This is a genomic window from Robertmurraya sp. DFI.2.37 (assembly GCF_029211245.1).
Taxonomy (GTDB): domain Bacteria; phylum Bacillota; class Bacilli; order Bacillales; family Cytobacillaceae; genus Robertmurraya; species Robertmurraya methanolica_A.
The window spans coordinates 1-57,671 of the sequence record NZ_JARGEJ010000014.1 but is presented as its reverse complement, the minus strand read 5'-3'; the positions used below and the strand labels follow the sequence as shown (position 1 = coordinate 57,671).

Annotated in this window: 57 protein-coding genes, 1 pseudogene and 2 riboswitches (1 of these 60 running past the window's edge); of the genes and pseudogenes, 19 read left to right on the top strand and 39 right to left on the bottom strand. The window is 37.3% G+C overall.

The annotated features are described in order from the left end of the window. Positions 1-193, top strand: the 3' end of a protein-coding gene (gene ald, locus PZE06_RS09975; protein WP_150915540.1) for an alanine dehydrogenase. It extends 938 nt beyond the left edge of the window; 193 of the gene's 1,131 nt are visible here — the last part of the coding sequence; its start codon lies beyond the left edge, outside the window; its stop codon occupies positions 191-193. Positions 194-493: 300 nt separating this feature from the next. Here ald and PZE06_RS09970 read toward each other — a convergent pair whose 3' ends face one another. Continuing rightward, on the bottom strand, positions 494-895 hold the full coding sequence (locus PZE06_RS09970; protein ID WP_150915539.1) for a VOC family protein: 402 nt from the start codon (positions 893-895) through the stop codon (positions 494-496). An 83-nt stretch (positions 896-978) separates the two neighbouring features. Further along, positions 979-1,086, top strand: a riboswitch (TPP riboswitch). A gap of 94 nt (positions 1,087-1,180) precedes the next feature. Continuing rightward, a riboswitch (TPP riboswitch) is annotated at positions 1,181-1,269 on the top strand. Positions 1,270-1,371: 102 nt separating this feature from the next. On the opposite strand from PZE06_RS09970, the gene tenA reads away from it, so the two are divergent. The 9 genes from tenA to PZE06_RS09925 all read left to right on the top strand — a co-directional run bounded on the left by tenA (position 1,372) and on the right by PZE06_RS09925 (position 8,800). After that, on the top strand, positions 1,372-2,061 hold the full coding sequence (gene tenA, locus PZE06_RS09965) for a thiaminase II (protein WP_225310668.1): 690 nt from the start codon (positions 1,372-1,374) through the stop codon (positions 2,059-2,061). Between the two features lie 14 nt (positions 2,062-2,075). Next, a complete protein-coding gene (locus tag PZE06_RS09960; RefSeq protein ID WP_150915538.1) occupies positions 2,076-2,798 on the top strand; it encodes an ABC transporter ATP-binding protein in 723 nt (240 codons plus the stop codon). Between the two features lies 1 nt (position 2,799). Then, on the top strand, positions 2,800-3,558 hold the full coding sequence (locus PZE06_RS09955; RefSeq protein WP_150915537.1) for an ABC transporter permease: 759 nt from the start codon (positions 2,800-2,802) through the stop codon (positions 3,556-3,558). Between the two features lie 19 nt (positions 3,559-3,577). Continuing rightward, the gene (locus PZE06_RS09950) at positions 3,578-4,567 is read left to right on the top strand and encodes an ABC transporter substrate-binding protein (protein ID WP_150915536.1); all 990 of its coding nucleotides are present in this window, start codon (positions 3,578-3,580) and stop codon (positions 4,565-4,567) included. A 15-nt stretch (positions 4,568-4,582) separates the two neighbouring features. Next, a complete protein-coding gene (thiW, locus tag PZE06_RS09945) occupies positions 4,583-5,104 on the top strand; it encodes an energy coupling factor transporter S component ThiW (protein WP_150915535.1) in 522 nt (173 codons plus the stop codon). Continuing rightward, positions 5,073-5,873 carry a bifunctional hydroxymethylpyrimidine kinase/phosphomethylpyrimidine kinase gene (gene thiD, locus PZE06_RS09940; RefSeq protein ID WP_150915534.1) on the top strand — a complete coding sequence of 267 codons (801 nt, stop codon included), beginning with the start codon at positions 5,073-5,075 and terminating at the stop codon, positions 5,871-5,873. The genes thiW and thiD overlap by 32 nt, the downstream gene beginning before the upstream one ends. A gap of 17 nt (positions 5,874-5,890) precedes the next feature. Continuing rightward, the gene (thiM, locus tag PZE06_RS09935; RefSeq protein WP_150915533.1) at positions 5,891-6,691 is read left to right on the top strand and encodes a hydroxyethylthiazole kinase; all 801 of its coding nucleotides are present in this window, start codon (positions 5,891-5,893) and stop codon (positions 6,689-6,691) included. After that, entirely contained in the window at positions 6,688-7,302 is a 615-nt protein-coding gene (gene thiE / locus PZE06_RS09930; RefSeq protein WP_150915532.1) for a thiamine phosphate synthase, read from the top strand. Before thiM ends, thiE begins: the two co-directional genes overlap by 4 nt. Before the next feature lie 130 nt (positions 7,303-7,432). Further along, entirely contained in the window at positions 7,433-8,800 is a 1,368-nt protein-coding gene (locus PZE06_RS09925) for an MATE family efflux transporter (protein ID WP_150915531.1), read from the top strand. A 195-nt stretch (positions 8,801-8,995) separates the two neighbouring features. On the opposite strand, the gene PZE06_RS09920 is transcribed toward PZE06_RS09925, so the two are convergent. The 8 genes from PZE06_RS09920 to PZE06_RS09885 form a co-directional block, all read right to left on the bottom strand. Next, entirely contained in the window at positions 8,996-10,057 is a 1,062-nt protein-coding gene (locus PZE06_RS09920; protein ID WP_150915530.1) for an ABC transporter permease, read from the bottom strand. Then, positions 10,038-10,799, bottom strand: coding sequence for an ATP-binding cassette domain-containing protein (locus PZE06_RS09915; RefSeq protein ID WP_225310667.1), 762 nt, complete (start codon positions 10,797-10,799; stop codon positions 10,038-10,040). The genes PZE06_RS09920 and PZE06_RS09915 overlap by 20 nt, the downstream gene beginning before the upstream one ends. Positions 10,800-10,850: 51 nt before the next feature. Next, positions 10,851-11,564 carry an ATP-binding cassette domain-containing protein gene (locus tag PZE06_RS09910; RefSeq protein WP_225310666.1) on the bottom strand — a complete coding sequence of 238 codons (714 nt, stop codon included), beginning with the start codon at positions 11,562-11,564 and terminating at the stop codon, positions 10,851-10,853. Between the two features lie 83 nt (positions 11,565-11,647). Beyond that, a complete protein-coding gene (locus tag PZE06_RS09905) occupies positions 11,648-12,631 on the bottom strand; it encodes an ABC transporter substrate-binding protein (RefSeq protein WP_150915529.1) in 984 nt (327 codons plus the stop codon). Between the two features lie 98 nt (positions 12,632-12,729). Continuing rightward, a complete protein-coding gene (locus PZE06_RS09900; RefSeq protein ID WP_150915528.1) occupies positions 12,730-13,734 on the bottom strand; it encodes a Gfo/Idh/MocA family protein in 1,005 nt (334 codons plus the stop codon). Next, positions 13,731-14,555: a sugar phosphate isomerase/epimerase family protein gene (locus tag PZE06_RS09895; protein ID WP_150915527.1), complete on the bottom strand. Its 825-nt coding sequence runs from the start codon at positions 14,553-14,555 to the stop codon at positions 13,731-13,733. Before PZE06_RS09895 ends, PZE06_RS09900 begins: the two co-directional genes overlap by 4 nt. A gap of 174 nt (positions 14,556-14,729) precedes the next feature. Beyond that, positions 14,730-15,734, bottom strand: coding sequence for a Gfo/Idh/MocA family protein (locus PZE06_RS09890; RefSeq protein WP_150915526.1), 1,005 nt, complete (start codon positions 15,732-15,734; stop codon positions 14,730-14,732). 14 nt (positions 15,735-15,748) lie between these two features. Next, on the bottom strand, positions 15,749-16,738 hold the full coding sequence (locus tag PZE06_RS09885) for a LacI family DNA-binding transcriptional regulator (protein WP_150915525.1): 990 nt from the start codon (positions 16,736-16,738) through the stop codon (positions 15,749-15,751). Between the two features lie 185 nt (positions 16,739-16,923). Between PZE06_RS09885 and PZE06_RS09880 the strand changes: the two genes are divergently transcribed. Next, a complete protein-coding gene (locus tag PZE06_RS09880; RefSeq protein WP_150915524.1) occupies positions 16,924-17,892 on the top strand; it encodes a sugar phosphate isomerase/epimerase family protein in 969 nt (322 codons plus the stop codon). Between the two features lie 170 nt (positions 17,893-18,062). Here PZE06_RS09880 and PZE06_RS09875 read toward each other — a convergent pair whose 3' ends face one another. The 10 genes and pseudogenes from PZE06_RS09875 to bla form a co-directional block, all read right to left on the bottom strand. Further along, a complete protein-coding gene (locus PZE06_RS09875; protein ID WP_150915523.1) occupies positions 18,063-18,338 on the bottom strand; it encodes a phospholipase in 276 nt (91 codons plus the stop codon). Positions 18,339-18,447: 109 nt separating this feature from the next. Continuing rightward, positions 18,448-19,152 carry a hypothetical protein gene (locus PZE06_RS09870; RefSeq protein ID WP_150915522.1) on the bottom strand — a complete coding sequence of 235 codons (705 nt, stop codon included), beginning with the start codon at positions 19,150-19,152 and terminating at the stop codon, positions 18,448-18,450. A 4-nt stretch (positions 19,153-19,156) separates the two neighbouring features. Further along, positions 19,157-20,143, bottom strand: a complete 987-nt coding sequence (locus PZE06_RS09865; RefSeq protein WP_150915521.1) for an ATP-binding cassette domain-containing protein — start codon at positions 20,141-20,143, stop codon at positions 19,157-19,159. A 52-nt stretch (positions 20,144-20,195) separates the two neighbouring features. Continuing rightward, positions 20,196-21,356 (bottom strand): DUF4317 domain-containing protein, encoded by a 1,161-nt coding sequence (locus tag PZE06_RS09860; RefSeq protein ID WP_150915520.1) that lies wholly within the window; start codon positions 21,354-21,356, stop codon positions 20,196-20,198. An 89-nt stretch (positions 21,357-21,445) separates the two neighbouring features. Further along, on the bottom strand, positions 21,446-21,760 hold the full coding sequence (locus PZE06_RS09855; protein WP_150915519.1) for a hypothetical protein: 315 nt from the start codon (positions 21,758-21,760) through the stop codon (positions 21,446-21,448). Between the two features lie 21 nt (positions 21,761-21,781). Further along, positions 21,782-24,123, bottom strand: a pseudogene (gene helD, locus PZE06_RS09850) (RNA polymerase recycling motor HelD). A 214-nt stretch (positions 24,124-24,337) separates the two neighbouring features. Beyond that, a complete protein-coding gene (locus PZE06_RS09845; RefSeq protein ID WP_150915518.1) occupies positions 24,338-25,150 on the bottom strand; it encodes a nucleotidyltransferase domain-containing protein in 813 nt (270 codons plus the stop codon). 86 nt (positions 25,151-25,236) lie between these two features. Then, on the bottom strand, positions 25,237-27,240 hold the full coding sequence (locus PZE06_RS09840; protein WP_150915517.1) for a penicillin-binding transpeptidase domain-containing protein: 2,004 nt from the start codon (positions 27,238-27,240) through the stop codon (positions 25,237-25,239). Positions 27,241-27,273: 33 nt separating this feature from the next. Beyond that, the gene (locus tag PZE06_RS09835) at positions 27,274-29,277 is read right to left on the bottom strand and encodes a peptidoglycan D,D-transpeptidase FtsI family protein (protein WP_225310665.1); all 2,004 of its coding nucleotides are present in this window, start codon (positions 29,275-29,277) and stop codon (positions 27,274-27,276) included. Between the two features lie 15 nt (positions 29,278-29,292). Beyond that, positions 29,293-30,183, bottom strand: a complete 891-nt coding sequence (bla, locus tag PZE06_RS09830) for a class A beta-lactamase (protein WP_483314059.1) — start codon at positions 30,181-30,183, stop codon at positions 29,293-29,295. A 169-nt stretch (positions 30,184-30,352) separates the two neighbouring features. Here bla and PZE06_RS09825 point away from each other — a divergent pair, with 169 nt between their 5' ends. The 5 genes from PZE06_RS09825 (at position 30,353) to PZE06_RS09805 (ending at position 36,911) form a co-directional block, all read left to right on the top strand. After that, entirely contained in the window at positions 30,353-32,119 is a 1,767-nt protein-coding gene (locus PZE06_RS09825; protein WP_150915515.1) for a BlaR1 family beta-lactam sensor/signal transducer, read from the top strand. 26 nt (positions 32,120-32,145) lie between these two features. Further along, positions 32,146-32,529: a penicillinase repressor BlaI gene (gene blaI, locus PZE06_RS09820; RefSeq protein ID WP_150915514.1), complete on the top strand. Its 384-nt coding sequence runs from the start codon at positions 32,146-32,148 to the stop codon at positions 32,527-32,529. A gap of 148 nt (positions 32,530-32,677) precedes the next feature. Beyond that, positions 32,678-33,826, top strand: coding sequence for an iron-containing alcohol dehydrogenase (locus PZE06_RS09815; protein WP_150915513.1), 1,149 nt, complete (start codon positions 32,678-32,680; stop codon positions 33,824-33,826). Positions 33,827-33,838: 12 nt separating this feature from the next. Then, positions 33,839-35,467, top strand: coding sequence for a sensor histidine kinase (locus PZE06_RS09810; RefSeq protein ID WP_191963210.1), 1,629 nt, complete (start codon positions 33,839-33,841; stop codon positions 35,465-35,467). A 4-nt stretch (positions 35,468-35,471) separates the two neighbouring features. Beyond that, positions 35,472-36,911, top strand: coding sequence for a sigma-54-dependent transcriptional regulator (locus PZE06_RS09805; protein WP_150915512.1), 1,440 nt, complete (start codon positions 35,472-35,474; stop codon positions 36,909-36,911). Positions 36,912-36,944: 33 nt separating this feature from the next. Here PZE06_RS09805 and adhP read toward each other — a convergent pair whose 3' ends face one another. After that, on the bottom strand, positions 36,945-37,958 hold the full coding sequence (adhP, locus tag PZE06_RS09800; protein ID WP_150915511.1) for an alcohol dehydrogenase AdhP: 1,014 nt from the start codon (positions 37,956-37,958) through the stop codon (positions 36,945-36,947). Positions 37,959-38,239: 281 nt separating this feature from the next. Between adhP and PZE06_RS09795 the strand changes: the two genes are divergently transcribed. Beyond that, a complete protein-coding gene (locus PZE06_RS09795; protein WP_150915510.1) occupies positions 38,240-38,761 on the top strand; it encodes an ECF transporter S component in 522 nt (173 codons plus the stop codon). 199 nt (positions 38,762-38,960) lie between these two features. On the opposite strand, the gene PZE06_RS09790 is transcribed toward PZE06_RS09795, so the two are convergent. The 16 genes from PZE06_RS09790 to PZE06_RS09715 all read right to left on the bottom strand — a co-directional run bounded on the left by PZE06_RS09790 (position 38,961) and on the right by PZE06_RS09715 (position 54,105). Then, positions 38,961-39,314 (bottom strand): hypothetical protein, encoded by a 354-nt coding sequence (locus tag PZE06_RS09790; RefSeq protein WP_150915509.1) that lies wholly within the window; start codon positions 39,312-39,314, stop codon positions 38,961-38,963. 324 nt (positions 39,315-39,638) lie between these two features. Continuing rightward, positions 39,639-40,724 carry a P1 family peptidase gene (locus PZE06_RS09785; protein ID WP_150915508.1) on the bottom strand — a complete coding sequence of 362 codons (1,086 nt, stop codon included), beginning with the start codon at positions 40,722-40,724 and terminating at the stop codon, positions 39,639-39,641. Between the two features lie 341 nt (positions 40,725-41,065). Then, a complete protein-coding gene (gene queE, locus PZE06_RS09780) occupies positions 41,066-41,791 on the bottom strand; it encodes a 7-carboxy-7-deazaguanine synthase QueE (protein WP_150915507.1) in 726 nt (241 codons plus the stop codon). Continuing rightward, a complete protein-coding gene (gene queD / locus PZE06_RS09775) occupies positions 41,784-42,263 on the bottom strand; it encodes a 6-carboxytetrahydropterin synthase QueD (RefSeq protein WP_150915584.1) in 480 nt (159 codons plus the stop codon). Before queD ends, queE begins: the two co-directional genes overlap by 8 nt. After that, positions 42,263-42,931 carry a 7-cyano-7-deazaguanine synthase QueC gene (queC, locus tag PZE06_RS09770; protein WP_150915506.1) on the bottom strand — a complete coding sequence of 223 codons (669 nt, stop codon included), beginning with the start codon at positions 42,929-42,931 and terminating at the stop codon, positions 42,263-42,265. Before queC ends, queD begins: the two co-directional genes overlap by 1 nt. 451 nt (positions 42,932-43,382) lie before the next feature. Beyond that, a complete protein-coding gene (locus PZE06_RS09765) occupies positions 43,383-43,607 on the bottom strand; it encodes a hypothetical protein (protein ID WP_095313402.1) in 225 nt (74 codons plus the stop codon). 244 nt (positions 43,608-43,851) lie between these two features. Next, on the bottom strand, positions 43,852-45,000 hold the full coding sequence (locus PZE06_RS09760; RefSeq protein WP_150915505.1) for a PstS family phosphate ABC transporter substrate-binding protein: 1,149 nt from the start codon (positions 44,998-45,000) through the stop codon (positions 43,852-43,854). Positions 45,001-45,644: 644 nt separating this feature from the next. After that, on the bottom strand, positions 45,645-47,324 hold the full coding sequence (locus PZE06_RS09755) for a hypothetical protein (protein ID WP_150915504.1): 1,680 nt from the start codon (positions 47,322-47,324) through the stop codon (positions 45,645-45,647). 243 nt (positions 47,325-47,567) lie between these two features. Then, positions 47,568-47,747, bottom strand: a complete 180-nt coding sequence (locus PZE06_RS09750) for a sulfurtransferase TusA family protein (RefSeq protein ID WP_225310670.1) — start codon at positions 47,745-47,747, stop codon at positions 47,568-47,570. 69 nt (positions 47,748-47,816) lie between these two features. Continuing rightward, complete coding sequence (yedE, locus tag PZE06_RS09745) at positions 47,817-49,043, bottom strand: selenium metabolism membrane protein YedE/FdhT (protein WP_150915503.1); 1,227 nt, start codon at positions 49,041-49,043, stop codon at positions 47,817-47,819. 35 nt (positions 49,044-49,078) lie between these two features. Beyond that, on the bottom strand, positions 49,079-49,417 hold the full coding sequence (locus PZE06_RS09740) for a DsrE family protein (protein ID WP_150915502.1): 339 nt from the start codon (positions 49,415-49,417) through the stop codon (positions 49,079-49,081). A gap of 316 nt (positions 49,418-49,733) precedes the next feature. After that, on the bottom strand, positions 49,734-50,201 hold the full coding sequence (locus PZE06_RS09735; protein WP_150915501.1) for a CD3072 family TudS-related putative desulfidase: 468 nt from the start codon (positions 50,199-50,201) through the stop codon (positions 49,734-49,736). Then, positions 50,191-50,769: a CD3073 family putative ECF transporter S component gene (locus tag PZE06_RS09730; protein WP_150915500.1), complete on the bottom strand. Its 579-nt coding sequence runs from the start codon at positions 50,767-50,769 to the stop codon at positions 50,191-50,193. Before PZE06_RS09730 ends, PZE06_RS09735 begins: the two co-directional genes overlap by 11 nt. 224 nt (positions 50,770-50,993) lie before the next feature. Further along, on the bottom strand, positions 50,994-51,629 hold the full coding sequence (locus PZE06_RS09725; RefSeq protein WP_150915499.1) for a pentapeptide repeat-containing protein: 636 nt from the start codon (positions 51,627-51,629) through the stop codon (positions 50,994-50,996). A gap of 351 nt (positions 51,630-51,980) precedes the next feature. Next, the gene (locus PZE06_RS09720; RefSeq protein ID WP_150915498.1) at positions 51,981-53,387 is read right to left on the bottom strand and encodes a DHA2 family efflux MFS transporter permease subunit; all 1,407 of its coding nucleotides are present in this window, start codon (positions 53,385-53,387) and stop codon (positions 51,981-51,983) included. 202 nt (positions 53,388-53,589) lie between these two features. Next, complete coding sequence (locus PZE06_RS09715; protein ID WP_150915497.1) at positions 53,590-54,105, bottom strand: DoxX family membrane protein; 516 nt, start codon at positions 54,103-54,105, stop codon at positions 53,590-53,592. A 245-nt stretch (positions 54,106-54,350) separates the two neighbouring features. Here PZE06_RS09715 and PZE06_RS09710 point away from each other — a divergent pair, with 245 nt between their 5' ends. Continuing rightward, the gene (locus PZE06_RS09710) at positions 54,351-54,791 is read left to right on the top strand and encodes a cell wall hydrolase (protein WP_150915496.1); all 441 of its coding nucleotides are present in this window, start codon (positions 54,351-54,353) and stop codon (positions 54,789-54,791) included. A gap of 86 nt (positions 54,792-54,877) precedes the next feature. Here the strand turns inward: PZE06_RS09710 and PZE06_RS09705 are convergent, their stop codons facing one another. The 3 genes from PZE06_RS09705 to PZE06_RS09695 all read right to left on the bottom strand — a co-directional run bounded on the left by PZE06_RS09705 (position 54,878) and on the right by PZE06_RS09695 (position 56,778). Then, positions 54,878-55,552 (bottom strand): DUF1129 family protein, encoded by a 675-nt coding sequence (locus PZE06_RS09705; RefSeq protein WP_150915495.1) that lies wholly within the window; start codon positions 55,550-55,552, stop codon positions 54,878-54,880. Next, positions 55,549-55,884, bottom strand: coding sequence for a PadR family transcriptional regulator (locus PZE06_RS09700; RefSeq protein ID WP_150915494.1), 336 nt, complete (start codon positions 55,882-55,884; stop codon positions 55,549-55,551). The genes PZE06_RS09705 and PZE06_RS09700 overlap by 4 nt, the downstream gene beginning before the upstream one ends. Positions 55,885-56,262: 378 nt before the next feature. Continuing rightward, a complete protein-coding gene (locus tag PZE06_RS09695; protein WP_150915493.1) occupies positions 56,263-56,778 on the bottom strand; it encodes a DoxX family protein in 516 nt (171 codons plus the stop codon). A 434-nt stretch (positions 56,779-57,212) separates the two neighbouring features. Here PZE06_RS09695 and PZE06_RS09690 point away from each other — a divergent pair, with 434 nt between their 5' ends. After that, entirely contained in the window at positions 57,213-57,350 is a 138-nt protein-coding gene (locus PZE06_RS09690) for a hypothetical protein (protein WP_191963208.1), read from the top strand. Positions 57,351-57,671 lie beyond the last annotated feature (321 nt).

Genomic DNA, 57,671 nt, shown 5'->3' with positions numbered 1-57,671 from the left:
GAATGTTACTGTCCCGTATGCTTTGCAAATTGCCAATAAAGGGATACACAAAGCAATTTCAGAAAATCATGCTTTAAAATGTGGCGTTAATGTTGCTGCTGGTGCCATTACTTATGAAGCAGTTGCAAAAGATCTCGGTTATGATTATGTAGACGCTGATCATGCTTTAAAAAAAATTCTTGAGACGATTTAATTATCAGAACAAAAGCACATGCGCTTTGTTCAGGTCCGTATAAATTGGACCATTCAGGTAAGAGAAATAGGAAACTTACGGGGCTAGCAACGTAGGTTGACTGATCGTACAGATGGAATGGGAAATTTAATAGGTCTAAGCACCGGAGCTAGATGTAGATTCACTCATTAAAAGAGTTATACACAACTACGATGTCGATCAATTTCAACAAGAACAATAGCGCCAAAGCCTTAAACAAGAGGATTTGGCGCCTTTTCGTTCATTCATTGCTTCTACCGTAAATAGCGATTTTAACTAAAGTTATGGCATCGTTGCAACTAATTCAACTTTAATTCTATCAGGATCCTCAAAATAAACGGCGTAATGATCTTCCCCACCAGCAAATGGATGTTGACCTGGATAAAGTATACTTACACCTCTTTCTCGTAATCGCTTTGTTAAATGGTCTACATGCTGACGAGAATCTGCGTGGAAAGCTAAATGGTTTAAACCAACTCGGCAGCGATGATATGGGGGCTCCAAAAACCTTTCCTCTGCTTGCACAAAAACGAGATATGTATCCCCTAACTTCCAACTTTCACCTTTGTCCCATTTTTGAAATGAACGATATCCTAATTCTTCAAGAAGCCAACTCCAAAATTCCTTTGATTTTGCTAGATTGGAAACATAAATTTCAAGATGATGCAGCAATCCTGTTGTCATTAATTTGTCCACTCCTCTTCGTTTATTTATGTGCACTACTTGAACAGGGTATGAAACCGTGTTAATATGATTATAAACTTTTATATGAACACTAGGGGAGTCTTTTTATGGACTGAGATTGAACAAGATGTTCTAAACCCTTTGAACCTGATCCGGTTAAAACTGGCGTAGGGAAGTGGTAATGTTGTTTCATTTAGAGATGCAACCTCCACTTTTGTGGAGGTTTTTTGTATATAAATATATGAATCTTTTTCTTAATAGAACAAAATTCAACTGAATAATTTCATTTTCTGCTAGGGGCGCCTTATGGCTGAGACGTACCCTTTGAACCTGATCTAGTTCGTACTAGCGTAGGGAAGTAGGTAATGGCGTATGATGCCCTCATGCCTTACCGCTTTCCGAAAAATTCGGAAAGTGGTTTTTTTATTTATATACAAGCATCCTCAAAAGCTTACTTATCAAAGGAGGAAAATAAGGTGGAGATAAGGAAATCAAGTAAATTCACGGGTCGACTTTTTAAAAACGTGCAACCAATATGGGAAAAGAGTCATCGTCATCCGTTTGTACAGCAATTAGGAGAAGGTACACTCCCTCGTGAAAAATTCGCACATTATATGAAACAGGACTATGTGTATTTAATCGACTATGCGAAGCTTTTTGCTGCTGCCGTAACTAAAGCACGTGATCTGGAAACGATGGAACATTTTTCCAAAATATTACATGAAACCCTTCATTTTGAGATGGAACTTCATCGTCAATACGCTGCTGAGTTTGGCATCTCTCGCAAAGAGTTGGAGGCTACCAAGCCAACGCCAATCAATCTCGCCTATACACGCTACATGCTAAATGTGGCACAAAACGGAACGTTGGCTGAAGTCGTTTCATGCTTACTACCTTGCGCTTGGGATTATTGGGAAATTGGGAAACTTTTGCGTAAACAATATGGAGAGCGAATTTCCTCAAATCCATATGCAAAATGGATTGATACATATGATTCTGAAACCTTTGGAGAAGGTGCGAAATCGTTGATTAAACTTATGGATGAACTAGCTGAAGGACTGCCGGAGCGTGAACTTGCGTTATTGGAGGAACATTTCCAAATTACATCCAAATACGAATACTTATTTTGGGATATGAACTATTATGAGCATGATTGGCCAATTTAAACGAGGATAAGACAATGACACTTATACTTAAAAATGTTACTTACACATTTCCAAAGAAAGAAATTCCAGTGATTGCAAAACTAAATTTAACCGTTCAACAAGGTGAATTTGTTTCGTTAATTGGAAAAAGTGGTACAGGAAAAAGTACCATTCTCAAGTTAATTACAGGATTGTTACAAGCTGATGAAGGCGAAATTTCCATCAATAAAAAGCCTGTCACTCTCGGTGATGTTGGTTTTATGCCGCAAAAGGATCTGCTCTTTCCGTGGAGAACGATTCTTGACAATATTATGATTGGTGCTGAAATTAAGAAAGAAATAAAGATATCAAAAGAAAATGCCCGCAGTTGGTTGAAAAAAGTAGGTTTATCAGATTATGAGCAAGCGTATCCTAATCAGCTTTCTGGTGGAATGAGACAGCGTGTAGCTTTCCTGCGTACGTTGCTAACGGAAAAAGAAGTGCTCCTACTTGATGAACCCTTCGGTGCATTGGATTCAATTACAAAAAAAGAAATGCAAGCTTGGCTTTTATCAATTTGGCAGGAGCTTGATAAAACGATTGTCTTTATTACACATGATCTAGAAGAAGCCTGTTATCTCTCAGATCGAATTATTTTATTGAAAGAAGACAGAAAGATCGAAGAAACGATTGTTCCTTTGCCGCGGCCGCGCTATCAAGAAATGCTTCATTCGCAAATTTTGGTTGAATTGCGAAAAGAACTGGAGAAGAAGATCTAATATGAAAAACTTCTTAAAACAATACAGCTTCTTTGTCGTCTTTGTCATTTTAATAATGGTTTTGGTTGAATATTTGGTGCGCAGTAAAATTGTCCCTGCCTTTATTATTCCTGCGCCTACGAGCGTTGCAAGCCATATTGTTGAACAGTGGAGACCACTTATATTGGAACATTTAAAGGCTACGATGGTCGAGTTCTCCATTGGTTTTATCATTGCAGTCACGGCAGGAGTTGCTCTTGCAGTGAGCATGTTTTTCTCGAAAACAATTGAAAAAATGCTCTACCCGGCAGTCGTGATTTCGCAGATGATACCGATCATCGCCCTCTCTCCCATATTTGTTTTATGGTTTGGTTACTCGATTTGGAGCAAAGTAGCGGTGACGGTATTAATGTCTTTCTTCCCTATTGTTGTTGCAACATACGATGGCTTAAAGTCGTGTGATAAAGACTATATTGAATTGTTACGATCAATGGGAGCAAACAAACGGCAAATTTTTTCGAAATTAAATATTCCAATGGCACTTCCCTCCTTTTTTTCTGGTTTGAAAATTGCGATTGTCTACTCTCTTGTTGGAGCAACCATTGGTGAGTGGCTTGGAGCAAGTGAAGGACTTGGCTACTATAGTCGAAGAATGTCAGGAGATTTAAATGCAAGTGGCGTATTTGCATCGATCGTCATTTTAACTGTTGTTGGGATTATTCTGTTTGCCATTGCATCATTACTAGAAAAAAGAACATTACGTTGGAAAAACAGATTATAAATTTTGGAGTTGAAATTAAATGAAAAAAAGTATGATGTTCAGTTTTATATTTATCTTAACGATTCTCATTGGCTGTTCAAACACTCAATCTACTAAAAATGAGCTAGAAGAAATTAGCATTATGCTCGACTGGTATCCAAACGCTGTTCATTCTGCAATCTATATGGCGGAAGAAAAAGGATATTTTGAAGATGAAGGCTTAAAGGTAAAGGTGGAAATGCCTGCTGATACAAATGACCCACTTAAGCTTGCAGCAACAGGTAAAGTTGATTTAGCCATTAGTTATCAAACCCAGTTATTAATGTCTAGAGCTGAAGATATTCCTGTTATTTCAATTGCTGCACTTGTTCGCCACTCATTAGATGGAATTATGTATTTAAAAGATAATGGCATTGGATCACCAAAAGACTTAGTTGGGAAAAATGTTGGCTACCCTTCTTCTTCCGTAAGTGAAGCGATTTTAAAGACTATGGTGGAGTATGATGGCGGTAATGCTAACGATGTAAAACTAACGGATGTCGGTTGGGATCTTATGCCTTCATTAGCAACCAAAAATGTTGATGCATTAGTTGGAGCTTATGTAAATCACGAGCTTGTGCTCCTTAAAAAAGAAGGTTATGACGTTGACATGTTTCCTTTAACGGATTATGGGGTTCCTGATAATTATGAACTTATTCTTGTTACTGGTGAAGATACTTTAGAAAAAAAAGAAGAGGTATTCTCGAAGTTTTGGAAAGCTCTTACAAAGGGACAAGAAGACGTCAAAAATAATCCAAAAGAAGGATTGGAAGTGCTATTTAACAACGAGAATGACAGCTTTCCACTTGATCGAGATGTTGAGACAGAAAGCTTAAACGTCCTTCTTCCATTAATGGATGACCCCTCTCACCCATTCGGTTATCAAGAGGAAAAAGTTTGGAAAGAGGTTGCAGCATGGCTTTACCAGACAGGTGTTTTAAAAGAAGAAGTTGACGCAAATAGTGCTTTTAAAAACATCATATCCAAATAGAGAGGATAGAAGATTATGAAAAAAACTAATAAGATGACATTGACAGCGTTAATTGCTGCAATTACAACGATTTCAAGCAGCATGATTTACATCCCAGTTGGATTTGCAAAAATTTTTCCTGTGCAGCATTTTGCCAATGTCTTATCGGCGGTTCTTCTCGGACCATGGTATGCCGTGTTACAAGCTTTTATCTCTTCTTCCTTGCGCAATATGCTCGGAACAGGAAGTGTCTTTGCATTCCCTGGAAGTATGATCGGAGCATTGCTGGCTGCTTTTCTGTATCAAAAAACAAAAAAGCTCTCATTTGCGGCATTCGGAGAAGTAGTTGGGACAGGAATGATCGGTGCGATAGCAACATACCCAATCGCCGTGCTGTTTCTAGGGCAAGAGGCGACTCTTTTTGGACTAGTTCCTGCCTTTGCGATTAGCTCAATAACTGGAGCTCTGATGGGTTATGGATTATTAAAAGTATTAATAAGAAATCATGCAATTGGAGGAATGATTCATGAAAACAGCGCTAACAATCGCAGGTTCTGATTCAGGTGGCGGTGCAGGAATTCAAGCTGATTTAAAAGCTTTTTCTGCTAACGGAGTATTCGGAATGTCTGTGATAACTGCTGTAACCGCTCAAAATACACAAGAAGTACGATCCGTACAGAACATAGACAACAAAATTATTCGCGAGCAGATAGAAGCTGTCTTTGACGATATTCCTGTCAATGCAGTCAAAATCGGTATGCTTTCATCTCCGGCTACTGTTGAAACAGTCGCTCAAGCTTTGAAAAAATATCAACCAAATCAAATTGTTTTAGACCCTGTGATGGTGTCAAAAGGCGGACATCATCTTCTACAGGAAGAAGCAATCCAATCATTAACCGAGCATATGATTCCCTTGGCAACGATAATTACACCCAATATTCCAGAGGCAGAAGTGCTTGTTAATCGGAAAATAGAGACAGAAGAAGATATGCTCTCCGCCAGTAAAACATTATTGGAGTTAGGTGCGAAAATGATTTTATTAAAAGGTGGCCATTTGCAGGGGAATCCAAACGATCTCTTTTATGATGGACAATATTTTCACTGGCTTCATGGAGAAAGAATCGAAACAAAAAATACTCATGGAACTGGCTGTACCCTTTCTTCGGCAATTGCTGCCAATTTAGCCAAAGGCTATTCCATGTTTGAAGCAGTTAAATTAGCGAAACAGTACATTTCAATAGCGATTAAGCATAGTCTTGAGCTAGGCCGCGGGCATGGGCCGACACATCACTTTTATGAACTTTATAAAAAGGCAAATCTTAATTAAAACGGACGGTGAAATACGTGAAACAAACAATTAAAGACTTATTTACACAAGTAAAAGAAGTTCAACCTCTCATTCATCATTTAACGAATACAGTCACAATTAACGACTGTGCTAATGTGACCTTAGCTATTGGCGGTTCTCCAGTAATGGCAACAAGCGTTGAAGAAGTGGTTGATATGGCTCAACTTGCCGAAGCGATTGTGATCAATTTTGGAACGATCGATGATGCAATGTATGAAGCGATGAAGCTCGCTGGTCAAGCAGCCAACAAAAAAGGCATTCCCATTGTGTTCGATCCCGTTGGCGTTGGGGCAACACCTTTTCGCACCGAGCGTGCAAAAGATTATTTAAACACAGTCAAGGTCTCGATTGTTCGGGGAAATGCATCAGAAGTATTTGCTCTCATTGGAGGCAATGCACAAACACGTGGTGTCGATGCTGGTGATATCTCGATTTCAAGTAGAGAACTTGTGCTAGATGCGGCTCGGAAACTAAATGCGATTGCTGTTATCAGTGGTAAAGTCGATTATATTTCAAACGGGACTGATGTCATTGGCATTGATAATGGTGATCTGTTATTAACGAAAATTACAGGGACAGGTTGTACGACAGCTTCTTTAATTGCAGCTTTTGCTGGTGTAAGCACTGATTGGTTTGCCGCTGCAGTTGCAGGTATGTCTACGATGAGCATTGCAGGTGAACTTGCTAAAAAGCAATTAAAAAAAGATGAAGGGATCGGTACATACCGTATCAAATTATTGGATCAAATTTTCTTAATGGATGGGATTACTTGGGAAGAAGGTGTCCGTTTCGTATGAAAGAACAGTTAAAATTATATCTTGTCACAGAAGAATCCATTCCACTTCCTGAGCTTTTAGCCATTGTCGAAGAAGCGATAAAAGGTGGAGTGACAGCTGTCCAACTTCGAGAGAAAACGAACTCTGGAAAGCTATTTTTTGAAAAAGCGCTTAAGCTGAAGGAACTGACCTCTCGCTATGAAGTTCCTCTTTATATTAATGATCGGGTCGATATTGCCTTAGCGGTCGAAGCTGATGGTATTCATGTTGGACAAGAGGATCTCCCTCTTACTTCCATTAAACAAATCATTCCTCCTACTGTGAACGTAGGTGTATCAGCAGGCTCTGTTGAAGAAGCGATTGCCGCTGAGAAAGATGGAGCAGATTATATTGGCGTTGGCGCCGTATTTCCAACTGCTTCAAAGGATGATGCCAAGGTTTTAGCGGAGGGAGAACTCGAAAAAATCATAGAAGCTGTTTCCATTCCGGTTGTTGCCATTGGAGGAATTAAATTAAATAATATAGAGAGATTAAAAGACTTACCAATCGCTGGTATTGCTATTGTATCAGAAATTATGAAAGCCGATTCTCCTCGAAAAGCAGCCTCCTTATTAAGGGGAAAATTGAATTAAGTTAAAGACGGAATTTCCTCTTGAAAAGGCAATTCCGTCTTTTTTTATATTTTCTCCTTTACATTTTTAAAAATAGGATTAAAATGAATGAGTATTTGAGATTTGGAATTTAAAAGGAGAAAATAACGTCGTGGAAGAAACCAATAAATATAAAGAACAAACGCTTTTTCAGATTACATGGCCCCTTTTTATTGAAATCGCGTTGCATATGAGTATGGGAATAATCGCTACCTTTATGCTTGGTCACTACTCTGATGACGCGGCGGCAGGTGTCGGAGTCGCCAATCAACTTCTTAACATCTTTATTTTAGTATTTAATGTTACCTCAATAGGTGCGACGATCTTAATTGGACAAAAGCTTGGGGCAGGTAAACTGGCCGATGCGAAACAAATGGCTCGTTCTGCCTTTGGAATGAACTTTTGGTTCGGCTTAATGATGGCGCTTATTGTCTTTCTATTTGGAGAACATTTTTTAAAACTCTTTGATGTACAAGGAAAAATTTATGATTATGGGCTCATTTTTATGCAAATTTGTGGCCTCTCTTTATTCTTCGAATCCCTTGCTCTTGCACTCAGTGCCGTGCTACGTAGCTATGGATATACAAAAGAATCGATGGTTGTTACCATCCTTATGAATATCATTAGTATTGGCGGGAACATTTTTGCTCTCTCTGGATTATTCGGCCTTCCAATCACAGGTGTAGTTGGTGTTTCCTGGGCGATCGTTATCGCTCGAGTAGTTGCCGTGGTCATTTTAGTTTTTCTAGTATATAAAAGGCTTGCTATTTCAATCAAAATCCGTGATATCGTAAAAATTGATCATGTCGATTTTTTTGGTCTTCTCCGAATCGGTCTACCGTCTGCTGGAGAGAATTTGTCCTATCAATTTTCACAGCTCATTATTACCGGGATCGTTGCCTCACTTGGAGCGGCTGCTTTAACAGCTAGAGTCTATATCGTTAATATTTCAATGGTTTGCTTCTTATTTACGATGGCAATTGGAATGGGAACACAGATTTTGGTGTCTAGATATATTGGAGCAAAAGAATATGACAAAGCCCTTCACCGTGGATTAAAGACATTAAAAATTGCCACTGCTGCATCTTTCATCGTTTCATTGGTGATTGCCTTGGTTGGCTCTCCGATTTTAGGAATGTTTACAGACGATCCAATGATTCTAGCGGTCGGAATCCCTGTTTTGTGGGCAATTGTCTTCATTGAACCAGGAAGAGCAATGAATATTGTCCTTATGAACTCATTGAAATCTGCTGGTGATGTCCGTTTCCCCATGATTACTGGAATTATTTTTATGTGGGGTGTCGCTGTCGTTTTTAGTTATGTTTTTGGAATTCATCTAGGATTAGGCTTACTAGGAGTTTGGATCGCTCAAGGAATGGACGAATGGATTCGTGGAATTCTCGCCCTTAGGCGCTGGAAAAGTCGCCCTTGGGAAAGGGAGGCATGTATAAAAAAAGGTGTGCAGGTGAATAAGGGATAAATGAAATAAAGATTTAAATCATACTGCAAAGGATAGATAAGCATCTATCCTTTTTTCTACTATTTTCAACATCTTTGAACCTGAGAATTATACTGAATGGTTATTTTTAAAAGAAACATGCTCTGCAGAAATAATAAAGTCAGCTAAGTCTCCCTTTCCATTTTCAATTTATTGTTTCGATAAATGCTAGGCAACTTATGAAGAAAGGGCTCCATTCCCTTTATTTCCTTTTCGTTGTAATAATACCGCCCCAATTACGATGAAGCCTTTAAAAGCTTCTCTTAAAAATGGTGGGACACCGAAAAGATTTAGTAAATTGTTCATGACGGCGATAATGAGCATTCCGTACACCGTACCTAGTATGAAGCCCCTTCCACCGCTCATGCTTGTTCCACCGACAACAGCTGCAGCAATAGCATCCATCTCCATTCCTCTACCGGCATTTGAAAAATCCATTGAACCGACGCGAGAAACTTGGATAATGGCAGCGATCGAGACAAGCAACCCCATTAAAGCATAGACGCGTAATTTTATTTTATCAACATTTACACCGGATAACTTTGCCGCTTTTTCATTCGAGCCGACGGCAATGATTTGTCTTCCGAAAGTGGTCCGCTTTGACATATAATAAAGAACATATGCTATGACAGCCCAATAGATGATTGGCATAATCATGTAGTTTCCTATATTTAAGCTGGCAATCTGTAAAAATTCAGAAGGAAGAGTTGTGTTATAGCCTTGCATAAAATGTTGGGTAACACTCCTGAAAATAAGCATCGCTCCGAGCGTCACGATAAATGGTGGAACATTCCCTTTTGTGATCGTCACCCCAATTAGTGCCCCAAGAAGATAACCAAATAAGAGTACGAGTACAATCGTCACAATGTATGCAGGCATACCGCTCATTCCGAGCATTCCCAAGAACCCCTTTGTTCCCGTATCAAGGAGAATCATGGCAAATGCACCTGTTGCTACTAGTGTAGAACCAACTGCTAGATCGATCCCACCTGTCATAATGACGAAGGTCATACCTAATGCGATAATACCAATACTTGCATTGTTTCTTAAAATATTAATCCAGTTATTAATCCATGACTGAAACCAGCTCCCGAACGAATCATAGTCAAATCCTAAAACTAATGTTTGCAGTATAATCATAATAATAAGTGCAATCGCTGTACTAAATAACGGTTCATTTGACCATTTATGTTTAAACCAACGAACGAAATTTGGTTTTTCAACATTCGATGTGCTCATTGAAATGGCCCTCCTCTTCTTCTAGTAATTTCCCACCGGTAGCTAGAGTCATAATTTGATGTTCAGTCATGTTCTGACCTGATAATTCGCCTTGAATCACCCCGTGATACATGACAAAGACTCGATCACAGACCCGGATAATTTCATGGGCTTCACTTGACAATACGACGATGGCAATCTTTTCGTCGGCGAGCTTCAAGATGATATCATAAATATCCTCTTTTGCACCTACATCGACCCCTTGTGTAGGGTTATCCAAAATGAGGAGCTGTGGATTTGCAGCCAACCATTTCGCTAATATAACTTTTTGCTGATTTCCTCCTGAAAGGCTGTTAATACTATCTGTCAGTTCGCCCATTTTAATCCGAAGTGCCTTCCGGTGTCCCTCGAAAACTTCTCTATGTTTTTCTGCATAAATAATCCCTCGTTTTGCAAATTTTGGCCATGTAGCAATTGAGGCGTTTTCAATGATATTCATATCCTTAATAATCGCATTTTCTTTTCGATTCCGAGGAAGATAAGCGATTCCTTTTTCAATAGCCTGTGTCGTGCTTCTAATCGTTACTTTATCACTATTTAAAAATACTTTTCCTTCTGAAATTCCTTCAGCTCCGAAAATCGTTTGAAAGAGTTCGCTTCGCCCATCCCCAAGTAAACCTGTAAATCCTATAATTTCTCCGGCGCGAATTGAAAAGTCGATATCTTTAAAAAATGGTGCAGAGGTCAGTCCTTCTACCCGCAACACTTCTTCCCCTAGCTTTTTCTCTCGTCTTAATGACTCGGTTCTGACATCTTACCCGACCATATGTCGTGCAAGATCATGGGTCGATACATCAGAAATATTGCCGTCTGTTATCAAATTGCCATCACGTAGTACGACAAAACGATCGCAAATCTCCATCACTTCATTCAGTTTATGAGAAATAAAAATGATCCCAACTTCATGCTCTTTCATCGTTCTCATCATGGTAAAGACTCGTTCAATTTCTTGTTCAGTTAAAGAAGTAGTTGGTTCATCCATAATAATAATCGAGGCATTCGCCATCATCGCTTTGCATATTTCCACGATCTGTTTGTAAGAAGCATCTAAGTCATAGACCATCGTCGTTGGGTTTAATTCAAGTTTCATTTTCTGAAACATTCTTGCTGTTTCCTTTTTCATCTCTTCTAGATCGAGAGCGCCACTTTTTGTCTTAAGCTCCCTCCCTAGAAACATATTTTCGTAGATTGGCAAGTCATTAATTAGGTTAAGTTCTTGGTGGATAAAAGCGATCCCCTGTTTTTGCGAATCTGCTGGAGTTTGAAAATTTACTTCGTAATTATTGATAACAATTGATCCAGAATCTTGTTTGAGAACACCGCCGAGAATATTCATTAGTGTTGATTTACCTGCTCCATTTTCCCCTAGTAAAGCACAGATTTCCCCTCCTTTTATGGAAAAAGAAACGTCTTTGAGGACTTCGTTGCGACCAAAAGCTTTATAGACATGATTCATCTCAATGCGCATAGTATCACTTCCATACATGGTTTATGTATTAAAAGAGAGGGTTCAGGTGCTGCTTTCCCTCTCTCATCTAACTTAAAAAGGTCTTAATAAGGTGAACCCTCATCTAAAAATTGTTCATAATTATCTCGATCGACAATCGTTGTCGGGATGATCGTCTCTTCTTCTACCGACTCTCCATTTAATACTTTCACCGCAATATCGACAGCATCCTTTACCATCGCAGGACTATAAAGGGCAGACTGAATCCAAATATCTTCATTTTCAGGCATCAGCTTGAAGTATTCCTGCATACCGCCGCCACCAGTAACCACTTGAATATCTGTACGACCTGCTTCTTTAATAGCTTGCAAAACACCAATCGACGTCTCATCATCCATCGAATAAACAGCATCAATTTGGCTATTACTTGTTAAAATATCGGCGAAATCCTTCAATCCATCCTCCCTTGTAAATTGGGTAGCATAGGTTAATAAATTCATATCCGGAGCAAGGCTTTCGATCGTTTCAACAAAGCCTTTCTTTCTCAATTCTGAGACGGAGCCAGAAGATGGAACTTCTAAAATAACCACATTTCCTTCAGTTCCAATTTTGTCGACAATATAGTTTGCTCCTTGAATTCCCATATCTTCATTGTCACCAGCAACACGATATACCCCATCTACATTTATCGCAATATCAAAGTTAACTACTTTAATTCCAGCATCAACTGCCCTTTGAATCGGAACTTCCATCCCTTCCCATTGCGGAAAAGCAACAATCGCTTCTGCTCCCCATGTCATGAGATCATCAAGCTGTGACGTCATTTCTTCAGCGTTCGAACTCGTTTGAATTTGATACTCGATATCATCAGACAATTCCTTTGCTCTTGCTTCAGCATGATAAGCTACGGCAGCAACCCAGCCATGGGTAACGGCAGGCGCAAGAATACCGATTTTGTACTTGTTTTTACTGCTATCATCCCCTCCTTCATCTTCAGGATTACTACTGGTTGTCGTATTATTGCATGCGGCTAAAACGGGCACCAATATTAGCACAAATAATGAAAATACCTTTAACGCCTTCTTCATAAAAATTAACCCCCTAAATTTATTAGTAATCTACCTGAGTCGATTTCATAACAATTTAACTATCGTTATGAAAAAGATTCCACTTTGTTAAAGCGCTTTCATTCAACTGAGGATAATTGCACTATTTGTTCACTTTCCAGAGATGTTTGAATGGCCTCCATCATTTTCATTGTTGCAAGTACATCGTTTAATGGGATAATATTATTCTCTTCATTGTTTTCAACACAGTTGATAAAGTAAGAAAGTTCATTTTGAAATGCATTCTCTTGAGGAATATCTATAGAAGATTTTTCATTACTCTTGTAGTAGTGGACAGAACTTTGGGTGATTCTCTCGATATTGTTACCAGCCGATAAGCGAAAATCAATCGCAGCATCTCCTCCTTGAATTCGAAAAAACATTGAAAACGGATAAGCTGTCGGCATACGATGCGATGCTTCAACTAATGCCTTCGCTCCATTTTTCAAAGTGAGAGTGGTCATAATATGATCCCATGCCCCATTTTCATTTTTTGAGCCGACGGCATATACAGTTTTGATATCACCAAGAAGATAGCAAATAAAATCAATATCATGAATATGCAAATCATAGAGAGCTCCACCACTTTTTTCCGGATATTTAAACCAATGGTTCCATTTTGGTACTTGCCCTAATCTTCCCGCATGGATGAATTCAATATGGTTCAGTTTGCCCGTATCATAATACGATTTAATTGCTTTGTATTCGGGCCAAAATCGAAGCACATGGGCAATGAACAATCTCACCTTATTTCGTTGCACTGCCCCTATGATCCTCTCAACAGATTCAACTGTTAATGACAAAGGTTTTTCACAAATAATATCTTTTTTTGCTTCTGCTGCTTTAATGATAAATTCTTCATGTAAAAATGTCGGTAAACAAATATCAATAATGTTAATTTGCGGATCGTTCAAAAGAGCTTCGTACGTTTTCACCAATCGAACCTTTTTCCAGTTAGGTCCATCAATTTTTTGTTCATCGTTCTTGCTAAAGACGGCAGCAACGTTAGCGCTTTCAATTTGTTGATAAGCGTCAAAATGAGTTTTACCAATAAAGCCCCAGCCTACTAATCCGATGTTCTTCATCTTACTCCTCCCAGTTTACTTAGAATGGTAGAAAGATAGTGGAAGGAACGTTGAACGCTATCGTTCACCACATCAAGGCCACTCGGCCCCTCAGGAGTAAATTCGATTTCCACACTGATCGGTCCCTTATAATTTGCGCGTTCAAGTATCTGGAAAATTCTTAGGAAATTAATATTTCCATCTCCAATAGCAGGGAAATTCCATTCTTGATTAGCGCCGAGTTTATCCTTCAGATGAATAAATTCAACCTCCGCTACTGATGCCTGTAAATCATCGTACGGCTCAATATTTCCATAAAAGAGCACATTTGCTGTGTCATAGTTGATTTTTATTCGCCTAGAAAGCAATTGAACAAGCCTATTTAAAGCAGTTCCAGTGGCGTAATTATTTCCATGTGTTTCGATCACGAGAACCTTGTTCAATCTTTCGCACATCTCAATAACTGGCAGTAGATTACGAATTAATATTTGTTCATCTTCTATGACATCTGAATCGTGATGGGGGTCTCCGGTGGCAGTAATGATATATTTGCACTCAAAAAAATTTGCTAATTCGACATTTTTGAGCACATTAATGATGCCATCTTCCGTCATCACATTGCTATGAGCTCCTATCCCAACACAGCGCATTTCATATTGATGTAGCAGTTTCTTTATTGAAAGTAATTCTTTTTCCGACATTTCTGGTAAAACATGAGCCGTATGATCTTTTACTGCTGCAAGCTCAATTTGCTTAAATCCAGCTTTAGCTGCCCCTTTAACCGCGTCCTCCAATGAAAAGCCGTGGTACGTATTTGAATTAATAGCCAATTGATCTATCATGCGTACCTCCTTTAATTGATGTAATTGATTTCATTATTCGACATTTCCGATATTTCAGTTCTTTTACTAATTTTATAGAGAAGTAAAATCGCTGATTATGTAATCCGTTACATCTATAGTAAAAGAAAATTCTGACTTCGTCAATTCCATTTAAAAAAGACTGATCTTTTTACTTTATGTTAGTATTTTTTCAATGACCCTTAAAGTAGCTATTGCGTCTTCTCCTGTAACTTCTGGTTCTTTATCATGAACAATTGCATCAACAAAGGCATTAATAACCCCACTGTTAGTTTGATTGTCATTCGTCTGAATGGAATCAAATTGATATTTGCACACTTCTCCATCTTTTGTTTCAATAATTAACGGTGCTTTCGGATCATGATAGATTTTTATGATCCCTTTTTGACAATAAATCGCTGTAGAATTATCTTCGGCACCATAATATGTCCAAGAGAAGGAAGCGGTTCCCAGACGTCCTTTTTTTGTTTTTAGCGCACAGACAACGTTGTCGCATACTTCTATTGGCTCTCCATTTTCGTCTACTTTATCTAATGCGCTATGGAAAGCATGGACTTCAGCGATCTCATCGTTCAATAGATAATGAATTAAATCGATTTTATGGATCCCTAAATCGCCTGCAACGCCCGAATAAGAACGAGCTTTCTTAAAGAACCAGGTAGAATTACTTTTATTAACACCCCATGATTCAGGACCTTGGTGACCAAAAGTAGTTGTAAAAGTTAAGACTTCACCCAGTTGCTTGCTATCAATTAATTCTTTTGCCTTTTTATGAGCCTCGGTAAAGCGTTGGTTATGAGCAACCATTAATTTTTTTCCTGACTTCTTTTGTGCTTCGAGTATTTCTTCAGCATGTTTTATGCTGATTGCTAGTGGTTTTTCACATAAGACATGCTTATCGTGTAATAATGCTTGAATCGAATGAATATGGTGTACATCATTGGTTGAGCAAACACTGATTGCCGCAATCGTCCGATCTTGATAAAGCTCCTCTACAGACTGAACCGCATGGCCAGCAAATTTTTCGGCTAACGCCATTGCACGTTCCTGATTATGATCAAAGAAAACTAAACGATCAACATAAGGATTTGCTTTATACTCTGGTGCATGGCGATGCTTCGTGATGGAGCCGCAGCCAATAATCCCTACTGAAATCCCCATTCTTTGTAACCTCCTTAACCCATTGTCGATTCACGAATAATCAATTCATGATCTAACAAAATGCTTTCCGCTTTATTTTCATGAATACTATTAATTAACATGGTCGCAGCAGTACAACCCATTTTGTACATTGGTTGAGCAACCGTAGTCAAAGTTGGATTTGTCATATTGGAGAAACTAATATTATCAAAGCCGACGACAGCAATATCATCAGGAGCTTTTAACCCTGATGCGTTCATTTCCTTTAAAGCCCCAATTGCCAAAGTATCTGATACTGCAAAGATTGCAGATGGCTTTTCTTTTAATTTCAGAAGCATTCTCATCGCTTGCACTCCGTCTTGGAAATCAAGCTGGGTTGTATTATAGATCCATTCCTTGCGCAGCGGTAGATTGAATTCAGCCAAAGCTCTTTCGTAGCCACTTCTTCTCTGTCTTGCATAAAGAAACTTTTCGTCTGAATTGATAAGTGCGATTTTTTCATTGCCTATTTTAATCAAATGCTTAACTGCGTGATAAGCGGCCATTTCATTGTCAATACTTACATACGGAATTACATTGCTTTCATCATACTCACTACATAAAATAATAGAATGGTTTTCAGCAAGCTCAATCAATTTTTGCATATTGACTGTAGGATCCATAGAAATGACACCATCTGCCAATTTGTTTTTTACCATATTAAAATAGATATTTTCACGTTCTGGATTCGAATTAGTCTCACACAGAAGAATATTGTATTGATGAGCAATCGCGGTATTTTGAATGCCATTTATAATTTCCGTATAAAAGGGGTTTGAAATGCTTGGAATCAGCACTAATAAAAGACGGCTCTCCGAATTTCGCAAATTTCTTCCGAGCATACTCGGTTCATAATTTAATTCTTTTATTGCATTTTCAACTTTTAATCTAGTGCTTGGACTTACAGTTGAATTGTTATTTAACACTCTTGAAACGGTAGCAACTGAAACTCCAGCTTTTTGCGCTACTTCCTGTATATTTGCCATCAAACATCCTGCTTTCAAACTTATAGTCATGTAATCGATTACAAAACAAATTGTAAAATTAATTCTCTACTTTGTCAATCATCAAAAAAAAGTTATTATATTGAGAGTTTTAATTATTATTTCAAATTTTTTTTGTTATAATCAAATGTAACGGATTACATAAGTTATAAGGAGGGTTAAATTTTATGAAATTAGGTGTTTTTACTGTATTGTATTCGGATAAAGGCTTGGAGGAAATGTTAGATCATGTAGCGGCAATGGGAATTGAAGCTATTGAAATTGGAACAGGTGGCTATCCTGGGAATGCACATTGTAACGTCGATGAGTTGCTAGGTAATAAGGAAAAGCAAAAGGATTTTATCGATAAAGTGTTAAGTCGCGGCCTGATTGTAAGCGCTTTAAGTTGTCATTCCAATCCACTTCACCCACAAAAAAAGATACGTGAAGAAGCAGATGAGTTAATAACAAAAACAATCCAGTTAGCAAGTAGCTTAAATATTCCTGTTGTCAATACTTTTTCCGGTTGTCCTGGTGATCACGAAAACGCAAAATTTCCCAATTGGCCAGTTGCTCCTTGGCCAAATGATTTTCAAGAGATTTTAAAATGGCAATGGGAAGAAAAAATAATTCCTTACTGGAAAGAAAAAGCCCGTTTTGCTGAGCAGCATCAAGTAAAAATTGGACTTGAGTTACATGGCGGGTTTTCTGTCCATACACCCGCCACTCTTCTTCGATTAAGAAAAGAATGTGGGGAAGCAATCGGAGCAAATCTTGATCCTAGCCATATGTGGTGGCAGGGAATTGATCCGGTTGAGGCAATTAAAATATTAGGTCGCGAACAAGCAATTTATCATTTTCATGCTAAAGATACAACCATCGATCAGCCTGTTTTAAATCGGAATGGAATTACGGATATGACCTCCTATGTCGATATGAAAAATCGTTCTTGGTATTTTCGTACGGTTGGTTACGGGCACGATGCTAAAGTTTGGGCTGACATGCTGAGCGTCCTCCGTCTATACGATTATGACTATGTCGTCAGTATTGAACATGAAGATGGTCTTATGTCGATTGATGAAGGATTATCAAAAGCAGTGAATACATTAAAGCCATTAATATTTAAAGAAGCTATCTCTGATATGTGGTGGACATAAACTGCTAAGGCCTTTTGCTTTGTTTCGAAGCGAAAGGCCTGCACTTTGCAATTCATATGTTATTATTCTTCTTATTTTTCTGTGTTGAACGTTTCTTTTCTAGTTAATTTTTTATATGAACTAATTTTGCTAAGATAGAACTTCTTTTAATAGAACAGAATGATTACGCATTAATTTTTAAAAAGACAATTAACTCCTCGAACGATTTTCATATGTTGAGACAGAATTCGCGCATGTCTCCCTTCCTCTGTGAAACGGTTTTGCAATGGTTTGAGTCGTTCAATAAACTCACGGTCACAACGGCAGCGATCCCTTGTCCATTGATAGCAAAAATCATGTTGTTGGCAAGCCTGATCGACAGCGTTGATAGGGGTTCCTGGACCACTGCATCCCGGACCGCACCAATTATAACGAGGGAACAAACAAAAGCGCGGAGATCTTACCACCCTCTTCACCTCCTTGTATACGATTAAGACTGTCATAATACAATATGTATGAAGGGTAACGAGGTATAGCCGTTTATCAAGTAAAAGAAATAATCGTATTTTCTGTGGTTCAGCTTTCTTTTCTTTTAAAAAGTATAATAAGTAAAGCAAAACTGATAATGAGGTATAGGAGGATGATGATAGAATCGGTGAACAAAGATTCTAAAAATAAAATTTCATCTCCCTCCTCCATATGCCTGATCACGGTAAAAATGGGTGGAAATATCCATAAGAACCACTTTGCAATTGATGCTAACTCCACCAATGATTTTGCAGAAATAGAGAGAACGATTACGAGTACAGCAGATAACCACGAATACTTTTTCGCCCCCCATTTTGTTGCTGAAAATAGGGTTCCTATTAAAATACCAAAAAACGAAAAAATTACATGGCTGCAAACTGAGATTAGAATTAATGGGAGCGAGAGACTTCCCTTAAAGCTGCCTGTCATGATTGGGTAGAAAATTGCCAACGCATGAAGTGGAAGACTAATTATTATAATGGAAAGCCATTTACCGAATAAATACTTAACCTTACTCCCAAGTTGAAAAAACAAAATATATTTCTCTTGTTCTTCTTCCAAAGTAAAAACTGTCATTGAAATCCATGTTGTTGTTAAATATATTGCAATCGATGAAGCCCCATAGCTGCTAAGAATGGGGGCATGGTCATATGTGTAGAGAATAAATATCCATAACAAAAATAGAAAGGTAGGAGGAACAAACTTTAATGATTGAAGGTAATTTTTTATTTGATAATGGACGAATGAACTCACTACCCTACCTCATTTCTTTCAATTCTATAATTGAACAGCCTCGTTCAAGAAGAATTTTTAGCACCTTATCAGATTCTGTTATTGGAACTTTAAACTCAATGGTATTTTCCCCCAAAAGCTTTTGCTCAACAAATGTCAACTCTTGTAATAGATTATTCTGTGGAACTTTTGCTTTAATAATGTTTAACTTCTCCTTTATTTCCACGAAAGAATCGGAAATGATTTTTCCTTTGTCAACCTCAATTATTCGTGGGGCAAGTTCGTTTATAAGAACTTGCTCATGTGTCGTTAAAACAATGGTTGTTATATTTGCAAAAGCCCGGAGTTGCTTGATGACTTTAGACTGAGTTGTTTGATCCAAACCCGTTAATGGCTCGTCTAATAATATCAAATCAGGTTCCATTAGCAAAGCCTGAATAATTCCAACTTTCTGTTTTGTTCCTTTTGAACACTTTCTTAATGGTGTATGGAGAAATTCCTTGATAGCAAAAATGTCTGCGTAGGACACTATCTTCGTGTTAACCTTTTGATCGAGTTTCCCATTTATTTTTGCGATCAAATGTAAATAATCTTTTATGCTAAACCGAATATTCTCAGGGAAGTGCTCCGGTACATAACCGATATTCATCTTCACCCGTTCGACAATTCCGTAGGAAGGCTCGTAGATTCCGCCTATTAGCTTAATCAAACTGCTCTTGCCAGAACCGTTGCTACCTTTAATTGCGATGGTCTCACCTTGACTGATGCAGAAGGAAATATCTTGCAAAACTTTAACCCCAGCAATTTCTTTGCACACCTTTTGCGCTTTAAAAATATCCATATAAAACCTCTGTTTTTCCTTTATTTTACCACTTTGAATCGGGTTGCTATCAAGTAATGTATCATTTCCTCGGATTTGTTCATCTTCAATTTTCAGTAATACAACATTAATACGAGTGGAGGAAACTTTGTGTAGAGCTAGATTTCTAAATTTACTTTGAAAAAAGCCCATTGTTTATCTTATACGAAAAACAATAGGCGCTGAGTTTTGGTTATTTTTCTAATCATAAGGTGATCGTATCTAGTTTAAATCCTTCGAGGTGAATATCTTCTTCGATCTCGAGCAATAAGCACTTTTTTCCTTCAAACATAATGTACTTTACTTTCTTCATTTCTTTTGGATTAATGGCTAAATCGGCAACATTCGTACTAATCTTGATTTTCTTGGGAACGAGATTTGTCGCCTTAAATTCGTGTTTTTCGTCCTCTATTACGTCCTTAAAGGCAAATTCTACTTTTTCTGCATCTACATCTTCCACACCACTAACAGTCAAAATGCGTTCAATGTCTTTATAGTCAAGTTTTGGCTCTTCGTTTTCTTCGCTGTCCTCGTTTTCTTGCACCACTCGGGTAATTTCTTCGTATACATTGGAAATTGTTTCTGTATCCACTTCATCACCAATGACTTTTTGAATAATGATTTCAAAGCTAGCTTTATCTTCTTCAGCCGTGATGATATCTTCGCAATTCAGCACTTCAGCAATGAACCGATAATCTGGTTCATTTGCTTTTCCTGCACTATAAAGAATTCGATTCACATCTGCAGCATTTTCGTGAAAAACAGGGAACATAAATCCAGCCAAAGGTGTCGTTAAATTAATGATTGGGTCAAGATTTGTATTGGGTCTAAATTCCCTTTCAATATAGTCAAAAGTTAACGTCTTTTTCGGTTGATCAGCCTTGTTAAAACTGCAGAAAATAAAGGAGCTGGAGTACACTTCGTCATCCCCACCTGTTTCTGCGTCTTGATCACGTTTTTTGGTTGGTTTTTGATACTCGCCACGAATAAAGGTAACTACCGTATCATATTCATATACTTTCACAGCAAACATTTTTTCAACGATTCGAAGCATTTGTTGTTGCCAATCTTCCGATAAACTTGACTGTAATCCTTCATGGAGTATTTCTTGTGTACCGCCGATCGAATCATGTTGAAATTTTAATTCAAACAGCTTAGAATCAAGCTGGCCAGTTAGAACTTTTTTGAAGTTTGCCAAAAATAACTCCTGGGCTTCTTTTTCAAGCATCTCAAAGGGTTGGCTAATATGTGTATATATTTCTCCTGTCTCCTTCTTCACATAAACGTTAAAAATTTCTTGTATATGCATATACTTATTATTTAGTTTAAATTGCTTTCGGATATTAGCGATGTCATTTTTATTCATTTGTCTCAACTCCCATATCCGATTATACTTTGTTAAAAAAATTTTTGTAATACTTGATTTTCATGGATATAAGTTATCTGTCTATTGAATTACTGAAATGATTTCCATTTCTCTTTTGAAATCACTTGCCATCCATTCGCTATAAGCCTCTCAATGTACATTTCCCATTCTATCTCCTCCAATTCTATAGCGAGTGGATGTAGCGATACATAACATTCATTTGTGTGATAATTAATAGTGACTTTAACGATTTCGTATCCATTATGGTATTGCGGATGAAAGCCTGGATCATCAACGATATCCCCGATCATCGGACGAAAGTCTGATTGGTAGCTTTTTTGCAATACTTCATTTTTGTGATTATTTTTTAAAGATGAAACGAAAATATATAAGTTTATTTTCATGCTTACTCCTCCTTTTTTGCTTCAATCCATTTCTCTTATTAATTTTTCTTGCCGAGCTTTTTGCAACAAACGGCAAGGTTGTCCCACACTGTATATAATCAATTTATGCATAGCTCTTGTGCAAGCCGTGTAAAAAGTGCGGCTCAGACTCTCGTCGCCGTAAACATCCTCTGAGGCATCATAAATAATAACGGCATCAAATTCAATCCCTTTTGACAAATACGTTGGGATGACAACAATACCTCCTTCATATTCGAGAGAATTGCTTTTCAAAAGTTTCATTTCTTCGATTATGGAAAGCCCTTCATAGGCACGTCTACTTTCCTCAGCAGATTTACATATGATGGCAATACTATTAACATTATGATTGCGCAAATCGCTCATGATATCAGCGATGGAACGATGAAGTTGATCATGGTTGGCTACTTGTTTTAATATAGGTGCCTCACCTTCTCGATCAAAGGGAATAATTTGGTCACCATTAGGAAGAAATGATCGTGTAAATTCAATAATCGGTTTTGTAGAACGGTAACTCCTACTTATATTGAATACTTTTGTTTCATCTTGTCCGTAAAGATTTGTCAGTTGCGTAAAGTCGCTCATCTCTCGCGCGTGAGCAAAGATTGCTTGGTTAAAATCACCGAGGACGGTCATTTGAGCATTCGGGAATAGATGTTTTAAAAATTCAAATTGAAATGGGGAATAATCTTGTGCCTCATCAACAACGACATGTTTAATCGTGTTGTTACTCTGAAAACCTTGAATTAGCTCCTTCAATAATAAATATGGGGTTGCGTCTTCGTAATAGAGCTTATCTTCCTCCAGCATGTTTACTGTCAATTGGCAAATAGCAGCCCAATTTGTCGGCACTTCTTCGCCAATCCACTTTTTGGCCCTTTCCGAATCAGTAAAAAATTGTTTATATAACTCTTTGAAATGAATAAAGCGCAATGTCTTTACTTGCTTACGTAATGGTTTTAATTTCTGATGAACGATTAAACGGGCAAGTGCTTTCGGTTCCATTTCGTACTCAGCTAATCTTTCCCGTGTAAAGCCTCGTTTTTCTGCTAGAATTCGATGTGCCCGATGGTATGCTTCATTACTTAGTAATTCTATTTCCTCCTCTACCCACGATTTATCCCGTTCTTTTTTTTCAATTTCTTTTAGTTTCATCATGAGCCAATCCTTGACCTTTTCAAGTCGTTGATGAAATCGCAGTGTGCCAATATCGTTATAAAATTGTTCGGCGATTTGGGAAGAAGTGATGATTGGCTGTCCTCTAAAGATCAGATCGTTGAATTGCATACCAGAAAATGCTAGTGACTGATGGTATGCATATAATGCTTTAAAAAAAGTAGTAGTAGCTTTGAATTGAATATTTTCGATTCTTAAATTGTAGAATGAAGAACTCCTTTGCGTCAAAACAAATTCCAATTGATCAAAAGGAGTTTCGAGTTGTGATTCTCTCTTTAAGCGGTGCTGTAAATATTCCTGAAACGTTACTTGCTGCATATTTTCTTCGCCAAGTTCAGGAAGCACATTGGAAACGTAACTATTAAACATCTTATTGGGAGAAAAAAGAATAATTTGATCGGCAAGAAGATGACCGCGATATTTATAAAGCAAATAGGCAATTCTTTGCATAGCTGCCGATGTCTTCCCGCTTCCTGCAGCTCCATGTACAATAAGAAGTCTTCCCTTATCGTAACGGATAATTTTGTTTTGTTCCTGTTGAATTGTTGCAACGATATTGTGCATTTTCTTATTGCTTTCTTTACCAAGTACCTCCTGTAATATCTCGTCTCCAATCGTAATGCTTGTGTCAAACATTGAATGAAGAAGACCACTGCGAATAAGATATTGCCACTTTTTTTCTAGTTTTCCTTGAACTATCCCACCAGGGGTCGTATACTTCGCTGGCCCAGGTTGATAATCATAATAAACACTCGACACCGGAGCTCTCCAATCATAGATGAGAAAATTTTCTCCACTAGCATCCCGAAGAGTAGAAATTCCGATATAAATTTGTTCAGGTACTGAAGTATCTTCTTCTAAAAATCGATCCGTCCAAAATAAGGTACTTCCTGCATACGTCGCAATGTCGAGAGACGCTTTGATGCATGTCTATGAGTTCCCTGACTAACGGATAATGCTTGCACCTCTTGTCTCAAGCCAATGATCGTTTCGAGATAGTCATCGAAGGTATCCGTATTTACTTTCACTTCATCCCAGAAGTGTTTACGAATTTGTATGACTTCATTTTTCCGGCGTGATGTTTCATCTTCCAATCTGTTTATCTCCTCTGAGATGCTTTCCATTACGCCGGTTAATCGTCGTTGCTCTGCCTCGAAATTAGAATTCATAAAAAACACTCCTAAAAAAGTTTTTAAAAGGGTTGACGAATAAATTACCCACATTGTATAATTAAAATAGGGTAGTTTTGTTAATTTTAAAATACACAATGAATATCTATATAAATTTACCATAATCACGTATTTTTTTCAATGATTTATGATGCAAAAAGAGTAGTATTTGATCACGTCAAATACTACTCTTTTCTATTATATAGTGCTAATCCTAATCATTCGTTTTATTGGCTTCATTAAAGAAGTTCTCACAAAGCCACTGACCTTCTTCTCTAAATAATTTTATGCAGATGTTTCGATCTATCGAAGCCCCCCCAGCCCAATTTAGAATCGTTCTCACATTTGCTTCTTTCATAGGAAAATGGTGGATAAACACTTCTGATTGCTCATTTAGTCTTGTTGACCATATTTGCGAACGTGCCATGACCATTGAATAATACGTACGGATGAGTTTGCGGGCAAATCCTTGTATGATGCTTTTAAATTCTTCATCTGAAGCTATACTTATTCTTCTCATTGTCCGTTGTAAAACATCGCAAATATCTCCATTAAAACTTATCGCTATCTCCGGTGTTAGTTTATAAGGACCAAATCGCGGTCTTAAATCTTCTCCGTATAGACAAACACATAATTCTTTAAGAAATGCCTGCTCATAATAATTTGCCGGATCCATTATATAATCGTAATATCCGACAGCAATGCCGACTTCACGAAACAGTAAATTAGCTTTGTATGACAATTGTTCAGCAAGAAGTTTTAAATGGCTCGACTGATCAGAACTCAGTTGCTCCTGATAAACCGTAAGAAGATCCAAGTCTGACTTACATTGGATAGCATCTCCTCCTGCAACACTGCCATAAACATAAACACTGTGCAAATTTCTTGAAAAACTGTTTTTAAGTTTTTCTACCGACTCTCTAATAAAAGGCATATAGACGTCATCAATTAATTTCAAGTTAACGTCACTAACGATAAACCCTTCATCATCAAGGCCGTCACCTGTTTTTAACCTCCTCCTTTTCAATTGCTCACCTCCTCATTATATAGCTGCCAAAATCGTTACCATTCGTTCCTTTACATCTCTTCTAATCAAATTGTTCACTACCGTCATTATGGCAGCAATTGAAAAATCGATTTTACTTTTTTACCAACGTAACTGCTGCCTCCTCGTTGTTTCACATCTTCAATCATCATCGCAATCAAAAGATCTTGTTTGTCATGATCATAGGCAACAAACCAGCCGTTTTCAGTACCTTGTGTGTCGCTCTTGCTGGCTTTGATTTCGGCTGTACCAGACTTTCCGGCAATTGCTCTTGTAGGAATATAGACACCATGACCAGTGCCATTAGGGTCTTTCACAACATCAAGGAGATATGAATCTATTCGTTCAACTGTTTCATGATCAAGAAGGTTGTTTTTCCATATCTTTCGTTCTTCCTCTTTTAATAAGAGGGGATAAAGCATATCTCCATCATTGAGGACGGGAGTGTATGTCATCGCTAAATGAATAGGGCTCATTAAAATTTCCCCTTGACCGTAGGCGGAATCGGCTAATTGAACTTCTGTATTGATCCCAGCATTGGATAGTTGAGAAGGAGCCATAGTAAATGGCAAATTCAGCTCCTCATTAAAGCCGAATTCTGTTATCGCATTAACAAATCTTTCAATTCCCATTTCAATTGCTTCTTGAGCAAAATAAATATTGTCTGAATAGACGAAAGCATCTCTTAAATTAACTGTAGACTTATTTTTCACTCGGGTCACGTAATATCCTCCCCAAGACTCATCCTTCGACCAACGAAGACCGTTAATTTGCTTTCCTTCATTTGGCTCTATCGTTCCTAACTTTAAGCCAGCAGCTGCAGTAATTGTTTTGAAAACAGAACCGGGGGCGCTTCGGTTAAGAAAACGATTAAAGAATGGGTTTTTCGGATTTTGACTCCATTCTTCCCACTGTTTTGTTGATAAGCCACGTACAAATGCGTTTGGATCAAATGCTGGAGTGCTCACTAACGCAAGAAGAGCACCCGTTTTTGGAGCAACCGCGACAGATGTTCCTGCATCTCCCTCGAGTTGTTGATAAATTTCGTACTGTAAGTTCGCGTCAAGTGCCAGCTGAAGCGTTTCTCCATCAACAGCATCTGTTTGCGCCAATGTTTCTTTTAGGTTGCCATCCTTATCACGGATATAGATATGGGCTCCATTCTTTCCTCTTAATTTATTTTCATAAATGCTCTCTAATCCTGTGTTACCAATAATATCACCAGCGGAATAGCCTTGCTTCTCTAAGTCTTGTAGTTGTTCCGCGCTGATTTCTCGAACATAGCCAATTAAATGAGCGGTGGCACGACCAAAAGGATATGTTCGTACCATTTCCTCTTGGATCATCACACCTGGTATTGTTAAAAAAGGCTCGATATCCTTTTGACCATAAGGAAGTGTTACTATCGGAACAAACAATTCTGGCTTAACCCAGTCAGCGCTTAGTTTTTGCTTTATCTCGTCAGGTGTTATTGCTAACAGGTCTGCTAATGCTTCAATCGAAGTCTCTTTTCGATCTGTAAGCTTTTCTGGCACTATTCCCACTACATAAGCTGGTGCATTGATCGCAAGACCACTGCCGTGTCGATCATAAATCTCTCCTCTTGTCGCCTTAAGCGTCCTCACTCCTACTGTATCGCCCTCCTCCATCATTGGAAAAATAAGAGAGGGCTCCCAATCAACAAACCACTGTTGTTTTTCATTACTTTTTTCTTTTACCAACTGGGCTTGGTGATCAAATTCAATCGGCCCAGCACTTGTAGTCATACGGACCATATATTTCAATGTTATTGCCCCTCCTTTCGTTTCTTCCGTGTCCGTATAACGCCCAGTAATCTTTAATTGTTTCACTTCTATTCCGTTATAGATCTTCTCATACCTTTCCACAAATTGTTGTTCGGACATTCTTTCTTTCGCGTTTAGGGATAAATGCTGATACATTTTAGCAAAATTCAGTTCTTCCCAGCTTTCTAGATACATGGAAAAGCTGTCCTCAGGACTTAACTTTTTTGAGCAGCCACCGGCCATGAACATGAGGAAGAAAGTGAGCATCCATAAAGTAATTCGTTTCATCTTTTTCAACTCCTGCTTATAACTACGCTTATATTATTCATTAAAGAACACCCGGAAGATTCTTTGACTAATCGAGTTAGCCGTACTGTGCGGGGCAGCATAACCATCCTTGTATGCGTGCGGAACAATGACGGCGAGCGCAATTTCTGGCTGATCGAATGGGGCATATCCAACAAAAGATTGATTCCATGTTTTCACACCATTTTTGAACGATTCCGCTGTTCCTGTTTTTCCTGCAGCATCATAAGGTTCGTTGAGGAAAAATTTTCTAGCGGTTCCTTGTGCTCCATGAGTTACCTGCCAAAGTCCTTGCTGCACCCGCTCGATGTATTTATCCTCCATTTCAATCCGGTTTAAGACAACAGGATGAATTCTGTCAACAATATTTCCTAAAGTATCGTTTTCTACTTGTTCTCTTATTTCTTGAACAAGTAACGGTTTCATTCGATAACCACCATTTGCAATAGTTGAAATGTATTGGGCTATTTGCATTGGTGTATAAGTGTCTAACTGTCCAATCGCAATTTGAAAAAAAGTACTTTGATTCGTGCCTTTAATTCCAGTAGTTTCATTTGAAAAGCCGATTCCAGTAGGAACACCTAAGCCAAATTGATTAAAGTAAAAGCGGATCATCTCAATTTTTTCAGGATCAAACGTTAACGGTCCATTTTTAACATACTTGCCATTCATCATTTCGATTGCTGTTAACCACATATACACATTCGAGGAACGTTCGAGCGCTTTTAAATCATTAACTCGATTCATTACCGTATAAGACGAGAAAGTACCAGAGCCTTTAATATGCAAGACTTCATCCAAGATCGTTTCTCCTATTTTTCGTACACCTGTTTGATAACCTGCAAGCAATGTTGCTGGTTTGACCACAGAACCTTGTTCAAAGGCATAAGTAAATGTGCCAGGCGTATAATCATAAAACTTCTTTGACTCTCGGTCATACACTTTTCCAGACATAGCAAGAATATAGCCAGTTTTTGGTTCCATTGCCACAACAAATGCTGTATCAAGAGTTTCTGTATGAGGCTGTCGTATCGCCTTTAAGAGCTCCTCCTCCATAATGCTCTCGACTTGTTTTTGAAATTCCATATCTATGGTAAGGACGATGTCCTTACCTAGTGCTCCCTCGGCGACGATCTCCTTATCTATCACTTTTCCGCTTTGAGCAGATGTAATCTTCATTTGACGTTTATTGCCCTGTAATACTTGATCATATAACTCTTCTAAATAGCTTTTTCCAACTCGATCATTGAGGTTAAACCCCATTGATTTATATTGTTCTGCCTTTTCTGCTGGAAGACCCTCATCTGTCGTCGTCACTTCACCAATCATATTCCAAAATGTATCTCCATAGGTGCTTTCTCTTTTCCAATCTGTTGTTACATCTACACCAGGTAAACGAGCTAAATTTTCACTTACTCTAGCAAACTCTTCATCAGATACATTTTCGTTTTTTATGATTGCAGGTGTTAAAGCGATGGCACTTGAAAGCTTTCGATAAATAGCTGCCGTATTGCCTTCAACGCTTTTTAAATCATTTGCAGTAATTCTCTCAAGCTTTTTGTTGTATATTTCCTTATCCGTAAGGTCACCATTTTTCCAAGCTTGCCATTCTTTTGCTGTTACAAGCTGTTCCCCATTTTCATTTTCTAGCAACCAAATATCTTTCAATTCCCGAGTACGGACTTTTTCAATATCCTTTTGGTTCATCTTGATCATTGCCGATAGTTCCTTGGCCAAATCCAATAGTTCAGCTGGTTGCGGATGTTTTGGAGGCGTAAAGGTGATCGCTTGTTCAGGTGTATTATAAACAATTAAACGCTGATTCCGATCGTATATTTTTCCTCGTGGAACCTCATATTGAACGATAGTTGATTCTTGTTTATCTAATTCATGAAGATACGCTTCCCCGTTCACAATTTGTACAACGCCAAGACGAATAATTAATATGGAGAAGAGAACAAAAACAACAAAAAACAAAATATTCATCCTCTTCATAGGTTTATTTCTCTTTTTATTCAAGTGACAAACCTCTTTCTATTTAAGTGTTTCGACGATCACTTTCGCTGTATTAGCAATTAACTCATCATTGTAAGTGGCTTCCACTTCATCTTTGCTCGACATAATCACCATAATGATTGGCTTTCGCTCAGGCGGCCAGACAATCGCGATGTCATTTCGAGTTCCATAACCTCCCGCACCGCTTTTGTCACCGACGACCCAATCCTTGGGAACTCCAGCCCGAATAAGGGAATCCCCTGTCGTATTTCCCTTCAACCAATCTTGAAAAATATCTTTCTTAGATTCGGAGAGAAATTCATCTAATCCAACATATTGAAGGTTTTTAGCAAGGGCTCTTGGTGTACTCGTATCCCTAGAATCACCAGGTGTTGCTTCATTTAATTCCGTTTCATAACGATCGACACTTGTTGTTTGATCACCAATTTTTCTCAAAGCCTGCTGTAACTCCTTTGGTCCCTCGAGCTCCTCAAGCAAAAGGTTTCCTGCTGTATTGTCACTGTATTGAATCGCTGCTTCTGAAATCTCTAATAAATTCATACCCGTTTGAACATGCTTTTCTGTAATCGGTGAGTATGTAACAAGATCATTTGTCGTAAAGGTCTTCAATTTGTTTAGTTCACTAATAGTAGACTTTTGCAGAATAAATGCCGCTGCAAATGGTTTAAAAGTTGAAGTATACGCAAATCTTTCATCGGCCCGATAGGTAATCGTCCTATTCGTTTCCGTATCAATTACGTAAACACCTAACCGGGCCGCAAATTCTTCTTCAAGCTGTTTAAATTGCTCTGTTGTGGAATCCACTCCCACTTCTGTTTTTGTTTCTTCCTCACTGCATCCAGCGATAACAGTGAAAAAGAATAATAATGTCATTGCTTTATATAGTCGTTTTTTAAGCTTCATGTTCATTTCCTCCCTATTCGATTACATTAGTAATCTGACTACATTTGTAGTATAATACTACATACGTAATCAAATAATGTCAATTTTTTATATATCGAATTGCTAATTGATTAGGAGAATGGTAGAATTCGAGTATTATCAAATGTTGAATAAACATGTAAGGAGGGATATTAGGATGTTTTTAAATCATTTAATGATCGGTTTTATCGCTTCATCTTTTTCGATCATCGTCATTTTAGTTATGAAAAAATTATTTGAAAACCATCTTTCTGCTAAATGGCATTATCATCTATGGTACATCCTTTTTATCGTTTTAATGATTCCATTTATACCTCTTCACATCTTTAACATTAACGAACATTTTCAATTTCGAACGATCGAAAATGAAATTCAGACACGTTCTTTAACTGCTCAGGAAGGTCATAAAACGGGAGAAACATTCAATTGGATTGAAGATTTTTCAGTTACGGTCAATCAGCCTGATTTATCCCTTCTGAATGTCGTACTTGCGACAATCTGGCTTGGCGGAATGCTATTTTTTGTCTGCGTCACATTAAAAGCATGGTTTTCCATTAGAAACATCAAAAAATATTCGATCCAGTTAACCGATCGGGAGACTTTAAAAGTCTTTGCAGTTTGTAAAAAAAGACTGGGAATATCAAGAAATATTAAAGTGGTAGTGTCGCCTCATATTACTTCACCCATGATGTATGGGCTTTTTCAAACATATGTTGTCTTACCTTCCTCTTTTCAGCTATCGAAGAAGGAAATGGAACATATTTTTTTACATGAGCTAAATCATTTTAAAAACAATGATATTTTAATAAATTATTTTTCCATTGCTTTTCAAATTGTTTATTGGTTCAATCCACTCGTCTGGTTGGCATTCAAAAAGATGCGTCTTGATCGTGAAATTGCTTGCGATATGGCTGTTCTACAATCATTGGAATCAGATGATCACCGTGATTATGGATACACGCTTATCAATTTTATCGATAAAGGTATGTTCAAAAGAAAATTTACTTTGGCAACCCTTTTAAACGGCTCCAAGGAGCAGATGAAAAAGAGAATAGAACAAATAGCCTCCTATTCACCGCAATCTAAATGCTCAAAGTGGAAAAGCTTTTTCATCTTTAGCTTCATAAGTATAGTGCTCGCAACTCAATTACCGTTCATTTCTGTTTTTGCTGAGGAAAACAATCGCTACTATAACATCGAGGATAAAACGGTATATGAAGATTTAAGTAAATATTTTTCAGGCTTTGAAGGAAGCTTTGTTTTATACGATCAAAATAAAGATCAGTACCGCATATACAACGAGGATAAAAGTTCATTAAGAGTATCGCCAGACTCCACTTATAAAATTTATAGTGGTTTAATTGCCTTAGAATCTAATATCATTACACGGCACTCTTCCACCCTTAGATGGGACGGAAAGGAAAACCCCTATCCAGCATGGAATATGAATCAAGATTTAGAGTCTGCCTTAAAAAATTCTGTCAATTGGTATTTTCAACAGTTAGATAAAGAAAATAGTCTTGAAACGATCGAAACCTTTTTAAAAAAGCTGGGTTATGGAAATGAAAATATATCTGGAGGAATTGATTCATTTTGGCTTGAATCTTCTCTAAAGATTTCTCCTCTTGAACAAGTCAACGTTCTTCACGATTTCTATACAAATCATTTTTCCTTTAATGAAGATAACGTCAATACAGTTAAGGACGCTCTCCGTTTGGAGGAAAAACCTGGGCGGGTTCTCTCAGGCAAAACAGGAACAGGAAATGTAAACGGGGTAAACATTAGAGGATGGTTCATTGGATATGTTGAAACGGAGGACAATACTTTCTTCTTCGCAAGTTATATTGAAAATCAAGGAAACGCTGCTGGGAGCAAAGCTGCAGAAATTGCCTTATCGATCTTAGCAGATAAAGGCATATATTAAAGATTTATTGATGAGGAGGAGGATTGTTGGTGAAGAATATTCCCAACATTTCAGAATCAGAATGGGAGGTAATGAATATTCTTTGGCATAAATCACCACTAACTGCCAACGAAGTCATTGCTTCTCTTCAAGAAACAACTGATTGGAAGCCTAAGACGATTCGCACCCTTTTAGATCGTCTCGTTCATAAAAACGTCGTAGGAGTCAATCGAAATCAAAAAGTATACACTTTTTATCCTTTATATTCTCAAGATGAATGCCAACGTGCTGAAACGGAATCATTTGTAAAAAGGATATACGGTGGAGCTGTTAAATCGATGCTTGTTCAATTTATTGAGGAAGAATCTCTTACAGATGATGATATTAAGGAATTGCGAAAGATTCTCGATGAAAAGCCTAAAGAAAAATAAAAAACAGAACACGTTCAGATGATAGAATCTGTTCGTGTTCTGTTTTTTTGTCATCCTTAATCATTAAAAGCAAATGAACAATACATGTTACGAAGGATTTTTCCAATTATTAGCGAATATTTACTTTAATATAATGATTGGTGGTGTAGTGATGATCAATAAATTTGTCATGCCTGAAGTAATATTCGGTCACAATTCCCTCTACCAGGTAGGAGAAAGTTGTATCCGACTCGGAGCAAAAAACGTACTAATTGTAACGGATCGAGGGGTTATGGAGGCCGGTTGGACAGATGTGGTTGAAAAAAGCTGTAAAAACGCAGGATTAAGCTACACAAGTTTCAATGAAATTACAACTAACCCGAAAGATTATGAAGCAGAGCTTGGTGCTAATGTTTATGTTGAGAATGAATGCGATGCAATTATCGGAATTGGTGGCGGTAGTGCCATTGATGTAGCAAAGGCAGTAGCTATTTTAGTCACAAATGGCGGAACAATCTCAGAGTACGAAGGAGTTGATCAAATAAAAAAACCTCTCCCTCCCCTTATTATGGCGGCGACAACAGCCGGATCCGGGTCCGAAGTTTCGCAATTTTCTGTAATTGTTGACAGCAAAAAGAAAAAGAAAATGACGATTATTTCAAAATCGCTCGTTCCCGATATTGCGATTATTGACCCGCTCACCCTTTCGACAAAACACGACCATCTTACCGCTTCAACTGGTTTGGATGTTTTAACACATGCTATTGAATCATATGTAAGCGTCGCCGCAACTGCTTTAACGGAGGTATATTCAAGAAATGCTATTCGTCTTGTCTCCAAATATTTACGACCATCAGTAGCCTCAAGATTAAATAAAGAAGCAAAGGAGCATATGGCCATGGCAAGCCTTCAAGCCGGGCTCGCATTTTCCAATGCAATATTGGGCGCTGTACATGCTATGTCGCATTCAGTTGGTGGTCGATATCCGCTGTTGCACGGCGATGTAAATGCAGTCCTTCTACCTCATGTGATGGACTTTAATTTGTTAGCAGCTCCTCAAAAATTTTGCGATATTGCTGAATTGCTTGGTGAACATACTGAAGGCTTAAGTGTATACGAAGCTGGAAAAAAAGCGATCGAACATGTAAAACAATTATCACTTGATATTGGTGCCCCTCAATCTTTATCGGAAATGGGACTTGAAGAAACGATACTTAGAGAATTAAGCTGTCTTGCTTTGAACGATGCTTGCATGATTACGAATCCCCGCGATATTAAGGAAAAAGATGTAGAAAGGCTTTTTCATCAAGCATTATAAGGGGGATATTCCGTGAATAAACAAGAAAGAATGATTGAATTATTAACAGGAATTCAATCGTCAAAAAGGAATTATTATACAGAATTGAAAGAAACCGTCCACGAACTCGAAAAGAAAAATATCCAATTAGAAATTATTAACGAGATCATGCGAAGCTTTAATGTCGACATGTCCATAAATGATATGCTAGAAAAAGTGCTTGGAAAATTAAAGACAATCTTTCCGATTGATCGAATATCACTTTTCTTAAAAGTCGAAAATATCCTTACTCTTTCACACTGCTATCCATTAGATTTACACTATTTTGAGCAAGGAACGCTCATTCCAAAACAGCAGAGCCTGTACTGGACTGTTTTAAAAACAGGTCAAGCTCACCTTTACTACATTAGAGAAAACGAGGAAATATTCGAAGATCATGCTTTGCTCAATATGGAGCTTAAAAGCTTCCTTTTATTGCCTCTTGAGTATAAAGATAAAACGATTGGTATTCTTTCATTAGGAAGCAAGGAAAAACTGGAGTTATTGGAGACTGATCGCACGTTTTTCCAACAGCTCTCCAATCAAATTGCTGTTTGTTTAGAAAACGCACGTCTTTTCAATGAAGTGTTGCAGAGAAAGAAACAGTGGGAAGAAACTTTTCAAGCCGTATTTGATGCCATTTTCATCATTGATTTAAATGGGATCATCCTTCAAGCAAATAAAGCAGCACAACAAATATTTTCCCATTCCGAGAAACTAGAAGGACATTCAATTCATGACTTTCCATTCAAACAGGGCGACTACCCATTTCAATTTTCGCCTATTTTAAATTTCCCTTCTTCTGGGGAGATCCTTATCGCTAAAAGGATTTGTGAATATTATTGCTATCCTGTTCTGGATGAACATAACGAACAGTATGCTTCGATCATCTATATTAAGGATATTACTGCAAAAAAACAGATTGAAGCACAGTTGCTCCAATCTGGAAAGCTCGCGGCGATTGGTGAAATGGCTGCTGGTGTAGCGCACGAACTAAATAATCCCTTAACTGCGATTATGGGGAATGCACAACTTTTAAAAAGAAAATTAAAGCTAAAAGATGTTCAATTAAAGCAACTACTTGAAGACATTCATGAATGTGGAAAACGAAGTAAAAATATCATTCGCAATCTACTAACCTTCTCTCGACAGGAGCAGTATCACTTTGAAAAGTGCTCCGTAAATGATGCTGTAGCTCAAGTATTGAGCATCATTGGCAATCAATTGCATAAACAAATGATTGAAGTAGAAACGAAGCTCGATCATAAACTTCCATTTATTGATGGCAACTTGCAACAAATTGGGCAAATTATTTTAAATTTATTATTAAATGCCAAGGATGCTTTTGAAGGCAGTGACCATCCGAAAAAAATTTTACTTGAAACTTTTCAAGAACATGGCAAAGTTATCCTTGCTGTAACTGATAATGGCTCCGGCATAGAGGAGCAATCTATCCTTGAGATTTTTAATCCCTTTTTTACGACAAAAACAGGAGCACAAGGAACAGGTCTCGGCTTATCAGTTAGCCTTGGTATTGCTGAAGCCCATGGTGGAACGATCAAAGTAACAAGTAAGCAGAATCAAGGTAGTACATTTAAGCTAATTCTTCCGATCAAGGAGTGAAACAATGGCAGAGATTTTAATCGTTGATGACGAGAAAGAAGTTAGCACATTTCTTTCGCATTTATTAAATGATAAAGGGCACTCGATGACCATTTGTTCTAGTGGTGTGGAATTCGATTCAAAAATTCAAAATAAAGAGTTTCAATTGGCATTTCTTGATGTGAAACTCCCTGACCGAAATGGCCTTGCTATTTTGAAAACATTAAAGACGGTGCAGCCAGCTTGTAAAGTAGTCGTCATGACTGGGTATGCCACTATTCAAACGGCTGTGGATGCGATAAAATTTGGCGCAAATGACTTTATTGAAAAACCATTTGATGATATTAAAGATATTGAACATTTAACGGAGCGGATTTTACAAAATGAAAATGGTTCTAATCACGCTGAAATTGATAAATTAGCGCTGCAATTGAATTGTTTTATTGGCAACAACAAAGAAATGATACAGGTATTCAAATTAGCTCACAAATTAGCTCAGAAAAATATCCCGATCCTGATAGAGGGAGAAACGGGAACCGGCAAGGAGATCCTTGCCCGCTTCATTCATCATGCAAGCTTGCGTAAAAATTATCCTTTTGTCGGAATAAATTGTGGTGCCATTTCAGAAAATTTGCTTGAAAGTGAATTGTTTGGCCATGAAAAAGGAGCTTTTACCGGTGCTACGAAAGACCGAAAGGGGTTCTTTCAACTTGCAGGCAAAGGCACTTTATTTCTTGATGAAATTGGAGAAGCATCATTGACTGCACAAGTGAAGCTTTTACGAGTATTGGAAACAGGCGAATTTATAAAAGTTGGCGGTGAAATGACTGAGTTTAATCTTGCCAGAATTATCGCTGCTACCCATGTTAAACTTGAGAATGCTGTCAAAAATGGTTCATTTCGTGAAGATCTTCTTTATCGTCTTGATGTAGTGAAGCTAACGATCCCACCGCTGCGCCTTCGCTCTGAAGACATTCCTCTATTTATTGAATTTTATCTACAAAAGGAGCAACTGAACTTTACCTTTACAAAAGAAGCGCTTGATTGTCTTCGTTCTTATACATGGCCAGGAAATATTCGTGAACTAGTGAATGTCATTAAAAGAGCAGTCACCTTTGCTGAAGAAGAAACAGCAGTGATTACAGCGGACTATCTTCCGGAAAGATTTCGAAATGTAAGCGATCATGTTCACAATATGAATGACCCATCCACTCAGGTTTATCACCATGCCAACTTTGAACCATTTTTAAGAAACTGGTCAGAAGAAATATTAAAAATGTTATATGCGAAAAAAAACTCAGACTTAAATAATGTGTTTGAAATGATGAATATGCTTGAAGCAAAAACAACACAAGCCTTTATTGAAAAAGCGTTAAAAAATACGATTGGAAATCGAAAAAAGGCAGCAGAAGAACTTGGGATTACATTGCGAAAATTACGCTATTATTTAAATGAAAAAAAATGAGGAGTGCAAGAATAAAACCTTGCACTCCACTTGTTAATCCATCTTTAAAACAACTCGGCCGTTTATCTTACCATTAATCATTCGCTCAAAAACTTCATTTACTTCGTCTAAGGAAGCGGTTTCAATTTGACAGCGAATTTTCCCTTTAGCTGCAAAATCAAGCGCCTCCTGCATGTCCTTTCTAGTTCCTACAATTGATCCTCTAACTGTGACTCCATTTAAGACGGTATTAAAAATCGGAATAGGTAGATCATCATGAGGAAGACCCACTACAACTAGCGTTCCACCTCTTTTAACAGAACGATATGCTTGCTCAAAAGCCTTTTGTGTGACAGCAACACTAACGGCCGCTTGCACGCCTCCTACCTTTGCCTGAATTGCTGTCGCCGGATCCTCCTTCAATCCGTTTACGGTAAGATCTGCACCTAATTCTTGCGCTAACTGCAATTTTTCATCCTGAATATCTACAGCAATAACATTAAATCCCATTACTTTTGCATATTGAAGTGCTATATGACCCAAACCACCAATCCCATAAATAGCTACCCAATCGCCTGGTTTTGCTTCAGATACCTTTAAAGCTTTATATGTCGTCACACCAGCGCAGAGGATTGGGGCTACTTCAACAGGATCAAGCCCTTCTGGAATTCTTGCAACATAATCTGCTGGAGCCTTACAATATTCAGCATAGCCACCATCAACAGAGTATCCCCCGTTCTCTTGTTTCAGACAAAGCGTTTCACGTCCGCTCAAACAGTATTCACATTCTCCACAAGCAGAGTAAAGCCATGGAATTCCAACTCGATCACCTATCTTCAATGATTTTACTCCATCACCGACTGCCTCAACGATTCCAACCCCTTCATGACCAGGAATTAAAGGCAACTTAGGTTTAATCGGCCAATCACCATGGGCGGCGTGAAGATCTGTATGGCATACCCCACATGCCTCAAGCTTCACTAGTACTTCTCCGTAATTTAAAGTCGGTTTTTCCACTTCCTTGATCTCCAATTGTTTCTTAAATTCATTGACAATTGCCGCTTTCATCGTTTCCATTCCCCCTGTTTAAAAAGTTCACTATATTTTTATGCAATTACTGTGCCAACTCATTAGTTCAAGTATTTATTGTTGTTTCAATAATAATGGGAGACGGTTCTCTTTCTTTTTTAAAAAATGAGACGATAAATCGGCTGAGTTTGCCGAACTTTCGTAAAATTATGATTTAACATATATATTTAGCCTTTAAAAGTAAGCATGAATAAAAAATATTTATTAAATTGAGTAAATCTAGTATGATAGTAATTAAAAAAATAGGAAGAGGTACGTCGATGAATTCAACTTTGGCACCAAAACAAGCAGTGAAAACCAAAATATTAGTAATCAATGCTCTTTTTATCGCATTAGTCTTTGTATCGACAATGTTCATTAATATTCGCTTGCCAATCATGGGAAATGGCGGACTGATTCATTTAGGAAATGTTCCCCTTTTGATCGCTGCATTTCTTTATGGAAGAAAATCAGGAGCGATTGCAGGTGCTGTAGGAATGGGATTATTTGACCTCATTTCAGGCTGGACAGCATGGGCGCCTTTTACTTTCGTTATCGTTGGGACAATGGGATATCTTGCTGGGTTGATCGCCGAAAAGCTTCCAGGGAAAAAATTATACGTCTATTCAATGGCTGTAGCCGTTGCTTTAATTATTAAAGTAGTAGGCTACTATTTTGCAGAAGTACTCTTATACAGCAATTGGGTCTTACCATTTGGTTCAGTTCCAGGGAACATCATGCAAGTCGTCATCGCTGGCATCATCGTAATTCCACTTGCAGCACGATTAAAAAGACATTTATAAAATGAGTAAACTGGATGATGCTATCACGAACTTGCTGCGTCATCCAGTTTTGTAATCAATGTCTTTTTTCAACCTCTCACAATGACCATCTTCACAATTTAATATAATGCTGTACATGGCTAGTTTTTCTTATTAGGCAAACTAAAAGCCCTAGTGGAAACACTAGGACTTAAAAGTACGTGATTGATAAAATTATCGCCTACTCACCAGAAACCCAAACTAATTTAATGCTATATTTTGTCGTTCCTTTTGTAAAAACACGATTAAACTTGCCATCCATAATTAATTGCCTTAAAGAACGTTTTGTTTCGTCTGCCCACTCATTGATCTTCCCACGCCCATCATAAGGAAAAACGGAAGACTGTTTCGCATTAATTTTTTCAAGATCATCTCCGTCAAAGTGATGTCGATAATTATAGTTGTAGCTTTCTGATTTGTCCTTTAGTCTAAGTGGTGCACGATCAATTAGTTTGTTTTTGCGATAAAAAGAAATAATATTAGCCTTTCCTGACTTTATTTTATCAATTTCAATGATAATTTCCTTCTCATTCATATGCATAATCTCCATTTCCAAACTATATTTTCGAAGCTTATTAATAGTCAGTATCCCCCTAAACAAAGAAAACCATAATTCTGTTTCTTTCATCGTGCTCTTGCCTGTATAGATTACTGTTGTCCCTTCCTTTGAATTTACCTTGTTCCATTAACAAAAAAGCTTGCAGACCTGTTTTTCATTAAACTCGCCTGCAAGCATTAAGTTAGAATCTCGTTACTTTCATGATACACTTATTTTTGCTAAATTGCGAATTTATTTGGTGTATGCTTACTTAATCATCTGTAGCAAACATTCAAGATGGAGAGCAGCTTATAAGATATACTATGATCTGAGGTGATTCAGAGGAAACTCTTTCACCGCTCTTCCTTTCCTTCCATACGTCGTTTTTGCACTCGTTAATGAATTTAAAATTGCCTCTTCAGTTGCTTCAGCAGCTGCGCAAAAAAGCATGTTCATCATATGCCTGTCTTCTCTAAAAAGGAATTGATGCTCTTTCTTATCGCTTGAAAAATGAGGTAATGTCTGTGAGGTTGAAAAGGCAATTACAATATCTCCACTTCCGTGACTCATATGGCTTCCTGTTCTTCCGAGACCGATTCCACATCTTTTCGCAATTCTCTGAAGCTGACGTTCATTAACAGGGGCATCAGTAGCCAACACGATCATGATCGATCCGTCTGTTTGTGCATCTTCGTTATTCTTTACAACTTCGGATTTTCCTTCTGTATCAATAAAACGATTATACATGTATAAATCATCTTGAGTACCAAAATTACTCAATACTAGACATCCAACCGTGTAAGCTCCTTGCTCTCCATCATCGACAACCAAACGTGATGAGCAGCCTATTCCACCTTTATAACCGAAACAAACCATTCCTGTCCCTGCTCCTACTGCTCCTTCCGTTACCTTTTCTGTTGAAGCTATCCTGATGGCTTCTTTTGCATGCTTCGGTTTTACTGACATCATTCGAATAGAATTCAAGTAACTATCATTACATTCCCCAACGACGATATTGACAGTACCAGTAGTCTCTCCAATCTCTGGATTTTGCTCTAATAAATATTCTAAAGTTCCTTGTGTTACGGCAGGTATCGCAAATGTATTAGTTAGCATGATCGGAGATTCTAATCTTCCTAATTCGTTCATTTGCACTAAGCCCGTTGATTTGCCAAAACCGTTAAAAACATAGCTTGCTGCTACAACTTTGTTTTGAAAGATATTTTGTTCGTGCGGAAGAATGGCCGTCACACCTGTACATGCCCATTCATTATCGGCATTTGTAAGTGGATGATATAAGGTTACATGACCAACATGAACCCCCTTTACATCAGTAAGACAATTTTTCGGTCCCGATGGCAATTGTCCAACAACAACACCCAATTCTCTTATTTTTTTTCTTTCCATAGACATCCCCTCTTACGTTATGAGAACCACTCCGTTAGGCTACTCTATTGCCTTTTACATACATGCTATAGTAAATAATTTCTGTAAACAAGCATAAAAATCAGAAATCATGATAATCCCTTTATAAGAGTCAACTCTATATAAATATTTGCCTTGCATAGCCCAATGTGGTGATAACTAAACGCTCTCTTTCAATGATATTGTTTCATATCTCCCTTTTCCATCATCAGGTGGATTAGAAACGAAAAAAACTGTAGACAACTCTATTTCAAAAGATTGTCTACAGTTTGAACGAAGGATAAAGTTGACAGTTTTGCTTTCTTCAAACGTTAAGCTATATTCTAAACGCCACGTTTATTGCCCCAAATAAGTGTATGGAGTTGTGGAAGTACTTTCACATTATTTAATGTATGATCCGCTATCGTTTTATTGATCAGCCATTCATACTTGTTTAATAACTGACGAATAAGTGTCTCATTATCTTCTGTTTTGCTGTCATCATTGCCTACTTGTAAATAAAATGGTAAATTCGGATAACGCAGATGGAGCTTTTTTGCATACAAAAAGTCCTCATCATCAAAAATTACAACTTTCAAGCTAATCTGACCTGAACTTGACTCGATATAATTATTAATAATTGTATCAAGTACCGCAAAGTCTGTGTTCATCCCTGAACTTGGAGGTTTTGGAGAAATAGTCAACTGATCGATCTGAAGGAACCAATCTTGCCATTTAGACCCTTGCGTTTCTAAACCAATATTGATACGCTTTGCTTTTAACAAAGCGATTAAATACGAAAGATTCTTTAACAGGGCTGGGTTTCCTCCTGATAAAGTGACGAAGGAAAACCCATCGCCACCAATTCTTTTTAATTCATGCCAAATCTCTTCCGCTTCCATTTGTTTAATTAAGCTTTTACCTGATCCATCCCAAGTGAAAGCAGAGTCACACCAAGAACAAGAGTAGTCACATCCAGCAGTGCGGACAAACATTGTTTTTTGACCAATAACCATTCCTTCCCCTTGAATAGTGGGTCCAAAAATTTCCATTACTGGAATTTTACTCATTCTCCATCCACTCCCGTCTTGCCTCGGCATAGCTTGTAGGTGTTTCAAATAAACGGATAAATTCAACTCTAGTATTTGGATATGAGTCGGCTAATGCGACCTGTAATTTTTCATAGATCCACACAACCATATTTTCTGCAGTTGTGTTCATTTTTGGCAACGTTTCATTTAAATAGCGATGATCTAAGAAAATTTCGATTTCCTCTTTCCAAATCTTTTTCAGATCAGCAAAATCTATGACAAGACCAAGCTCGTCCGTAAAGCCGCTCACACCTAAAATGACTTTATACGTATGTCCGTGAAGGTTTTTACATTTTCCTTCATAACAATGGAGATGATGAGCTGCATCAAAGGTAAATTCCTTGCTTACTAAAACACGTCTCTGATGATATTTTAATTCATTTTTTTGAATGTCTTTATCTATTTTTTGCAATTGATCAACGATGCGAAAACCGAACATAGACTGATCCATCATCCCCTCACTCCTTCACGTGTGGAAAGATAGCTTTCTAAACCGTTTTTTCTTAGCTTACAAGCAGGACACTCCCCGCAGCCATCACCAATAATCCCATTGTAGCAAGTAAGTGTTTTTTCACGGACAAATTCCAATCTATTAAGCTCATCAGCCATTTTCCACGTTTCTTCCTTGTTTAGCCACATCAATGGTGTATGAATGACAAATTCCTTATCCATGGATAAATTGATGGTAACATTTAATGATTTAATAAAGGCATCACGACAATCAGGATAACCGCTGAAATCAGTCTCACAGACACCTGTTATAATATGTTTTGCATTGACTTGACTAGCAAGGATTGCGGCGAATGAGAGAAAAATAAGGTTTCTTCCAGGTACAAAAGTAGACGGAAGCTCACCATCATCCCCTTCTTCAATTTTAATATCAGCTCTTGTCAACGCATTGGGCGTTAATTGATTCAGTAAATTCATATCTAAAATATGGTGATTTACATTCACCTCTTTTGCAATCTTTTTGGCACACTCAATTTCCTCAATATGTCGTTGATTATAATTAAATGTAACCACCTCAACTTCCTTAAACGTTTCGAGTGCCCAAAACAAACAAGTCGTGCTATCTTGTCCGCCACTAAAGACAACAATCGCTTTTTCATCTTTTAACATACAAATGACTCCTTTTCAAAAGAAAAAACAGTACCCCAAGATCGAAGTACTGCTTCATCTTAGTTTTTTTAGAGAGGGGTGCTAGAACCTCTTTTATTCGGCTATTATAATACTAGCATAATTTTTCTAAAAGGGGTACTCGTATGAACATAATGACATGAGATTATGTGCTATTACCCATTCCATCTAGAATTATGTAATACCTAGTATCAGAAAATTCTGAAATCAATTCATGATATCTGGTTTTATTATGTAACCGACTTATTTTTTACTCTTTTTTCTGATAATATGAAACAATAGAGAGAACTTGTTTCTCGCATCGCTTCACGGTTTTAGAGGTCATTTTCAGCCTGGCTAATAGGTATGAAACCAAGGCTTCACACTTGATTAGCCAAAAATCGTAACTTAACAGAAAAAGCCTCCTAAAAAATCATTAGTGAGGCGGTTTAAATTACAATATTTTCTTTTGCTCTAACTTATCTTCACTTACCATTTGTTCCAATTCAAGTCTCATTTTCTCAGTTTCTATTAAAAAATTTTGATGTTTCAGTTTCTCCAATTCCAATTGATCTTTAATCATCTTATGCTTCATCTTCGTTTGCTTTTGAAAATGGTCAGTAATAATAGCAACGAGTGGGATCGAAAATATCATGATGACAGTCACTGTTCCAGTCATAAAAATCCTCCTGACGAAATATTATTATGCTTACATTTTACACCAGAAATTATTCACAAGGAATGATTTTATGAAAATTACAGTTATTGATTTTTTTCGATGACAAAACTAGAAATGCGATTTTTGATGCTCATAACAATATACATTTCCTTTAAAGCGTTTTGAATGAGCATGGCAGTATCGCTTCACTTTACGAGAAACTACTTTACCACAAGTTTTACAAGTGGAATTTTTTCTTTCTCCGTCATTTTACTGGAACATACCCAGTCTGTTCCACGATATATTGTCCTTGCTCAGAAAGCATCCAATTGATGAACCCCTCGACATGAGGATTTGTATTTCCACTTGTAGTTACCGCGTAAAGTGGAGCAACGATTGGATAAGAATCGTTTTGAATATTTTCTTTGCTAGGTGTCATTCCGTTAATCGCGATATATTTAATTTTACCATTCTCCACCATGTTTTGTGAAAAATGCCTAAAAGAAAAGCCGATCGCATTGGTGCGATTTTGATAATTGGTGGTTTCGGTAATAATCCCTCCCATGGCCGAAACGATATCTTCTGATGGCGGTTCCATTAAAGGTACATCGCCCATCACGTTTATTAAAGCTGATTGACTCCCGCTGCCTTCAGGACGTTGAAAAGCACGGATTTCCTCATTCTTTCCACCAAGCTGCCTCCAATTGGTGATTTTTCCCGAGTAGATCGCTTGAATCTGTTCCATTGTTAGTTCATTAATCGGATTTTTAGAATGAACAAAAAAAACAAATGCTTCTCTCCCAATCGGTGTTAAATTCAATTCAATCCCAAGCTCTTCCGCATTGCGCATCTGTTTTTCCGATGGCTGCGCAATAAAAATAAGATCTACATCGCCTTTTAATAGACGGTCAAAAGCTCCGCTTGTCTGACTTGAAACAACTTCACTATCGTGAAGTGAATAATCCTTTTTTGGATATACCGCTTGGGCAAAAGCAGAGTATACAGGATATAGCGCTGTGGCACCATCTAACTTAGGAAGATCATCGGCGATTTTCAGTGTTGAAGGTTCTTCCAGCGAAACAAGTTTCGAGCCTTCAACAAACGGGGTGTACTCTGTTAAATCAACATCTTGGGTGCTCACCACTTCAAGTGATTTTTCATAAGCTTCATATCCTTCATATGAAACGATTGAAACAATAGCAGCTGTAATAAAAACCATTGTACATCTCTTAAACAGTTTACTCTGAGCTTTTCCATAAATCAGGAAAATAATCATTATAATGACGGCAATTGTAAAAATAGGAATAAAATATAAATAAAATGGTTTGTAACCAAGCAATGAAATAAAAATGGTCGTTGCAAATCCCAAAAATCCCAACAATAAAATCGTTAATATTGAGGCAAATAGCTTCATCCATTCTTCCTCCCTAAATAAATTAAAACACTATAGTGTAATTTTACACATTTAGTGCTATTTGTCAATAATATTTAGCAAGATCAACCATATTTGGAAAACGCCATTTTTAATAAACATATGTATTGCTAGTGTTTAAGTTTTTGCTTTTGTAACGCTCTGTCGAAGAGCAGAGATAGATCGATGAAGCTTTAATGATAAGAAACTTCACTTTACTCCTAATGGACTAGAACTTAAACTTGTATGGCATTGCCTTCTTGCACAATTCGCCCATTTATTTAAGTGCAAGGTACTAAAAGTAAGCATCGCCTGCATGGACTTGTTTTAATCCCTCTAAAAGTTGTCCATCGCATAACCATGCTTTTCTTTCGCATTACCGTAAAGAGTCGTTCAAACGACTCTTTACGCATGCATATATTTCTTTGACTTTATTTTGTGACGAAGGTGTTCAGCTTCTTCTACATCAGCTTCTGGTCATTTGTACCCTATGTACACTGTTCAAACAAAGGAGCACATACCAATTCACCGAATTCGATTTATACTTTCGATTTCCTTCTTTTTTAGTAGTTGTATAGGAGATATCTCCCCGTACCACCTCTCATATTTTAACAAAATCTAGCATCTGCTCCCTTATCGAAGTAATTCTATTCTAAACCTTCAATCAAAATTTCTTTTGCTGGTAGAAAAAACTCACCTGTATCTAAGTAACGAATATCCACCTTATCACCTTCCTGTAAATAAATAGCAAGGGGATTCGTTTCAGACGAAATGACATAGCTCTGTTTATTATTCAATAAGAAGGTTATTGTCGTAAAATCGCCGACCTTCTCCTTATAAACACGTATAACTGTTCCACTAATTTCCTTTTCCTCTGCTTTTGAGCTTCCATCAACCGTACTACCCCCTCGTTGCAATGCTGTTTTGTAGAGTCTTAAAGCTTCATTTGGTGTATTTGCATACACCGAAATTTCTGGGTTGGCAGCGGAAACGATAAAATAGTTTTGAAGGAAGCCATTTGAATCAAGAACTGGAGTAAGCCAGCTTGCTTCACCATAGAAATTATAGAGAACAGGCATCTGACCCTTCCACTTCTTTTCAATAAATTTCTTTTCAATAATTTGCAGAGCACCTTGTGAATCCATGTAAGACTGTTCAAGATTACCAGTGTAGTATGTTGCTTCACCTGTTCTAGCGTTCGTTAGAGAATAACCCAGCATCGAATCTACATTCTCTTTTGGACTAGTGAAATCAGTGAAATAAAACATATCCCCATTTTCATCAAATATAGGACTAACATTTGCCACTGTTCCTTCATCAGAAGGGAGCTTTACATCTTTCTTTCCAAACTTGCTATTCCAAAATCCGTGAATATAATTTCCAAAATAACTATTGTGTAAGCTGACAACTTCTGGAGAAACAGCACTATCAATAAATTCTGGAATTTCTGCTAAAGGAAAGTCATTTGTTTCTCCTGTCTTTGGGTCTACCATCACAATCCCTTTGACATCAAAGCCATTTCTAGCAGAAATGAATTGTCCATAGGAACGAATATAAAAAGGCTTACCATCATCATCAATTTCTAATTGCACATCCCCATAAAAAATATGATGCGGATATTTCATCCGTATATGGCGTTCAAGATTCTTATGAAGATAGGAAGATGGTGTGTATTCCATTTCAGCTTTCATAAATTTCGGATTGTCACTTGAATCGGTCGCACTGATCGTAAAATAACCTGGTGTATTATCGCCATTTAACCATTTAAAAAAACCTGAAAATTCTACAGGTGCTATATATACATATTCTCCATTGACCTTTTGAATTTGCAAATTCCCAAGTTCGTAATAGCTTGTGTTTGGAACTTGACCAAACGCTTTTTTCATCTTATTTCGAGCAAATTTTGGTGGTACACTTGCTGGCGTTTCACTTTCAGAAAATGTTTCGATTTCGACTTTTTCGGTCATTTTTGCTACTTCATATTTTTCATTCGCATTAAAGACAAATGCTGATAATAATACTGCTCCAAATACTAAACTTCCAAGGAACAATGCTCCTTTGAGCAGCCTTTCTTTTCCAGAAGCTAAAATTGTTCCTAATAGAGTTACAGGGATAGCCAATCCCCATAATGATGTAAAGTTTCGATCAAGATTTGTTACATAGTAGAATGTAAATATGAAAATAATGATAAGAGCAATCCCTATAAGCATTACTCCTATTTTTGATTTCTTTTCCTCATTCTTATTTGTTTTCCTACTAGTAAAGGGAATCAGCACTAGTGCAGAGGCTAATCCCGCGATAAGTGAAAATAAATAAATATTGCCCATCATAACCCTCCTGTAATAAAACCTATAAATAAGTGTACGGATGAGCAAAGCAGAAGTTTCAAAAGCAGAAGATAAGCGCTCCCCTTTAAAAACAGAGGGATGATCTCCCTGTCTGATTTGAGTTGTTTCTTACTATTTTCACCGTTTATTTAAAAAAGAAGCATGATCATAGATACACCTCACAAAAGCGTGCGTCTTTCAATTTTTGCACAAAAAAGGGATGAATACTATGCATATCATCCCCTACCTTACTACTTTTATATAAAAATAAAGATCCTGACCATCCTTTTCTGGTGCAATAACTAACTCATACCCGTGTTTAACAGCTTCTTCGGGTACGCTACGGAACGATTGTGGACAATCAGCAATCACTTCCAATACTTCTCCAATTCTCATCGTTTTCAGCGCATCCAGCGCATAAATAACTGGATATGGTCAAGGTTCACCACGAATATCCAAGGTGTAGTCAATTTCTAGCTCTTGTGACATGGATTAAACCTCCTTAACGGTAATATGTTTAATTTGTTCTTGTTTGATTCCTGTTCCATAGCGAAACCGTTTCTCCCACCAATTTGAAAATAAGAACCATAGCACTAACATAGCTAAAGTACCTAGAAGTGCGCCCGCTGGTCCCCACTCATTGATTAAATTAACCTGTGGCCACCCAGCAGCAAGTGTATTAAAGATGCCAAAGTGATCCCAGCCATAAGAAAGAAGAGTTGCCCCTACAATATTCCCAACACCTACAACCCAAAACAAAACTTGTCCTTCCATTGCACGATACATCATCCCAGTTTCGCACCCTCCAGCAAGAACAATTCCAAATCCAAATAGAAGGCCGCCGATTACTGTACTTGGTGCAGCCATTTTAATAACTTGAGCAGAGCCCGTCTGGATAAAAATAAAAGTAACAATCACACTAATGATCATCCCTACTGCAATCGCCTTTGACATGACCGCACGCCCGCTAATCCAAAGATCACGAAACGCAGATGTAAAGCAAATTTGTCCTCGTTCAATTAATATCCCAAATAATGCTCCCGCAAGTGCACCAACTGCAAGAAGACTGTTTCCAGTTGCAAGAAAATATACAATAATTCCTGCATATACAGAAGCAACGATCCAGCCTAAGACAGGTTGAATATTAGTTTTCTTTATATTTTTCTTTTTTATCTTTCTTTTTCCTTTACCACTTTGAAGGTTTGGTCTTCCAAGCCACCATTTTGTACTGACCACTTTTACTCCTAAAAAGGTTCCAAGCGCTGTCATAATCATAAAAATCCAAGCGTGGAAAGAAAACTGAGGAACCCCCGTGAAAAAGGCAGCTAAGTTGCACCCCATTGCCAGTCTCGCACCAAAGCCTGCAATAATCCCACCAATAAACCCTTGTACAAGACGGCGTTTTTGGCTAGGTATACGAATTTTGAAACTATTGCTTAATAAAATCATCATCATTGCTCCAACAAGCATACCGATCACAATCCAACCATCTGTACGAGTAAGTGGAGATCCGTTTATCCCAATTAACTCAAAATAATCCCAATTGGACACGTCCACACCAAACCATTGTAAAGCATGTCCTCCTAATCTTGTAAACTCACCTGTTACAGCCCACACTGTTCCCGTTATTCCAAAATATAACGCACTTAATAATCCAGCAATTCCCATTGCAACATAAGGGTTCCAATATTCTTTAAATATTTTATCGTATAAATTCATTTTATGATGAAGCTCCTTTAATAAAACTTTTCTACTTAAGATAATGTGATCACTTCATATTTAGAAGATAAGTCAATAAAGTGTTGCATACTGCTGATTTTTCCAACGACTAACTGGTCCTCAAGTTCATAGTAGTCGACACAAGTTTTACAGGCAAGAACGTCAACACCTTTCTTCTCCAGTTCGATTAAGTGAAGAGAAACAAGTGAGCCCTCTGTTAATGTAAGTACACCTCTGTTCATACAAAAAATGGCCTGAGGTAACTCTTCTTTTTGCTTAAGAATGGTAAAGAAAGTTTCCAAAATTCCCTCTCCTAATTCAGCTTCACCCTGCCCAAGCTGATCAGATGAAAGTAAAATAATTTTATTTTCCATAGTTTTCCCCTTCTTAAAGGTTTTTCTTCATTCGATGTTAACTAGCTATAAATCTTGATTCATTCTCACATTTTCAAATTTTAACATTCAATCAACTAGTTTTATTATTCATTATTTAGATAGAATCAATAAATACTAATCTATAATTTGAATACGAGAATCGATATAGTAGAAATTCTCCTTAAACAAATCAACTGTGTAAGTTCCTTTAACTTTGAAAGTATTAAGTAACGCTCCACAAATTTGGATGATTTTAAGGAAAATAGAACGCCCCTCCTTCTGTATTGTTTTACAGTTCAGAGGGTACGTTCACAATTTAACTTCGCAAATAATGTTTTTCTCCATCGAAAACAGGATCTTCATCGTTTGGTAAATACCATTGTGTATGAAGATGAATATGGTGTTTTTTTAAAAGCTTATATAACTCCTCCATATACACACCACGCGTTGGATCGCAGGAAGGACTACTTTGAATAGCAAGTGAGCCGATGATTTCATATCCCGCAAATTTATATTCTTCCAATTGTTCGATAATGGGCAGTAATATTTTTCGACAATGAGTGCGATATTCTTCATTATTATATTCTTCATAAGTCATCGGTGGTCTGTCTAATCCTAAAAAAGTGAACTCAGGGCATGGAAGCTGCAAAATGCCTACTCCCTCACTTTCAATCCACTCAAGCGCTGAAGGAATCGCACCTAGTGCTCTTGCTTCGCCATCAATGACTGTGTTTTGATTTAAAATACAGTGGGAAGATAGCAATATTTTCTTGCTACGCTGCATGTTTATTCACTCCAATATGATATACTTTTAACAGATAAGGGAGTTTAGAAACAATCAACATAACGAGTAAACATGTGACAATTTTATCAAGGAAGTTTCCGGTAATTCTTGATATGAATGTTGATGCAAATACACTTTCCCCCGAAGCTCTTAACCATAAAACGATTACATCCATTCCACTTCCGTTAAGACCACCGAAGACAGCGACTGAAATGGGAGTGCCAATCAACGGTGCAATGATTGCTAAAATAATTCCAGTTAGTAACGCAACATACCACTTCATGAAATTAAATTTTCTTGCCATAAAGCCAACGACAAGTGCGACGGTAATATTAACAATTCCGAAAAATATCGCCGACGGTGATGAAGTAACTCCTAAAACAAGATTGGTTAATAAACCAACAAGAGCTCCCCACCATGGACCAAATAAAACTGCCATCAATACGGTACCAATCGTGTCTAGAAACAATAATGGTATTTTTAATGCACTTACGACGGTTCCTAGCACAACGTTTAATGTGATACACATTGCTCCATAAGTTAAAATCAATGGTTTACTTTTGTTCATATCTTTTCTCCTCTACTAATACTATTACTATTCAAAATATACCATCAATTGGAGAACGTAAGGATAGATTATATCGATATGAACGATAAGTAATAATAGAACAAATCTATTCAAAGCATTTTTTGAAAATGGTTCAAGTAATAATTACAATCGATAAAGAAAACAAATGAACAATTTGCTTACATTTTTACATATAATTTGCCGTTGCAATACCATCAAGACATTTAGTCTTTAATCATTAATCCGAGTAAACTCGCAAATTGCAAAGCCTGATAAGTTGAGACATTACAACCTCTCAAATCTTTTATATTAATGATTAGCTGCTCAAATGTTGAGGTACTAATATCAACCCCTTTTAATGAAGTTTCACTAAAATTAGCTCCTTCTAATTGACACTCATAAAAATCCACATTTTTAAATTTGCAGTTAAAAAAGTCGCTCCCTTTAAGGGAACTATTTTGATAGATAATTTTTTCAAATTTCGAATCAGCAAATGAGGCAAAATTAAGAACAGAATCGATGAACTGAACATTCCCAAAACGGGAGTCAGAAAAATCTACTCCCACTAGCTTACAGTTCCGAAATTCCACTCGGTGAATGGAGGATTTATGTAATTTGACATTTGACAAATCGCAGTGTTCAAAGACAACATCCGTCATATCAATTTGACTTAAATCTGCATTGAGAAAGCTACAACTTTGCATCATAACATCATATAAACGAATGTTGTTGGCAACTTCACTTTCAAACACGGATCCAATTACTTTACCATTTTCCAATGCTAGATCTTCACCGTCAAAAATCTCCAGAAATTCTTTTCGCGATACTTGTCCACTAATTTTGGGAGCAGCTAATTTCATTAAGCCTACCTCTTTCTTTGTTTTAGCTTTGCTAAGCAATACTATTGAGCAAAACCATACTATCTTAATCTTGAATGGAAAAGGAAAGAAACCTCAAACCAATTTAAGATAATAAATGGAATTACACACATATAGATTTAATTAAGATTCCTTAGCAACACAAGTTTTACTAACAATCTATTTTAAAATGATGGCATTTTAAGCTGATTTAACTTTATAGCAAAAAATCTGTCCATGCTGAGAAGGACAGATTTTTATTTTTTAGATTGAACATTCTGGCGTACTCTGCTTCTAAGCACCATCACCACTCTTAATTGTTTACTTTTTTTCTACTTTTTCTCTCATGAGTTCTTAATCTCTTTCATCCAGTTCTTCCTGTGAATTTTTCCTATCTTTAATGAAAAAGGAAATAATCAGCCCACAGAGTGAGAGGAGCGCCACAACCACGAATGCTACATTGGCCCCATAAATGTCTGGATTCATAAGCTCTTTGCTAGTAGCTGATTTTTCTGATGTTGTCATAACAGTGACAAGTATTGCTGTTCCGACAGAAGCAGCAATTTGCCGCATCGTGTTATCCATTGCTGTTCCATGCGGGATTAATCGTTTAGGCAATTGATTTAACCCTGCTGTTGCTATAGGCATCAATACCATTGATAAACCAAGCATTCGAATGCTGTACATAATCGTCAAATATGTCGTTGTCGATGTATCTAAACGTATAAAAGCAAATGAAGAAAGCGTTAAAATAATTAAGCCTACCATCACTAGTTTCTTAGCTCCAAATTTATCAAAAATTCTTCCCGAAATCGGTGACATTAATCCAGTTATGACTGCTCCTGGTAGCAATGTAAGTCCCGCTTCAAAGGCGGTGAAGTCACGCATATTTTGCATATAAAGGGGGATGAGTGTTTCGACTCCTATCAACCCCATAAAAGCGATCATTCCGATTGCTACAGCAAATGGGAAAATTGAATATGTAAAAACGCGAAATTCGAGCATTGGATGCTTTAGCCTTAATTGCCTGTAAATAAAAATGACCAGTGACGTTACTCCTATAGTCAGAGATAATATCGTGATCAGTGCAGACCAGCCATGATTACCTGCTGATGTAAATCCATAAAGCAAACCACCAAAACCGAAAGATGAAAAAATAATTGATGGTATATCAAGCTTTGGCTTTTGTACTTCTGTAACATTTTTTAGAGCGAAAAACGCAATAGCTATATCAATTATTGCGATTGGCAAAATAATATAAAATAATACCCGCCATGAATAGTGTTCCGTTACATAACCTGATAATGCCGGCCCAATTGCCGGTGCAAATGAGATCACCAGTCCGATTAGTCCCATTGCTGCTCCGCGTTTATTCACAGGAAAAATCATTAAAAATACCGTTTGCATCAACGGCATCATTACCCCAGCTCCAGTGGATTGAATGACACGGCCAACTAACAACATTGGAAAATTCGGGGCAATAGCAGCGACAAATGTACCCGCTGCAAATACGCTCATCGCCGTTATAAATAGCTGTCTAGTAGAAAATCGCTCTAATAAAAACGCACTAATTGGAATCATGATGCCGTTCACTAGCATAAAAACAGTTGTTAACCATTGTGCGGTATTAGCTGTAATCCCCATCTCTTCCATAATCGGTGGAATCGCTGTTATCATTAATGTCTGATTTAAAATAGCAATAAACGACCCTGCAAGTAACAGGATCACAATTGTTCTTCTGTTGAAATTTAATTTTTGCATAACATTCCTTCTCTCTTGCTTTTGATTACTTTCTCAAGAATACATGATTCGAACTCAAGATTCTAATAGTTTGTTTCCATTTTAATGAAATTTAGGATCAGTATGGTTTATATAAATTATGTAAGACAAAAGGCAAAAATGGAATCCGAACAACAAAAAAAAGCAGGAAATTTTCCTGCTGTTGGATTGCCTATATTTAAAATCATGTTGGAATTATATGACTTTCTTTATTTCTACTTTTTCTCAATAATTTACGGAGATATGGCAATACGTAGCGATCTAATCCGTATTTACCAGCGTTATAGCCTGCTGCTGCAATAAACACTCCCATCAAAATATCTGTTGGGTTATGAGATACGGTACCGGAAAGCATGAATGAAAAATTCATGACTAGGGCAAAAAATGCTGCCGCTGTTGTCAAACAGCCAAGTATTAAGCCTAAACCTACTAATAATTCTCCCCAAGCAACGAGGGGGCTAAATAAACCTGCATTTGGAACGGCAAAGCTGTCTAAAAATGATACCCAACCACTATACACTGGTGAACCATCAGGTCCGGTTACAGGATTGGCTACTGCACCTTTTAAAAAACCACTTGCATCAAATCCTCCTGTAATTTTTCCCCACCCAGCTGTCATCCAAGCCCAACCAAGATAGATCCTCACGACCGTTAAAAGACCTGCAACAATATTGTTCTCCCTTAATAATTTCCCAATCATGATAATCCCCCTTATCCAACATGTTAATGTTATTATCTTTCTACTTAAAGATTATCATGAACAAAGAATAAATACATTGACTTGTGCACTTATTCACATATTTGATACAAAGTTATGGCAGACTTTTGAACATAATTCATCAATAATTAAATGTGTAGAAAAACTGATCTTTTTTCTTCTAACTTACAGAGATCGATAACATTTTTGTCGTTTTATCTCATACACTTTATTTAGAGGTGATGACAGTGGCAAGGGTAAAATATACAGACAGTGATGTAGCCTTAATGGCTAGAATGATGCGGGCTGAGGCTGAAGGTGAAGGCCGGCTAGGCATGCTTATGGTTGGCAATGTAATTGTTAACCGACTTAAAGCAAATTGTTTAGATTTTGAAGACTTGAGAACGATTTCACATGTTATTTTCCAAGTTCAAGGCGGAAATTATTCTTTTGAAGCTGTACAGAAAGGAAATGTTTTTTATAATCCTGCACGTGCTGTTGAAAAGAAATTAGCGAAACAAACTTTAGATTATTGGCGAGAACACCCTTCTAAATATGCACTATGGTACTTCAATCCATATGCTCCCTGTCCACCAACATGGTATGATCAGCCATTTTCTGGACAATTCAAACAACATTGCTATTATGAACCACAAGCAAATACATGTGAAAGTGTCTATATAGGTTAAAAAGCGCCAACGGCAACAAACTTTTTTCCCTACCATTAATTTCATTTATTCCAAAAGAACTGCCCGTTTTTTACGGGCAGCTTTGCTTAATACTTTTTCATCTGCTTATATACATAAATACTTGCTAAAATTACGAATCCAGTAAGCAAAGATGCCCACCATGAAAATTCAAATGAAGGTCCAATTTTTGGTAGAAACTTGACTATTAGTAAGATAGAAGCCATGCCAATGGCTCCGGTGAGGCCAACTTTAATCATTTCTTTCCATTTACTTTGCTTTTCTTTAAACAAAGTGCCTTCTATAGATTTAATAATATACATTATCGTCACAGTCACAAATGCAGCTATAACGAACGCAACCACAATAACCGTAACCGGATATACTGTTGAATTAACTTCTGTAAATGGTGACAATATTAAGAAAAGAAACCCTCTAATAATAAGAACCCAACCAATAATATTGGCAATAATCCCACCAATGAACGGGAACAGTTCTCGTTTCTTCGATTTTGGAAGCTGCTCGATAATTTCATCTGCATACCCCTTTAAGTCATCACCAAATATATCTTTTCCTGTTTTCCCTATCCGCTGTCCTTCAAGGAGATGATCGAGCAATTCCATTAACACTTCTTCTGTATGCTGTTCAGAAAGTCTGAACTTAAGTCGAATATAGATTAGTAAATCACTATAATATGCTTCATTTTCTGGAGTTAATAATTCTCTTTTGCGATTGTTCTCTTCAATTAATGCCTTAACATTCATAATTGACTTCCTCCCCCTAACAGCAATTCATTGACTGGTTTTGATAATTGACTCCATTCTTTGATTATTTGTTTTAATGCCTTTTGCCCTTCTTCCGTCAAAAAATAATATTTGCGGTTCGGTCCAGAATCAGAAGGACGCATTTCTCCTCTAATTAAGCCATTTTTTTGAAGCCTTAATAAGATCGGATAGATCGTCCCCTCGCTAACATCAGCTAAGCCAATATGAAATAATTTTTGCGAAAGCTCGTAACCGTACACAGGTTCCTTTTCTATGACAGCCAATACACACCCATCTAATATCCCTTTTAATAACTGGCTTCTGATTGACATTGGCATACTCCTTTCTTCACTAGTTTGCAATACAAGATAGTAAAATAAAAAATAAAACTATATGGTATAGCATAATAGCTGGTCAAAAAAAAGCTAACTTGCATTACATAATAGTTGTTTTTAGTGTAGCATCTTTTTAAATTTTTTGTCAAGGTATCTTTTTAACATCACTAATATAGCCTTATTTCATCTGAATTTTATCGTTTGCTTGATTCCAATATGAAAGAATTAATAACAGGATACTAACCGGGACATATGAGAAATGTGACAGATAAGCTTAATAAGAATCCTCACAAGGAATCCCAGTAGTTCTGCTCCATAATGTCTTTATTTCGAGAAAAGGCAGTGAAACCAAGTCTCACTGCCCTCTTCTCTGATTTAAGCAGACATCGTTTGCCCTGCTTCGTTTTTGCCTTTCCCTGTTAATTTACGAAGATACGGTAATACATAGCGATCTAAACCGTATTTACCAGCATTGTAGCCAGCAGCTGCAATAAATACGCCCATCATAATGTCTGTAGGATTATGAGATACTGTCCCAGATAACATAAATGAGAAGTTCATAACTAAGGCAAAAAATGCTGCTGCTGTTGTTAAGCAACCAAGAATAAGCCCTAATCCTACGAGAAATTCACCCATTGGAATTAAGAAATTAAATAGTCCTGCATTCGGAAGGGCGAAACTTTCAAGAAAAGCTACCCAACCGCTATATACTGCTGTTCCATCTGGACCCATTACTGGGTTTGCAACCGCACCATTTAAAAACCCGCTTGCATCAAAACCACCAGTTAATTTTCCCCACCCTGCTGACATCCAAGCCCAGCCTAAATATATGCGGACCACTGTTAATATTCCTGCAACGATGTTATTCTCTCTTAATAATTTGCCTAACATAATAATCTCCCCTTACTAAGGTATAAATGATGAATATATGATAATTTCTTCCTGTGATAAGATTATCACTTATACTTTTAAAAAAATATAAGTTTGTGCAATTATTCACAAATATGAAACAAAGTTTTGACGTTTTTGTGAACATCAGTATTTTAGCAGCTTATTGCAACTTATCTTTGATTTTGTTGAAACGGTATTGTTGATAAAATGGCTTTTACTTTTGGCTCATTACGCTTAACAAAATGATTGAAAAATTATTGCCGATAGTCTTATCTTTTAAAAAAATTTATACGACCGACAAATTTGATTTAGATTTAGAGAATGATATGGTAAATAGTTATGTTGTTTCCATTTATAACAATGGTAGCTGCCACAACAAAGAGAATCATGAAAGGAACTTTAGACTATTGAAAATAATAAGTTTGGAGGTTGCTATGAAAAATAATGAGTATATTCTTTCAAAGGAATGGCTTGAATTAGTCTTTACAGCAATGCAATCTGAGAGAACAAAAGAAGAATTTCAGGAGTTCTTAAAAAGTAAAAATGAGGAGATCAACAAGAAGAATCTTTAATTTTTACTACCCGCTACCTCCTGTAAGGAGCGGCTAAAGAAAAAGTTAAAAACAACTTTTCGTATTGGCTATTGGAGGGATCCATGTAGGCACTATCATGGGAAGCAGAGCACAGATTGTCATAAATAACGACATTTAAAAATGACAAGAAAGAAGGTACATTCTTGACAGAATAAAAAAAGAAAGCTCAAAACTTAATATGGTACCTGTAGTTAAGACACTCAAAAAAAGAGTGTTTTATCTACAGGTATTTTTTAATATACTTGAATTTCAAGATATGGGGATTAGGTGAGACAACATGAGTAAGATTACATTTTCAGC

Bases quoted from the DNA above. Each gene is read 5' to 3' on its own strand.
- PZE06_RS09970 (WP_150915539.1), bottom strand. From the start codon at position 895: ATGACAACAGGATTGCTGCATCATCTTGAAATTTATGTTTCCAATCTA.
- PZE06_RS09960 (WP_150915538.1), top strand. From the start codon at position 2,076: ATGACACTTATACTTAAAAATGTTACTTACACATTTCCAAAGAAAGAA.
- PZE06_RS09955 (WP_150915537.1), top strand. From the start codon at position 2,800: ATGAAAAACTTCTTAAAACAATACAGCTTCTTTGTCGTCTTTGTCATT.
- PZE06_RS09950 (WP_150915536.1), top strand. From the start codon at position 3,578: ATGAAAAAAAGTATGATGTTCAGTTTTATATTTATCTTAACGATTCTC.
- thiW (WP_150915535.1), top strand. From the start codon at position 4,583: ATGAAAAAAACTAATAAGATGACATTGACAGCGTTAATTGCTGCAATT.
- thiD (WP_150915534.1), top strand. From the start codon at position 5,073: ATGAAAACAGCGCTAACAATCGCAGGTTCTGATTCAGGTGGCGGTGCA.
- thiE (WP_150915532.1), top strand. From the start codon at position 6,688: ATGAAAGAACAGTTAAAATTATATCTTGTCACAGAAGAATCCATTCCA.
- PZE06_RS09920 (WP_150915530.1), bottom strand. From the start codon at position 10,057: ATGAGCACATCGAATGTTGAAAAACCAAATTTCGTTCGTTGGTTTAAA.
- PZE06_RS09910 (WP_225310666.1), bottom strand. From the start codon at position 11,564: ATGCGCATTGAGATGAATCATGTCTATAAAGCTTTTGGTCGCAACGAA.
- PZE06_RS09905 (WP_150915529.1), bottom strand. From the start codon at position 12,631: ATGAAGAAGGCGTTAAAGGTATTTTCATTATTTGTGCTAATATTGGTG.
- PZE06_RS09900 (WP_150915528.1), bottom strand. From the start codon at position 13,734: ATGAAGAACATCGGATTAGTAGGCTGGGGCTTTATTGGTAAAACTCAT.
- PZE06_RS09895 (WP_150915527.1), bottom strand. From the start codon at position 14,555: ATGATAGATCAATTGGCTATTAATTCAAATACGTACCACGGCTTTTCA.
- PZE06_RS09890 (WP_150915526.1), bottom strand. From the start codon at position 15,734: ATGGGGATTTCAGTAGGGATTATTGGCTGCGGCTCCATCACGAAGCAT.
- PZE06_RS09885 (WP_150915525.1), bottom strand. From the start codon at position 16,738: ATGGCAAATATACAGGAAGTAGCGCAAAAAGCTGGAGTTTCAGTTGCT.
- PZE06_RS09880 (WP_150915524.1), top strand. From the start codon at position 16,924: ATGAAATTAGGTGTTTTTACTGTATTGTATTCGGATAAAGGCTTGGAG.
- PZE06_RS09865 (WP_150915521.1), bottom strand. From the start codon at position 20,143: ATGGGCTTTTTTCAAAGTAAATTTAGAAATCTAGCTCTACACAAAGTT.
- PZE06_RS09860 (WP_150915520.1), bottom strand. From the start codon at position 21,356: ATGAATAAAAATGACATCGCTAATATCCGAAAGCAATTTAAACTAAAT.
- PZE06_RS09855 (WP_150915519.1), bottom strand. From the start codon at position 21,760: ATGAAAATAAACTTATATATTTTCGTTTCATCTTTAAAAAATAATCAC.
- PZE06_RS09840 (WP_150915517.1), bottom strand. From the start codon at position 27,240: ATGAAACGAATTACTTTATGGATGCTCACTTTCTTCCTCATGTTCATG.
- bla (WP_483314059.1), bottom strand. From the start codon at position 30,183: ATGAACATGAAGCTTAAAAAACGACTATATAAAGCAATGACATTATTA.
- PZE06_RS09825 (WP_150915515.1), top strand. From the start codon at position 30,353: ATGTTTTTAAATCATTTAATGATCGGTTTTATCGCTTCATCTTTTTCG.
- PZE06_RS09805 (WP_150915512.1), top strand. From the start codon at position 35,472: ATGGCAGAGATTTTAATCGTTGATGACGAGAAAGAAGTTAGCACATTT.
- adhP (WP_150915511.1), bottom strand. From the start codon at position 37,958: ATGAAAGCGGCAATTGTCAATGAATTTAAGAAACAATTGGAGATCAAG.
- PZE06_RS09795 (WP_150915510.1), top strand. From the start codon at position 38,240: ATGAATTCAACTTTGGCACCAAAACAAGCAGTGAAAACCAAAATATTA.
- PZE06_RS09790 (WP_150915509.1), bottom strand. From the start codon at position 39,314: ATGAATGAGAAGGAAATTATCATTGAAATTGATAAAATAAAGTCAGGA.
- PZE06_RS09785 (WP_150915508.1), bottom strand. From the start codon at position 40,724: ATGGAAAGAAAAAAAATAAGAGAATTGGGTGTTGTTGTTGGACAATTG.
- queE (WP_150915507.1), bottom strand. From the start codon at position 41,791: ATGAGTAAAATTCCAGTAATGGAAATTTTTGGACCCACTATTCAAGGG.
- queD (WP_150915584.1), bottom strand. From the start codon at position 42,263: ATGGATCAGTCTATGTTCGGTTTTCGCATCGTTGATCAATTGCAAAAA.
- queC (WP_150915506.1), bottom strand. From the start codon at position 42,931: ATGTTAAAAGATGAAAAAGCGATTGTTGTCTTTAGTGGCGGACAAGAT.
- PZE06_RS09765 (WP_095313402.1), bottom strand. From the start codon at position 43,607: ATGACTGGAACAGTGACTGTCATCATGATATTTTCGATCCCACTCGTT.
- PZE06_RS09760 (WP_150915505.1), bottom strand. From the start codon at position 45,000: ATGAAGCTATTTGCCTCAATATTAACGATTTTATTGTTGGGATTTTTG.
- PZE06_RS09755 (WP_150915504.1), bottom strand. From the start codon at position 47,324: ATGGGCAATATTTATTTATTTTCACTTATCGCGGGATTAGCCTCTGCA.
- yedE (WP_150915503.1), bottom strand. From the start codon at position 49,043: ATGAATTTATACGATAAAATATTTAAAGAATATTGGAACCCTTATGTT.
- PZE06_RS09740 (WP_150915502.1), bottom strand. From the start codon at position 49,417: ATGGAAAATAAAATTATTTTACTTTCATCTGATCAGCTTGGGCAGGGT.
- PZE06_RS09735 (WP_150915501.1), bottom strand. From the start codon at position 50,201: ATGCAGCGTAGCAAGAAAATATTGCTATCTTCCCACTGTATTTTAAAT.
- PZE06_RS09730 (WP_150915500.1), bottom strand. From the start codon at position 50,769: ATGAACAAAAGTAAACCATTGATTTTAACTTATGGAGCAATGTGTATC.
- PZE06_RS09725 (WP_150915499.1), bottom strand. From the start codon at position 51,629: ATGAAATTAGCTGCTCCCAAAATTAGTGGACAAGTATCGCGAAAAGAA.
- PZE06_RS09720 (WP_150915498.1), bottom strand. From the start codon at position 53,387: ATGCAAAAATTAAATTTCAACAGAAGAACAATTGTGATCCTGTTACTT.
- PZE06_RS09715 (WP_150915497.1), bottom strand. From the start codon at position 54,105: ATGATTGGGAAATTATTAAGGGAGAACAATATTGTTGCAGGTCTTTTA.
- PZE06_RS09705 (WP_150915495.1), bottom strand. From the start codon at position 55,552: ATGAATGTTAAGGCATTAATTGAAGAGAACAATCGCAAAAGAGAATTA.
- PZE06_RS09700 (WP_150915494.1), bottom strand. From the start codon at position 55,884: ATGTCAATCAGAAGCCAGTTATTAAAAGGGATATTAGATGGGTGTGTA.
- PZE06_RS09695 (WP_150915493.1), bottom strand. From the start codon at position 56,778: ATGTTAGGCAAATTATTAAGAGAGAATAACATCGTTGCAGGAATATTA.
- PZE06_RS09690 (WP_191963208.1), top strand. From the start codon at position 57,213: ATGAAAAATAATGAGTATATTCTTTCAAAGGAATGGCTTGAATTAGTC.